Source organism: Thermostichus sp. OS-CIW-31 (assembly GCF_054060305.1).
On the sequence record NZ_JBSSDA010000001.1, the window covers coordinates 226,103 to 283,773 of the forward strand.

A 57,671-nucleotide genomic window follows, 5' to 3' on the forward strand; every position below is an offset into this window, starting at 1 on the left:
TATCCCCCGCGACCGGCTGCGATTGTCCTGCTCGCGGCTGCTGGCCATCTGCAAGGCAATCAACGCTAGGACAATCAAGACAATCGACACCACCAGCAGAATGCCGAAGGAGATGCGCAGCCCATAGAGGAAGCCCCCCCACAGTTTGCGCCGCAGGGCTGCTAGCCGATCCTGCTGCTCCTTGCGCTTGAGAATGCTGCGAAAATCCGGCGGGAAAACATAGGTAATCTCCCCCTGCCGGGAAACCTGGAGATGCCCCTCCGCCTTTTGGGCCAAATTCAGCAGCTCTTGTTTGGCCTCGTGTAGAGCCAAGCCCGTGCCGGATGCAATATCTCCCAGCGTGACCCGCAGGCCCAACTGCTCCACTGCATCCATCACCAATGTTTGTGTAGCCACTTTAAACCTCCGCTTTCCGCCCCCATTGTCGAGGAGCCTTTGGGATCCCTGGACGCAGATCCGCTCCCCTGAGCTAGACCTATCGTTTCCTCTACTCCCAGTATCTCCCCACTAACCCAGCAGCGGCGAGGGTTATACCCCCCTCTAGGGCAGCCAAGCCATCACGGCCAGCAGGGTCGAGAGGATCCCGATCAACACCCAGATGAGGGGCTTAGTGTCCAACGGGGGATCCGCTGCCCGGCGGCTGAGGGGATCCCCAGATCTTGGGGAAGGGCCTTTGCGTTGGGAGCGCCCATAGGCCAAGCGGTACTCTGGGGGATCAGCTTCCTCCAGCCGGCTGAGATCGGGAATTTCGCTCAACCACTCCGCTGGACGCCGCAGACGAGGGGCTTGCCAGATACCCAAGACATAGCGAGCCTGCTGGGCGACTTCTGGATCTGGGTTGCGCAGCAAGGTTTGGGCCAACAGGATGGCCTCCTGCGTTTCGCCAAGGGCTTCTTGGGCCAGGGCCTGCCAGAGCCGTAGCTTACCCGACTGCGGATAGCGGCTTTGGGCCTGCTTAACCTCCTCTAGCGCCTGCCGGTATTGTCCTCGCTCGAACCTCAACTGGATCAGAGCCAAGTGCTGAGACAATCTCAAGTCTTCGGGAAGCGTCATGCTCAGGATCCGCAGGCTAGGTCAGCTTCTGTTCTACCCCAAACCCCACCAGCAACAGCTCCTGCAAAGGCTGACCCTGAGGGGGACGTTGGTAGGTAAGGATCTGCCGCAGGCGCAGGCGCGGATTCAGTAGAGTGATGGTATCTACAGCAACCACACGAGTGTAGGTGGTGGTCATCACCAGTTGCAGGGATCCGGGATCAAACCGGAAAGTCGCCACCATCGGGCGATCTTCCTCGTAGGCCCGATCCCGCAGGTAGTCTCCCTGCAGCCCCAGGGGGGTTTCCTGCCGAGGGACAAACAGCATGTTCAGCTCTTGCCCGGCCTCCTCCCCCGTTTCGGAAACGGTCTCAAAAGCCAAGTGAAAGCCCAAAAAACCATCCACGTTGTGGTTGGGGTAGTTGTTGTCGGCGAGCACCTTGTGCTTGAGCTCAGGGGTGAGAGTGCGAATGGTGAACTCGGTGCGGGAGCGCTCCACCTCGCCACGGTCTAGGTAATGGTAGGTGCGCTCTGTGCGCCAAGCCCCAATGCAGCAGTTGAAAAAGTGGTGAAATTGCTGGATGGCGTTCATGCGGGCGGGAGCGGACAGAGTCAGAGATCAGCGCTGGACGGGAAACCCTGCTTTCGATCCTAAAACGAATCGAAAACAACCAGGAATCCAAATCCTGAATGCCAACGATTGAGTTCTACCGTGGGATCCCCTTCCTCACGGGCTTTTGGCCACCGGGATCCCTTGGGTCTGCCCCAACAACTCCAAGGCTCGCTGGAGCTGGATGTCCTCCGGCCCGGCCAAGGTTTCCGCCGTCAGAGGAACGGATCCCTCCGCCACCACCACATCGGGCTGGATCCCCTGGCGATGAATGTCGTGGCCGCTGGGGGTGAGGTACTTGGCCGTGGTCACCGCCAGCCCCGATCCATCCGCCAGCTCCAGCAGGGATTGAATCAGACCCTTGCCAAAGGTGCGCGTTCCTACCAGTTGGGCTCGCCCACTATCCTGAAGTGCCCCGGCCAACACTTCACTGGCACTGGCGCTGCCCTGATTTACCAAGACCACCAGCGGCGCCTCTGTGAGCACCTCGCCGGTGGCGGGAATGCTGTCTTGAATGCCGTGGCGATCCGTCACCAGCACAATGTCACCCTTGGGGATCCAGAAGCGGGCGATCTCAATGGCCGCCTGCAAGAGTCCCCCCGGATTGTTGCGCAAATCGAGAATGTAGCCCCGCACCCCTTGAGCTTCTGCGGCCCGAATGGCTTGGCGGACTTGAGCGGCAGCATTGCCGTTGAACTGGCTGAGGCGAATGTAGGCCACCGATCCCTGAGGCAGCTCAAAAAAACGGGTGCGCACGGGGTTGATGGTGATCGATTGGCGTACCAGCTCCACCTCCCAAATGCGATCCTGCCGCCTCAGCTTCAAAGTAACCGGCGTGCCGCTGCGCCCCCGCATCCGCTCGGCCACTTCGTCCAGGCTCAGCCCCGCCACCGGCACCCGATCCACCGCCAAAATCTCATCCTGGGGTTGGATCCCGGCCTGCTCGGCAGGAGTGCCTTCCATGGGGGCAATCACCCGCACCGCCCCCTGCTCATCGATGGCAATCTGCAAGCCGACACCACTCAGCTCGCCGGCTGTAGAGGTCTGCAGGCTGAGGTAGTGCTCTCTGTCCAGAAAGCGGGTAAAGGGATCCCCCAGAGTGGCCAACATCTCCTCAATGGCCTGATAGGTCTGCTTGCGCTCCTTTAAGGGCCGGGAGAGAAACCGTTGCCGCACCTGCCACCAGTTTTGCCCGTTAAACCCCGGATCCACATAGGCCCGATCCACATAGGCCCAAGCCTGCGCCAGCAGTTGCTGCTCTTCTCCCCAGCGGCTGGCCTGCCCTGGACAGGCGCCAATGCCCAAACTCGCCCAGAGCAAACACCCAAGCAAGACAAGGCGGATCCCCCACCCTCTCCAGCGGATCCCTGTGTATCTCGGCTTCTGCACAACCATCGATCCCAAAAAACATTAAGAAACATGAACAAAACGCAATATCGAAAACTTGCCTGGCCTCCTGGGATCGAGATCTTCGTCCCCAAGCTGAGCCCGACGCCAGGATGGTGTTAAAAGATTGTGTTACATTGCTGAGTGGAGTGGGCTTGCCCCACCCTCGAGATCCAATTTCAAGAATTGCAGGCATTATGAGCAAAGTTTACGACTGGTTGGACGAGCGGCTGGAGATTACGCCTTTCGTCGACGACGCAACAGGGAAATTCATTCCGCCTCACGTTAACATCTTCTACTGCCTCGGCGGGGTGACGCTGGTGTGCTTCTTAATTCAGTTTGCCACCGGCTTCGCCATGACGTTTTACTATCGTCCGACGGTGGCCGAGGCTTTTGAGTCGGTGAACTACATCATGACCCAGGTGAACTTCGGCTGGCTGTTGCGCTCCATCCACCGTTGGAGCGCCTCCATGATGGTGCTGATGATGATCCTACACACCTTCCGGGTCTATCTGACAGGGGGATTCAAAAAGCCCCGTGAGCTGACCTGGGTAACCGGCGTGATCTTGGCGGTGCTGACCGTCTCCTTCGGCGTTACCGGCTACTCCCTGCCCTGGGATCAGGTGGGCTACTGGGCAGTCAAGATCGTCTCCGGTGTGCCCAGTGCCATTCCGGTGGTGGGCGACTTGTTGGTGCAACTGATCCGGGGTGGCGAAGCGGTTGGTCAAGCTACCCTGACTCGCTTCTACAGCTTGCACACTTTCGTGCTACCCTGGCTGACTGCGGTCTTTATGACCATGCACTTTTTGATGATCCGCCGCCAAGGCATTTCTGGGCCTTTGTGAGCAAGGTTTGACTCCCAGACGCCTTTGACTTTACCTGGTAACTGGGATCTTTACCTGCCACTTTTTCAGAACTTTTGTCCCTAGATAAGGAGAACTCCCATGGCCGTCTCAAAACAGGTGATAGCGACCGAGGCCATTACCCGCAAGGTTGATCTAGACAACCCCAAAGTTGTAGCCAAGCTGAAGAAAAACATGGGCCACATGACCTATGGTGAGCCCGCTTGGCCCAACGATTTGCTCTTTATGTTTCCGGTGGTGATCCTGGGCACTATTGGAGTGATCGTTGGCCTGTCAGTCATGGATCCGGCAGGTGTAGGGGAGCCGGCGGATCCCTTTGCTACGCCTCTGGAAATTCTGCCGGAATGGTATCTCTACCCCGCCTTCCACATCCTGCGGATTGCTCCCAACAAGCTGTTGGGAATTGCTCTGATGTCTGCCATTCCTGTGGGTCTCTTGTTTGTGCCCTTCATCGAAAACGTCAACAAGTTCCAAAACCCCTTGCGCCGTCCGGTGGCGACAACGGTGTTCCTGATCGGCACCTTGGTCACCCTCTACCTGGGCATAGGTGCCACCTTGCCCTTGGATAAGTGGGTCACCTTGGGCTTGTTCTAAAAGAACATCTGGGACTCCCGCTTGATGGGTTGATCGTCATCATCACCATCAGAATCACCATCAGAGTGCAGCAGGTTGGTGGCCAGGCTGCACTTTGTTATTTGGAGAGCTTTTTAGAGGAGTTGTCTGCAAACCTGTGTGCCAAGGGATGGGCAAGTCCGCCGAAATGGTAGTATCTCTACGCCCTCATCTTCAGCTTGACCGCTCATGAGCACTTCTTCTTCAACTGCTCGAACCTATCGGATCACAGCCCTTGCCGGAGATGGCATCGGCCCCGAAATCATGCGGGTGGGACGAGCCGTTTTGGATGCAGTTGCCCGGCAGATGGGATTTGCTCTCCAGTGGCAAGAGGGCCTAATCGGCGGGGCTGCCTACGACCAGACTGGGGATCCCTTGCCGGCAGAAACCCTGAAAATGGCTCAAGAGAGCGATGCCGTTTATCTGGCTGCTGTCGGCGACTTCAAGTATGACGCTCTGCCTCCTGAGAAACGCCCGGAGCAGGCCTTGTTGGGCTTGAGGGCGGGGCTGGGGCTGTTTGCCAACTTGCGCCCGGTGAAGGTCTTCCCTCAACTGGTGGGGGCCTCCTCCCTGAAGCCAGAGGTGATCTCGGGGATCGACCTGGTGGTAGTGCGGGAGCTGACGGGGGGCATTTACTTCGGCCAACCTAAGGGAATCTTCACGGATGCCCAAGGATCTCGGCGCGGCGTGAACACCATGGTCTATAGCGAAGCTGAGGTGGATCGGATTGCCCGAGTTGCCTTTGAGCTGGCCCGCAAACGCCGGCGCAAGCTCTGCTCGGTGGACAAAGCCAACGTTCTCGAGGTGTCGCAACTGTGGCGGGAGCGGGTCAATGTCATTGCGGCTGAGTACCCGGAGGTGGAACTTTCCCACCTGTACATCGACAATGCCGCCATGCAGTTGGTGCGCTGGCCCAAGCAGTTCGACGTCATCCTCACGAGCAATCTCTTCGGCGATATCCTCTCCGATGAAGCGGCCATGCTGACCGGCTCTATTGGTATGCTGCCCTCTGCCTCTCTGGGATCCTCTGGCCCCGGCCTATACGAGCCGGTACATGGGTCGGCTCCCGACATTGCCGGACAAGACAAAGCCAACCCCATTGCCCAGGTGCTCTCCGGCGCCCTGATGCTGCGTTACTCCTTGGATCAGCCACAAGCTGCCGACCGCATCGAACAGGCGGTAGAAGCCGTTTTGGCGCAAGGGTACCGCACCCCAGACCTCTACTCTGAGGGAATGACTTTAGTGGGTTGCCAGGAAATGGGAGAAAAGTTGGTGGCAGCCCTGTCCCAGCAGCAGGCGCAATAGCCTTTTTCGGGGCCACAGGCTACAGCCAAGGCAGACGTGCGGCGATTTCCAAGCAATTTCCAATTGTGGGGATCCTTGGAGCTACGCCCAACCGGCTTCAGGGAGAAGGTCGACCTCCTCGGTGGTTTTAATGGCCTCTTCGGGTCGAGGTGTGGCTTCTTGGCAGCGCTCCATGGCTTGAAGAAGCAGGGCTTCCCCTTCCTGCACCGTCTCAATGCGACAGAGGAGAGCACGGAATTGAGAGGCTCCGGCAAAGTCTTTGATGTACCAAGTCATGTGCTTGCGGGCCTGACGGATGCCACGTTCTCCCTTGTACTCCCAGAGACCGCGCAGATGCTCTAAGGCCATTTGAATCCGCTCCAGGGGAGTGGGGGCCGGTCTTTCTTGACCGGTTTTCAGGAAGTGATCGATCTCCCCTACCAGAAAGGGATAGCCCATGGTGCCGCGGGAGCACATCACCCCATCGGCTCCGGTTTCCTCCAGACACTTCACCGCTGCGGCTGTCGAGAAAATGTCCCCATTGGCGATGACAGGAATGCGCAGGTGCTGTTTGACGCGGCGGATCCAGTCCCAGCGGGCTTTGCCGTTGAAGCCTTGGGCGCGTGTCCGGGCATGCAAGGTGAGCAGTTGCGCCCCTGCCTCCTGCAGACGGTGGGCAAAATCCAAAATGTTGATCTCCTGATCTGACCAGCCCAGGCGCGTTTTCACGGTTACGGGCACCTCCACTGCGTTGGCCACCGCCTCCACAATTCGCGCTGCCGTGTCGGGATCGCGAAGCAGAGAAGAGCCGCCGCCGTTTTTGGTAATCTTGTTCACCGGGCAGCCCATGTTGATGTCCACCAAGGTCGCCCCTTCGTCCACAGCCATGCGGGCTGCTTCCGCCAGAAAGTCGGGCCGACAATCAAACAGTTGGATGCCGATGGGCTGCTCTCCCTCGCCGACCTCCATGATGCGGGGCAACTGGCGGGCATAGTGCAAGCCGGTCGCACTGACCATTTCCGTGTAGACCAAGCTGTGGGGGGCAAAACGGCGCACCAGCCCTCGAAAGACTTGGTCGGTTACCCCTGACAGCGGCGCCTGAAAAACGCGGCTCAAAACTTTTACCCCGCCGATATTGAGGGGCTGGGACAAGCGGGCTTGGAGTTCCGGCGAAAGCTGCAGGCCCATCGGGATCCGGAGAAAGCTATCCCTCTTTGTTGACAAAGTAAAGAAGACCCATGATGCGCGCTCGTTTGATCGCGGCAGTGAGCTCCCGCTGCTGTTTGGCGGTCAGGCCGGTGATGCGGCGGGGCAAGATCTTGCCACGCTCGGTAACAAATTTCTTGAGCAGCTCCACATCGGTGTACCTAATGGGTTCTCCCGGCTTGATGGGAGACAGGCGGCGGCGAGCGTAAACCATAGAGTAGGAGAACGGCGAAACGGCTTGAACTACTTAATCTCTTTGTGGATGGTGTGGCGGTTGCAGTGGGGGCAGAATTTCTTCAGCTCTAAGCGGGCTGTTGTGTTGCGGCGGTTTTTGGTGGTGGTGTAGCGGTTCACGCCTGGAGAGCGCTTGTTGACGTTGGTGCGGCACTCGGTGCACTCCAGAGTAATGATGATGCGGGCACCCTTTGCTTTGGCCATGACGGATCCCAAGACGAAGGTAAACGGCAATGAGGAAACTGCAATCCCAGATCCTGAGGCTGGAGATGGGGGTTTACCTCGATAAGCGCGATCACCAATTATCCAACTTTTCCTTGACGGAATCAACCCAAGTTTTCACTTGCTTGCCCGTTTGTTGCCGTAGGCTACGGGCGTTGCGATCCACATCTTTGCTCAGGCGCTGCAACTGCTTGGACAGATCCCGCACGGTGTCATTGCGCTGGGCTTGGCGCAGCAGGTCGCGAGCAGCCGATTTGACGTCGTCAGCAGCGTCCCCCTCTAGGATGTCCTGCAAAAACCGCAAGACTTTTTCATCCAGGTGGTAGCCCCGCTCCGCTTCCACCACTAGGGTACGTCCGGCGCGGTCGTGAATGGTTTGGCGTTTTTCCTTGTCGAAGACGGCAAACAGCCCATCCGCAGCCAGAGGCACCAGCAGGGCCTCTGTAAGCACAAAGAGGGAGAGCACTCCCTCTCGAGCCAGAGAGCGAACCAGGTGCGGCGAGGCTTCGGTTTCGGGATCCAGGGTTTTGATGTTCAGCAGCCATTTGCCGAGGCTTTGGCCCTCAGGACGGGATTGGAAATAGCCGCGGTTCACCAGCCAGGTGGCGAAGAAGGCGAGATAGCCGGTCATGTCCACGGCGCCTGCATTGGCCCCTACCAGAGCAGCCAAGCCTTGGGCTAGGTAGGAGATCCCCAGCCCCAGCCCAAAGTCGAGGGCAAAAGCCCCAATTCGTTTGCTCCAGGGAGCCAATTTCGGCAGGGGTTCTCCCTCAGCAGCCGTTTGCGGGGCTGGCCGCTCGGCTTGAACCGGGGGCAGAGAAGTGGCAGGGGGCAAAGCGCTGAAGGTTCGCCACTCGCCAGCACTTTGATCCAGTTGTTCGGTTTTGGGCCGCTCTGGAAATTGGGGGCGTTCGGGGTAGGGTCTGGGATCCGTCATTGCCGGTTGAGACAGTCAGTTCTACCATTCTAGCGAGGCAAGCCCACACCCACCGGCAGAGGGGACGGGCTGCGACGGGGGATCTCGTAGGTCAGCCGATCGCGGGCCAGCAGGGTATTGGGAAAAATGGCTTGGGCTTCTGCCAGCAGGTCTTCCAAGGTAATGGGGGCCTCTGGGGTGTAGCGGGGGCTGAAGTGGGTGAGGATCAAAGCTTGGGCCTTGGCTTCGGCGGCCACTTGGGCGGCCATGGCGGCGGTGGAATGCTTAGAGCGGCGGGCCAGCTCCAAGTCAGCCTGAGCGTAGGTAGCCTCGTGGATGACCAGGTCCGCAGCCCGGGAGAGATCGACGGCATTGCGGCAGAAAATCGTGTCGGTGCAGTAGGAGAATTTGCGGCCCGGAATGGGATCCCCGACATAATCCCGTCCGTGAAAGCAGCGGCCCTGCCAGATGATGGATTGGCCGGCCTTGAGCTGCCCATACAGAGGGCCAAAGGGGATCCCATCGGCTTGGGCTTTGGCCACATTAAAGCTGCCTGGCCGATCCTGTTCCACCACGCGGTAGCCGAAGGCGGGCACCCGGTGATCCAAGGGCGCGCAGAAGACGGAGTATTCCGGCTCTTGCAGGATGAGACCGGTTTCGACGGTGTGAACGCGGAAGCCGTAGGGGATCCGGGTCTCGCTGTAGCGCAACACGGCCTTCAGGTACTCTTCCAGGCCCGGCGGGCCGTAGATATCGATGTGCTCAGGGGTGCTGCCCAAGCCACAGGAGGCCAACAGCCCCGGCAGGCCGTAGATGTGATCCCCGTGCATGTGGGTGATAAAAATGCGGCGCAACTGGCTGGGGCGCAGCTCATCTAGGCGCAGCAACTGGTGTTGGGTGCCCTCGCCGCAATCGAACAGCCACCATTCCGACCGCTGGGGAAACTGCACCGCCACCCCAGAGACATTGCGCTGGCGGGTGGGCATGCCGGAGCTGGTGCCCAAAAAGGTGATCCGAATGGCATTGGGATCTGTCACAGGGGCAAGACCTCAGGGATTGGGATCCCTAGCTTACCAATTGCTCTCGCTGGCCGAGAAAAAACCCTTGATAGGATGGGGAGTAGAACGTACCCTTGAGCCTTCTCGTCATGATCACCCTGACCGATAGCGCCATCCAAGAGTTGAAGCGCCTGCGCAGCAAGTACGAAAAAGAGGGATCCCAGCCCATCCTGCGTCTGGGGGTCAAGCCGAGCGGCTGCTCTGGCCTCTCTTATGTGATGAACTTCGAGTCTCAGGCCAACCCTGACGATCACACCTTCGACTTTGGGGATATCCAGGTGGCGGTGGATCCCTTGAGCATGACCTTGATCAGCGGCACCACCGTCGATTTTTCCGAGGATCTGCTGGGCGGTGGCTTCCGCTTCAAGAACCCCAACGCAGTCGCCAGTTGTGGGTGTGGCACCTCCTTTGCCACTGCTGAGACTGCTGCTGTCGTTGGTCACTAAAGTCTCAATCGCTGCCTCCCACCCGCCTTTGGGCGTCAACGGTTGGAGGGCTCTAGGCTGGGCAGCCAAAGGACAAACCAAGTCCATCCCTTCTGGCTGGTGACCCGGATTTGGCCCTGCAGATACTCCACCCAATGCTTCACCAAGGCCAGTCCAAGGCCGCTGCCCGGCTGCGCCCAGGGATCCTCAGAGGGCACCCGGTAAAAGCGCTCGAAAAGGTGGGGCAGGTGGTCAGGCTCGATTTGGGCGGTATTGCCGACTCTTAGCTCAACCCCACCGGGAAAGGCTTGCACCTCCAAGCGGAGGGTTCCGCCCGGCTGGGTAAACTTGCAGGCATTTTCCAGCAGTTCCTTCAGGATCAGGGTTAGCCGCTGCGGGTAGCTGTAGAGCACTGCCGGGAATGAGGTCAGCTCCGCCATCTCCAGCTTCAGTTGCCGGGCTTGAGCCCGTTCTCGCACCCCGTCGAGCAGGCTTGTGCAAAGGCTGTGGAGATCGATGGCGGCAGCCGCAGAGCTCAACTCTTTGGCTTCTAGGCTCTGCAGATCCAGCAACTTGTTGATCAGCTCAATTTCAGCCTGACACTCTTCCAAAGCGATGCGGTGGTATTGGCACTGCTTCTCGTTGAGAGGAGTGCGGCCCAACAGTTCCAGGGCCAACTTGATCTTGGTGAGGGGAGTGCGCAGCTCGTGGGAAACGCTGGCCAGAAAGCTATCCTTAAGGCGGCTGAGCTGCTGCAAGTCCTGTACCTGGCAGGCCAGCTGGGCGGTACGTTCCTGCACTTTGGCTTCTAGGGCTTGGTTAAGTTCCCGCAGGTGGCGTTGGGCTTGGCTGGCCTGGATCAGGTGACGGATACGCCGCTTCAAGACCGACCAGCGAATGGGTTTGGAAATGTAATCGCTGGCCCCGGCAGCAAAGGCTTCATCCACGCAGGACTCATCTTCCAGCGCCGTGACGATGAGGATGGGCAGATCCGAGTTTTGAGCATGGAGGCGGCGACAGCACTCAAACCCATCCACATCCGGCATGACCGCATCCAGCAAGACCATATCCACTGGGTGTTGAGCGGCTAGCTGCAAGCAAGCCTCGCCGCTGCTGGCTTCCAGGACTTGGTAGCCTTCTCGCTCAAGGGCGTAGCGAACCACGAGTCGCTGGCTGGGCTCATCGTCCGCGATCAACAACAACGGCTTCTTTTCAGGCGAGGGGGATCCCGGCTGTGCCCCGGGAAGAGGGCCTACCGGCGACGAGCCGGCTGGAGGATGGGGATTAGGCCTCAGCATAGGCATTGAGAGGAGAGGGAGAAAGGCTCTGCACTCAGGAGGAGAGACTGAGGGTAACTTGCCGATATGCCACCTCCAGCTTCTGCACGGCTTGCTCTATAGTATCCCATTTTACAGAACTGGCTGGCTCGGCATGAACCAGCTTTTCCAACTGCTGACACAGCTCAGCCAGACGTTTGGCGCCCAGGGTGCTGCTGCTGCCCTTGAGGCGGTGGGCCAACCGAGCAATGGCTTGGGGATCCCGCTGCTCCAGGGCCTGCCGCAGGGATCCCAGCAGAGCCTCGCTGTCTTGCCGGTAGATTTGGACCATCTCCTGCCAGGCTTGGGGGGAGCTGAGGACTGACTGCAGCTGAGCGAGGATAACGGGGTCGAGGGGCGGATCCTCTTCTTGGCTGGCCGGGATGGGAAGGGGAAGGGATCCCTGAAGAACCCGGACTAGGGCGGCTGGCTCCAAGGGTTTGGTGAGGTAGCCATCTACCCCAGCAGCTTGGGCAGCAGCACGGCCTTCCGAAAACACATTGGCCGTGAGGACGACAATGCGAGGCTGGCGCTCAGGGGGCAGTTCAGCGCGGATGCGACGGGTGGCCGCAAGACCATCCAGCTCCGGCATTTGCATATCCATCAACACCAGATCGTAGGGTCGCAGGCGCAGAGCTTGGACGGCTTCTAGGCCGTTGCCGACAATATCGGGCCGGTAGCCCAATCGCTCCAGCATGAGGCGAATCACCTTCTGGTTAACCGGGTTATCCTCTGCCACCAGGATCTGAAGCGGGTAGCGGCTGGCCAGGGTCGCGTCCCAAATGGAGGGAGGAGCGGCGGGAGAGGAAAATAAGGAAGAAGGAGCTTTTTCTCCCACCAGCTCCAGCAGCAGCTTCCGCAGTTGGGAGGCTTTGACCGGCTTGGCCAAAGTGGGGAGAGGGTCTGCTGTGGAGATGAAGTTGCGCCCCGTCAGCACTATGGGCAACAGGTGGGGTTGCGCTTTCCGCAGGTTAGCCGCCAAGGTTAGGCCATCCTGGCCTGGCAGAGTGGCATCCAGAAGGGCTAGGTCAAAAGAATGGGTTCTAGCTGCAGCCTGGGCTTCTGCCGCCAAGGCGCAACAGGTTACCTCCATGCCCCAAGCGCTCAGCAGTCGGGATAGCAACTGCCGTTGACTGGCGTTGTCTTCCACCAGCAAAACCTGCTTGCCGGCCAAGCACGGATCCGGTGCGGCGGTTGGCAACAGCTCCTGGTCTGGCCTCTTCAGGGGAATGCGAAAGCGAAAAGTGGATCCCTGGCCCGGCTGACTTTCCACCCCGATTGCTCCCCCCATGAGCTGGCAGAGACGCTGGCTGATGGCCAAGCCCAGGCCGGTGCCCCCAAACTGGCGGCTGATGGAGCTATCCACCTGGCTGAAGGGCTTAAAGAGGCGATCCAATTTTTCCGGGGGAATGCCAATGCCTGTATCCCGCACCTGAACGCTTACCCACTGCTTTTCGGGATCCCTCTCCCCGGCCTCGACGGTCACCACCACCTCTCCCTGGGGGGTGAACTTGATGGCGTTGCTGAGCAGATTGGCCAGGATTTGGCGCAGCCGGTTGGGATCCCCTATCAAGGTTGGCGGCAGGTTGGGATCCACCCAGGCCACCAGTTCCAGATCCTTGCTCTGGGCTTGGGCTGCCATCAGATCCAGCAGCTCCTCCACCAACTGCGGCAAGGAAAAAGGCATTTCCTCCAGTTCCAGTTTTTGGGACTCGATCTTGGAGAAATCGAGGATGTCGTTGATCAGGTTCAGCAGCACCTCGCCTCCATAGCGGATGGTCTGTACCCAATCCTGCTGCTGCGGATCCAAGGAGGTGTCCAGGAGTAGACTGGTCATCCCCAAAATGGCGTTGATGGGGGTGCGGATCTCGTGGCTGATGGTGGCCAGGAACTCGCTCTTGGCGCGGCTGGCGGCTTCGGCAGCTTCCTTGGCTGCTTTCATCTGCTCTTCTGCCAGCTTGGCTACGGTGATATCCCGTCCGGCGGCGTAGACCAGGGATCCGTCCAAAAAGGCTCGCCACTCGATGAAGCGATAGCTTCCGTCCTGAGTGCGGTAGCGGTTGACGAAGTGATCCAGCCGTTTCTCTTCGACAAGCTGCTGCATGGCGGCCTGTGTGGCGGGGACATCTTCCGGGTGAACCCACTCCAAAAAGGGTCGGCTCTGCAGCTCCTGCAGAGAATAGCCCAGCGTAGTCTCCCAGGCGCGGTTGAGACGGCGAAAGTACCCTTGGGCATCGGCAATGCAAAGCAAATCCAGAGCCACCGAGAAAAACTGCTCCAGCTCCGCTTCTGCCGACTTGCGGGCAGTGATGTCTACTGCGGTAAATACCCAACACGGGATCCCGCGCAGGACAAGGGGCTGCACAAACACGTCTTCCCAGACAACTCGGCCATCCTGCCGCTGCCAGCGCCACTCAAAGCGGGCGGATCCCTGCTGGCGGGCCTGCTCCAAGTAGGGCTGCAAAGCAAACTCCCTCCCCTGCAAAGCCCGGCGATAGGGAGACTGCTCCAAAGTGTCGAAGGCCCGCAGCTCCTCCAGGCTGGAAAACCCGTAGGCGGCAATGGCTTGGGAGTTGGCCTCCAGGATCTCGCCGGTCTCGGCATGGCGGATGAGGATGGCCACAGCGGCATTCTCAAACAGCGCCCGGAACTTCTGCTCGCTTTCCTGGACGGCCTGCTGGGATCGCACCCTGTCGGTTACATCGCGGACGATCACCACCACCTCTTGGGGGTTGAGGGGCACAATGCGCACCTCTTCGTGGCGGGTCTCTCCTTGAATCTCGATGCTTTGGTCGTAGCGCTGCCGCGTCTGGGTAGCTATAGCCTGCTGAACAAAGAAAAGCCGCCGCTCGGCCAACTCCGGTGGCAAAAGCTCCTGCAGGGATCGGCCCACGTAGGTGTCGGGTGAGCTATAGGGAACAACCTCGCCCCCCCAGACAAAGCTCAAGCAAATGCCCTGGCTATCCAGGCGAAAGATCAAGTCGGGAATGGCTTCTAGAATGGCTCGCTGCACCTGTTCAGCGGCTTTCAAGGCCAGCTCTGCCTGCTTGGCTTCTGTAATATCCCGCACGATCACCAGGACTTCCTGGCTGTTGAGAGGGACAATGCGGGCCTCTTCGTAGCGTACCTCCCCTTGAACTTCAATGCTGTACTCGTAGCGCTGTTGGGTTTGGGTGGCCAGGGCTTGCTGAACATAGAAAAGCCGCTGCTCTGCCAGCTCCAGCGGCAGAATCTCCTGGAGGGATCGACCTAAGTGGCGCTCTGCTGGGCAGTCAAGATGGACATCGCCGCCGGAAATAAAACTCAGGCAGATGCCCTGGCGATTCAGGCGAACAATAAGGTCGGGGATGGCTTGGAGAATGGCCCGCTGGGTGGCTTCCATTTCTCTAAGGGCCAACTCCGCCTGTTTCCGCTCGGTGATATCCCGCACCAGGATGTAAACTTTGTCTCTCCCGTGAGCGACAACGCAGGCTCTCCGATAGCAGCGGATCCCCGGCTCAATCTCAACTTCGTACTCTAGGTACTGCGGCGTCTGGCTGACCAAGGCCCCCTCCGCCAGAGATGGATACTGCTCTTTCAGCGAGCCAGTAAACACGTCTTGGGCGCGGCAACCCACGTAAAACTCAGGCAGATGTCGGGTGGGAACGTAAGGGGAAGGCTTGCAATGAAGAATGACTCCCTCGGCGCTGAGCTCAAAAATCAAGTCGGGAATGGCCTCGTAGAGGGCGCGGTAGCGAGACTCGCTTTCCTGTAGAGCCCGCTCCATCTTGACCCGCTCGCTGATGTCGCGGCTGGTGATGAGGACCCCATCGCCCACCGGCACCACTTGGTGATGGATCCAACTGGCCTTCAAGCCCGGCTGCCCCGAAATGGGGAACTCCTCTTCCAGAGGAATGCCGGTTTCCACCACTCGCTTGTATTTCTCAAAAAAGCCCCCCCAGCGGTTGATGGGCAGCAGCTCGCACAGCCGCTGGCCGATGATCTGCCGGCGCTGGAGGGAAATGAGCTCTTCCCCCTTGGCGTTGACATCCACAAAGACAAAGTCGCGGATCTCGCGGGTAACGGGATCCCGCACCGCCTCCAGCAGGTAAATAGCATCCAAGCTGGCTTCCAAGGCTGCCCGAAAACGAGCCTCTGGGCTGGGGGTGCCTCTAGGAGGTTGGAAGGGAAATCTTCGAGAAAGGGATCCCAGGATCCCTCTGAAGACAGAAAGCGGCTGACTTTCCCCCAGGCTGACGCCAAGCAGCAGGAGAGCCAAGAAGAGGGATCCCAGCAGCCAAAAGGCAAGGCCAGAGGGATCCACCAGGCCCACCGTTTTCCCTACCGCCCATAGCTCTCTGTGCATAGAACCCAGAGATTCCTGCCCCCTTTCCACAGTATCCCAGCAAGTCTTTCCAGCTTATCTTGGAGGTCAAAAGGGGAAGCTCAGCTAACTTGCGGAAATGGCCTCTATGCAATGGGCAGGATTCCTCAAGAGTGGCTTTTTGGGGAAATGAGTCTTGGCTCAAAGCTTTGTTTCTGGGTGCAGTAGGGAGAGAGACTCTTTATTGTGAAGATGCTTTATTGTGAAAAATAATTGTGAAGATTCAGCGGGATCCCTTGCGCCAGCGGCAGTAGAGTTTTTCCAACTCCACCCAGACCATAACCACGGTGCTAAAGCCCAAGCAGATCAAAAGTTCAGTGCGGGTTAGCTCCTCTGTGCCAAAGAAGCTGCGCAAGAAAGGCACATAGAGCAGAGCCAATTGCAAGAGCAGAGTGGTCAGGACCGCGCCCAGCAGGTAGGGGTTGGAAAAAGGGTTGGTCTCGATGGTGAGCTTCTCGTTGGAGCGCACGGCCAGCGCATGGCCCATCTGGGCGATACACAGGGTGGTGAAGACCATTGTGCGCCAGTGGGGGATGTAGGCTTCCACAATGGCCATCATGAGGATTGTGGAGATGGCAAAAACCACGCCGATGCGCACCATGTAGGCTCCCAGCCCCTGGGCGAAGATGCTCTCTTTGGGGTTGAAGGGGGGGCGCTGCATCACCCCTGGCTCCGCCGGTTCCAAAGCCAAGGCCAGAGCGGGCAGGCCATCGGTCACCAAGTTCATCCACAAGATCTGTAGGGGTGTCAGCGGCACATCCCCCAAGCCCAGGATGGGGGCAGCAGCCACTGTCAGCACCTCACCGATGTTGCTGCCCAAAATGTACTTCACAAAGCGGCGGATGTTGCTGTAGACCACTCGCCCTTCTTCAATGGCTGCCACGATGGTGGCGAAGTTGTCGTCCAGCAGCACCATATCGCTGGCCTCTTTGCTCACATCGGTGCCCGTGATGCCCATGGCGATGCCAATATCCGCTTGGCGCAGGGCAGGGGCGTCGTTGACCCCATCCCCGGTCATGGCCACGAACTCGTTTTGCTTTTGCAAGGCCTGGACAATGCGCAGCTTGTGTTCGGGTGCCACGCGGGCATAGACCCTGACGGTTTGTACCGTTTGCAGCAGCTCCTCGAAACTCAAGCGGGAGAGGGTACGCCCGTCAATCGCCTGATCCTCCGACTCGAGAATGCCCAACTCCCGGGCAATGGCCACAGCCGTGAGCTGATGATCGCCGGTAATCATCAGGGTGCGGATCCCGGCTTCTCGGCAGCGGGCCACGGCCTCTCGTGCCTCTGGTCGCGGAGCATCGTGCATCCCCATCAGGCCCAGCCAAACCAGGTTGTGCTCCACCTCTTCCCCGTTGTCCGGGATCCGCTCTAGCCTCTGGGTGGCTACCCCCAGAACCCGGATACCTTGGGCGGCCAGGCGGTTGTTGGTGCCGAGGATGGCTTGGCGATCGGTTTCCGACAGCTCCTGCCAAGTTCCCCCTTTCTGGATGCGATCACACCGCTCCAGCACCAGCTCTGGGGATCCCTTGGTGTAGACGCAGTAGCCGCCGTTTTCTTGGATCACCACGCTCATGCGTTTTCGTTCCGAGCTGAAGGGGAGCTCCTGCACCCGTGGGTAGCGCTCCTGTAAAGAGCCTTTGTGGAGGTTGGCCTTGGCGGCTGCCACCAGCAGGGCGGCCTCGGTGGGATCCCCCAGGATGGACCAGGTGGGCGTTGAAGGGGGGGAAGAAACTGCAGACCGTGGGTTGCGACCGGCAACGGGTTGGAGGCTGGCCTGCAACAGGGCATCGTTGCAGAACACCACGGCCCGCAAGATGGCCTGCAGATCCGGGGCGCTCCCGGGATCTATGGGCTGGCCGCCGCAGTAGAAGGATCCCTTGGGAATGTAACCGGTGCCGCTGACGTGGTAATGGCGGTCGGGGGTAATGATGTCGGTTACCACCATTTTGTTTTCCGTGAGGGTGCCGGTTTTGTCGGAGCAGATGGTGGTCACGGATCCCAGGGTTTCCACTGCTGGCAGGCGGCGGATCAGGGCATGGCGGCGCACCATGCGTTGGGTGCCAATGGCCAGGGTGACAGTGATCACCGCAGGCAGCCCCTCTGGTACCACGGCCACGGCCATGCTCAAGGAGGTTTCCAGAAGCGAGGTGAAAGGGGCCATACTCCCGGCTTGCAGCAACCCTATCCCCACCACCAAGGCCACCAAAGCCAGGGATCCCGACACCAGCACATTGCCCAGTTGGCTCATGCGCCGCTGCAGGGGAGTGGGCTCGTTTTCCACCGTTTGTAGCAGCTTCGCCACCTTGCCCAGCTCCGTGTTCATGCCGGTGGCAGTAACCAAGAGGATCCCTCGCCCCTGAATCACTTCGGTGCCCATGAAGGCCATGTTGCGCCGTTCCCCCAGCTCGATGTCCGGCGGGAGTACGCAATCTGCCTGTTTGGTTACAGGGGTGGCTTCTCCGGTCAAAGCTGCTTCCCGCACCTGCAGGTTCACGGCCTCGGCCAAGCGCCCATCGGCTGGGATCTGTACCCCGGCTTCCAGCAGCACGCGATCCCCCGGCACCAGTTGGCTGGCTGGAACTTCTTGCCACAGGCCATCCCGCTCCACCCGCACGGTAGGGGAGGCCAGTTTTTTCAGGGCCGCCAGCGCTTTTTCCGCCCGACTTTCTTGCAAATAGCCCAGGCCACCGTTAAGGCCAACGATCAACAAAATGGCCAGGGCATCTTTGGGAAACTCGCCTTCTTGCAAGTCCAAAGTGGCTGAGATCGCCGCTACGGCGATCAGCATCAGCAGCATGATGTTGCGGAATTGATCCAGCAGGACTTGCCAGGAGCTACGGCCAGAAGTGGTGATCAGCTCATTGGGGCCATATTGCCGCTGCCTCTGGATCACCTGCTGAGTGGTGAGGCCGCGATCGGGATCGGTCTGCAACTTCTGGATGGCAGCGGCGAGGGTGAGGCTATGCCAGGCAGGAACAGAAGCAAGGGGGGATCCATCCGGTGGGATCATCGCGACCACTCGAGGGTTCTTGCCGCATTTTGACATACTCCCCGCCCTCGAGGGGGAGGATTCTTGTCATCTCCCCAGTTGTTCGAGCCATAGCTCTTCTGGCGCCAGCGGCTGGGATCATCTTCAGAGCGCCAAGCCCACGACGAGGATCGAACTCGTGACCTCCCCCTTACCAAGGGGGTGCTCTACCACTGAGCCACGTGGGCAAAGCCGATGGTGGGCCGAGTTGGATTCGAACCAACGTAGGCGTAAGCCAGCGGATTTACAGTCCGCCCCCTTTAACCCCTCGGGCATCGACCCGTTGACACCGGTCTTTCATCATAGCAGAAGGTGTTGCGTAAGTCAGACACACTCCCACTGTGCCAATTGTCAGCCATCTCAAAACCGAGGAGTCAGAGTCGAAGCGGAACGAGGCAGCCCCAGAGCTGGGTATAAAGGGATCGGGTTAGGGCTGGGCACTTTTCAAGACAAACTGAATAAGGAACTTGATATCGTTTAAGACAGTTTTCTGACTCCTGACCATGATTTCGACCCTCGGCACTCCCACCCATCCAGAGCAGACCCTTTCCCCCAACCAGTCTTTGCGCCCCTTGACCAGCCGTATCAACAGCCGGGGGCACTTGGAAATTGGGGGGTGCGACGTGGTGGAGCTGGTGCGCCAGTTTGGATCCCCTCTCTACATCCTGGACGAATGGACGCTGCGCCGCGCCTGCCAGCTTTACCGTGACACCTGGGCCCGCTGCTACGCCGGGGGATCCCGGGTTTTGTACGCCACGAAAGCCTGGAACTGCCTGGCCATTTGTGCTCTGGCGCTGCAAGAAGGGCTGGGGTTGGATGTGGCTTCCGGCGGGGAGCTGTACACGGCCCTGCAGGCGGGGGCCAAAGGTGAAGATCTCTATCTGCACGGCAACGCCAAGTCTCTCGACGAGCTGAACTTGGCCCTGGAGACGGGCTGTACTTTGGTGGTCGATAGCCTGTACGAACTGCAGCAGGTGTCGGCCCTGACCACGCCCGCACGGCCAGCGCGGCTGCTCCTGCGGGTTAACCCCGGTATCGACGTCCACACCCACGAGTACATTCGTACCGGGCAAACCGACAGCAAATTCGGCATCGGGCGATGGCAATTGCCGGAAGTGCTGGATTTTTTGGCCGCCCATCCTCAGTTGCAGTGCGTCGGGCTCCATGCCCACATTGGGTCACAGATTTTTGATCTACAGGGCCACCGCGACCTGGCGGGGGTGCTGGCCCAGATCTGGCGGCAAGGGCTGGGCAGAGGGTTGCCCCTACAAGAGCTGAATGTGGGTGGGGGCCTGGGGATCCGCTATATCGAATCCGATGATCCCCCCTCCATCCCGGAGTGGGTGGAAACTGTGGCAACGGCGGTGCAACAAGCCTTTGCCCAGTCCGGGATCCCTTTGCCCAAGGTGCTCTGCGAGCCTGGACGATCTGTGATTGGGCCGGCTGCCGTGACCGCCTACACCCTGGGGGGGCAAAAGCGGATCCCTCCCAGCGATGACCTGCCCCAGGGACGCACCTACATCACCATCGACGGTGGTATGTCCGACAACCCCCGCCCGATCACCTATCAAGCCCGCTATACCGCCCTTCTGGCCAACCGACCAGAGGCAGAGGCCACGCAGCGGGTAACGGTGGCCGGCAAGCACTGCGAGTCGGGGGATGTGCTGTTGAAGGATGTGCTTCTGCCCGCCCCAATGGCAGGAGAAGTGTTGGTGGTTTTGGCGACGGGGGCCTACAACTACAGCATGGCTTCCAATTACAATCGCTTCCCTCGGCCAGCCGCGGTGCTGGTCAACGAGGGAGAGGCCCAGTTGATTGTGCGGCGAGAAACTTATGCCGACTTAATCCGTCAGGATGTTCTGCCGGAGCGGTTGCTGCGTTGAAGGGGAAGTTTGCCCATACCCATCTGGTCAGTAGAGGCACAGCCTTTCCTGGCAGCGCCGACCGCAGCCAACGCACCTCATGCGAGAAAGACTGGAAGACAGCCAGGAGGTGAGTGGTAGGCTGGTCTGGGGGCCGCAGTCCAACAGGGGTTCTGAGGTGCAGAACGGCACCAGGCAGAAGGTCCGCAATGAGGGGAGCGTGAACGGGGTTTTTCGCCATGCTGGCGGCCTTATGGGCTTGGCTACAGCAGTTTAACTTTCTCAGCCTCTTGGACTGGGCTCTGGCTGTCTTTCTGTTGGCTTTGGCTCTCTACTACACCCGCGAAAGTCGTGCTGGGGTGCTGGTGAGGGGATTTATAGTGCTGCTGGTGCTGTACCTGGCCACAGCCTCTCTCCCCTTGGTTCACCTGATCTTGGATCGCCTGCTCCTGGGCGCAGCTGTAGCCATGGGCGTGCTCTTTCAACCGGAGTTTCGCCGGCTGCTGGAGCAATTGGCAAGAGCCATCCGCATGGAGTGGCCGAGCAACGCAGGCGATGACGAGGAGGATCCTGAGGAAGATTTGGTGGAAGAACTGGTGCAAGCAGTGCGAGAACTTTCCCAAAACCGCACAGGAGCGCTGATTGTCATCGAGCCAGAGCAGCCAATTGACTCGCGGGTATTTACCGACAAAGGAGTACCTCTCCAGGCGCGGGTGTCGCGGGAGATCTTGCAGACCATTTTCCAGACTTCAACTTTGTTGCATGATGGGGCTGTGGTCATCCATCGGAATCGCATTCGCGCAGCGGGGGTCATCCTGCCGGTTTCGGAGCGGGCCGCCTCTCGACAGCTGGGCACACGGCACCGCGCTGCGATGGGGATCACAGAGCAGACCAATTGCTTGTGTATTGTGGTCTCAGAAGAAACGGGATCCATTTCCCTGGCGGAGGGTGGGCGCATCGAGCGGCCTCTGACCAGTGCCAAGTTACACGAACTGCTGGTACAGCGGTTGCGCAATCCCCGCGATGCCAAAAAACGAGATGCTCCGCTAAAGGGATTGTGGGCCCACCCCTGGTTTCGCAATGGGCCGCTGCGCTGGTGGGGATCCCTCTCCGATCTAACTAAACTCTTTCGCAAACCTGAGAAAACCCTCCCGAAAGACTGAATCTCCATGACCCTTTCTCCTGCCCATCTTCTGCAGTTGCCTGCCGACCTAGATCCGCAGTTGTTGCCCCGCCATGTGGCGGTGGTGATGGATGGCAACGGGCGTTGGGCGCAAAAACGGGGCTTACCCCGCAGTGTTGGGCATCAGCGAGGGGTAGCGGCCCTGAAGGAGCTGCTGCGCTGTTGTGATGACTGGGGGATCCCAGCCCTTACCGCCTATGCCTTCTCCACCGAGAACTGGGGCCGGGCCCGCGAGGAGGTGGATTTTCTCATGACTTTGTTCGAGCAGGTGCTGTGGCAGGAATTGGGGGAAATGGTGCAGCAGGGGGTGCGCATCCAGTTTGCCGGCCAGTTGTCGGCTCTGCCCCACTCTCTGCAGGAAACCATCGTGCATGCGGTGGCCTGCACCCAGCACAACAAGGGCATTTGCCTGACGGTGGCCCTCAACTACGGGGGACGACAGGAGATCCTACAAGCCTGCCGCTCCATTGCCACCTTGGTGCAGCAGGGGCTGCTGCAGCCGGATCAGATTGACGAGGCCCTCTTTTCCCAATTTCTCTACACCACCGGCTTATCGGATCCTGATCTGCTGATCCGTACCAGCGGCGAGATGCGCATCAGCAACTTCCTGCTCTGGCAGATGGCCTACACCGAGCAGTATTTCACCCCCATCCTCTGGCCGGATTTCGACCGAGCCGCTTTTCACCAAGCCTTGCTTAGCTATCAGTCGCGGCAGCGGCGGTTTGGCAGGTGAGGATGATCCCTGGTTGGATATCCGTTGCCAACCGGCAGCTAGCGCAGAAAGCTGGTCACCAACCACATCACCGTAAACGTGATCCCCACCAACAGCGCACCAGGAGCATCGCCACCGGTGAGAGGAAGGGCAATGCCGTAGGCCAACATCAGCCCCAGGCTCAGGCCCGCCAGGGCCAAGAGAAAAGCGCGAATGAAGCGGCGCTCTTTGCGGTACAGGAAATAGATACAAGCCATCAGCCCCAAGGCCAGTTGCAGCGAGGGGTACTCATCGGGAGCCAGGATAACCCAACCCCCCAGCCCACCCAGCAGCGCCGCAGGCCAGAGGGCATCGGCGGTAGAGGGGGTATCCAACCAGCGGCTGACCCAGGGGGGATTTTGGGCAGCAGGGCGAGGCAAACTCAGCTCCGGCTCAGGATGGGCAGCCCGTTGTTCGGCGTAGCGAATGCGATCGGGAACGGCGATTTTGCCCTCTTTGCGCAGGCGCAGGCGCTGCATCAGGATGGCATCGTAGGCTTGCTCCACCCGCTCTTGCTGCTGTTCATCGGCGCCCAAGCTGGCCAGGAGCCGAGCCCGCGCCGATTGAATCTCTTCAAAAGAGGCTTCTTCGCTAATTCCCAACACCTGATACGGACTCATCTCAGCCATAGCGACCAGCCCTGTAACTCTTTATCACCTTAACCCAGCCTGCCCGACCTTCGATCCGGCTACGTGACGGGGATCGACAACGGGGATTGAGTTGCCGCATTCCCCAAGGCTACGGATTTGGAGATGGAGGCAAGCTCCGTTTGTAGACATCGGGCCACATACTCAACCGCAGCGTAGGTGGTGGCTTTGCCAAGGCTAAGGCGAATGGATCCCAGCGCCTCGGCTTCTGAGTGGCCCATGGCCAAGAGGATGCGGCTGGGGATCAGTTGGCCGCTGCTACAGGCGGAGCCGGCGCTAATGGCGATCCCCTGGCGGCTTAGGGCCCTGACCAGCACATTCCCCGGGATCCCTGCGGTGCAGTAGCTGAGGTGGTGGGGCAGACGCTGCTCCAAATCCACAGGGCCGGTCAGCCGCAAACCGGGCACCTCCGCCAGCAACTGGGCCAAATGCCGTTGCAATTGCCGTAGGCGGGCCGTTTCTTGAGATAGCTCTTGGGCCGCCAAAGCTGCCGCCACTCCCAAGCCGACAATGCCCGGGATCCCTTGGGTGCCAGCCCGCAGCCGCCGTTCTTGCCCACCCCCCCGCAGCAGCGGTCGCAGCTCCACCCCTGGGCGCACGTACAGCGCCCCCACCCCCTGCGGCCCGTAGAGCTTGTGCCCGGAAAGGGAGAGCAGATCCACCGGCAGTTGTGTCAGATCCAACGGGATCCGCCCCACCGTCTGCACAGCGTCGGTGTGGAAGAGCACCCCCGCCTGGCGACAGATCTGACCCAGCTCTGCAATGGGCTGCAGGGATCCCACCTCATTTTGGCCGTGGACGATGGAGACCAAAACGGTATTGGGTTGCAGCGCCTGGATCAAAGTCTGGGGATCCACCTGGCCGGCGGCGTTCACCAGCAGACGGGTGACCTGCCAGCCTTGGGACTGCAACTGGCGGGCAGCATTCTCCACCGAGGCGTGCTCGACGCTGGAGATGATGAGATGTTGGGGAGTAGAGTAGCGCTGGGCCACCCCAAACAGGGCCAGGTTGTTGGACTCCGTCCCGCCTGAGGTAAACAGCAGCGCCTCCGGCTCACAGTTAAGCAGCTCGGCCACCTGCTGCCGCGCCCGCTCCATGGCCATGGCGGCCCGTTCTCCCCACCCGTGCAAGCTGGAGGGGTTGCCCCAGCTTTCCTGCATCGCCATCTGCATGGCCTCGATCACCTCAGGCCGAGGCGGAGTGGTGGCGCTGTGGTCAAAGTAGAGGGCAGGATCCAAACGCAACATGCCAGCTCGACCAGCCGGGGCTCCGTGTTCCTATCTTAAGATCCTTGGCCAGTGTTGCCCAACGCTGGCAGCAGCTTCCCCTTGTTGAGGCCAAACCCGCTGGAGGCAAATTGAGCCTGCCTACTTGAAAAGACTAGTACGCTGGCGGTGCATCACCACCGATTCCACCAAGCCAATGGCCAGAAAATTGGTCAGTAGAGCCGAGCGGCCATAACTTAGAAAAGGCAAAGGCAAGCCGGTAATCGGGGCCAGGCCGATGGTCATGCTGATGTTCACCACCGCCTGAAAGAGGATCATCGCCAGCACCCCAATGGCAATCAGGGATCCAAAATTGTCCTTGGCCCCTTGGGCAATCCAGATCAGCCGCGCACACAGGATCCAAAACAGGATCAGCACCGTCAGGGCGCCGATAAAACCCATCTCTTCCCCAATGGCCGAGAAAATAAAATCCGTGTGCTGTTCGGGGATGAAGTCCAGCTGGGTTTGGGTGCCCTGCTGGATACCGCGGCCCCAGAGGCCGCCGGCTCCGATGGCAATGCGGGATTGAATGAGGTGATAGCCGGCTCCCCAGGGCTCTTGCATGGGATCGATAAAAATCTCCAGCCGCCGCCGCTGATAGGGCTTGAGAAGGTGCCAAGCTAGCTGACCCAACTGCCCCGAGAGCAGGTTGATTACCCCAAAAGTTACGGCCCCCGTCCACTGCCAGGGGAGACGCCAAGCAGCCAACCCCGCCATTCCCAGACACCAGAGCAGCCAAACCCAAAGCATCCAGCTCTGCTCTGGGCGAGTGTGTAAGCCATAGAGAATGGCTCCCACCCCCGGCGACAGGAGCAAGAGGATCCAACTGCCCTTGGCTCCGGCCCAGTAGAGCATGACCAGGACAATCACCACAAACACCAGGGCAGTGCCCAGGTTGGGCTGCAGGAAAATCAAGATCCAGGGAGGAGCAATGACGGCAACGGCCACCCAAATCTGGCTGAAGTACTTGATCGGCCAGTGGTGCAGGAGAGCAGCCAGGGTAACAATTACCCCCAGCTTGGCAAACTCAGAAGGCTGCACCTGAAAGCCAGCGATGGAGAGCCAGCGCTCCGCCCCTCCCCCCGCCGTGCCGAAAAAGAGCACTGCAATTAAACCTGCCAAGGTCAGGAAGTAGGTGAACCAGTGCCAGCGCAAAAGCCGCTCATACGGGATCCGGGCTACCATTCCCAAAAACACCAGGCTGATCCCGGCCATGATCAACTGCTGCAGCCAATAGTGGCTGATGGGACGCTCCCAGACTGCGCTGCGGATGGCAAGAATGCCGATGCCTGTCAAGGCCAGCACCGTGGCCAGCAACATGCCATCGAACTCGCGCCAAGGAGCCAAGATCTGCCGCAGAAGCTTTTTCCACCTAGGCTGAGAAGACACCTTTGGGTCAACGTTGCCCAGCAATAGACCCCATCCTCCAAAGCAAGGCCAGCACCAGTTTGACATGCCCCTTGCCCCACTGGCTCACTCTCGACCCCTCTCCCACGGGGGGAGCTATTCCCAGCTCTGCAGTTGCCCTAGCCAAGCGGAGAGGCGGGATCCCACCTCTTCTCGACGCCCTTCAAGATTGGCTGCCGTCCAAATCAGAAGCAGGCCCAGCAGGATCCCAGTGGCCCAGAGCAGCAGCGCATCAGTTGTTACCAACAGCCATCCCTGCCGCAGGATCCCCAGCCCAAAGGCCAGCGTGCCCACGAAGAGATAGGCTCTTACCCGCAAGGCCAAGCCCAGCAGACCCAAGGCCAAACCCAACCCTACCGGCCAAAAGCCCGTCCACCGTTGCCCGTGAGTTTCCACCAGCACCACCAGCAGCCATGTGCCCAAGGAAACCAGCCGCAGCCAATGCCGCCCCCGCCGTCCGTTGGTTTCCTGTAATCCCGGATCCACCTGGGCCACATAGAGCAGGGATCCCACCAGGGGCAGGGCATAGAACGTCAGGGAAGCCCAATCCTGATGCCAGCCGTAACTCCACAGGATCCAGTTGCTCAAGAACAGGCTGACATAGCCCAGGCGCACTTGGGATCTCCAGATAGCCAGCAGGGCATAGTAGGTTGCCCCCAGCAGCAGATTAAGGGTGTTATTTCCTCCCGCGGTTACCAGAAAAGCGGCCAGGGGCAGCACCAGGGCTGTATTCTGCCAAGGAGCCGCCGGCCAGCCCCACCCTCGCCAGGGCAAGCCATGGTAAACCAGCCCCAGCCCACAGAGCAGGGATCCGGCCCATCGCGCTATGGATAGCTGCGGCAGCCCCAGGAACACACCGCCCAGCAGAACCCCAGCTCCTTGCCATGCACTGAGGTAACCCCAGACCGTTGGCACCCAATTTTGCTCTGTTGGAGATTCTAGAGTTGAGGTTCTCGCCTGTCCGGCGGCATAGGCCACCAGGCCGGATCCCGTCAGCACCCAGAGGAGCTGTCCCCAACGGCTGAGGCGAGGATCGAAAAGGGCAGACCAGAGGACAAGGCTGGCCAGAGCCCAGTTGGCCAAGGCCATCCAGCGCAACCCAGCTCTTTTAAGCTGCAGGGTCGCCGCCAGCCAAGGGGGACAAAAGCCGTAGCCCCAGGCCAAGCTCAGCCCTAACAGAGCGATCAACACCAACCCATTTGCCAGGGATCCCCCAGTTCGCTGGCTGAGGAAGTAAACCCAGCTCTCGTAGGCGGCCACAGACACGCCCCAAGCGCCCAGGAGCCCTTTCCAGTTGGCAGGACGGAGGTCTTCCCGGCCTTGCTCTTGCGCCCGTTGGACCGCCTGTCGACGCCCCAGGCCCAGCAACACGATGGAGAGACCTAAGCTGCCCAAGCCCGTTACCTCACTCCACTGGGCATGGGATCCCAGCCAGCCCAACCCTGCATAGATCAAAGGCCCCGTCCGCCAGAAGCTCAGGGCCCTGACCTGTTGCAGGAGCTGCCCCCCCAAAGACTTTGTCCCGCCAGCGCGAGCGGCCCCCTCAAGCAAGAGTTTTTCCGGCCCAATCCAAAAGAGGATCCCCAGGCTTAGATTGATGACGGCAAGCAGAGGGGCAACAGGACGGGATCCCTGCACAGCCCACAACACGCCGCTTGCCGCCAGTAGCTCCAAAGCCCAGCCCAGCCCGTACAACAACCCATCCATCTGACCCTTGATCTGGCCAGATGAAAGGGCTTGGGCAATTTCAGGGGCATCCCCTGTCGGAGAGGACTCCGTCCCGCTAGCGCTAGGGGGGAGGGTCGGAGAGGATCCCGTCTCGGCAATGGGAGCAGAGAAGACCGGAGCAACCTCTACCCAAAGTCGGAGACCAATGGCCAGCCAGGTAACCCCAGAGGCCAGCGGTATGGCTGCCGAGAAAGCAGGGGGCGAGGAAGGGGTGAAGAGGGCCGCCGCGGTGGGCAACGTTAGGGAGAGCAAGAGCACCAACCCCAAGGGTATACCCCAGCCATCCAGGGCTGGCCGGTAAGCGGCTTGCAGGCGAGAAGAGAGGTGCCGGATGCCGTAGCGACAGCCGCTCAAGAGCAACAGCAGCGCTGCCAAGACCAGCAGCCATTCCGCTTCCGTAAGTGTCGGCAAGAGCCGGCTGATCCCCACCAGGCCGAACCCTGAGCCGAAGGCCACCGCCAGCAGGGCTTCCCCCTCTGCTCCAGGAGTAGGGGAACTTGGCAAGGGACAAGCCCATAGCCACACCTGGGTAGCTAGCAGCAGCAACCCCAGCCCTAGCCCGAGCAGATCCGGGCCCGGCCTGCCCAAGGTGAGCAACTGCGCCATCACCAGCGAGAGCACGGCCCAAAGACGCAGGGATCCCCGCACTGGGATCCCCTGCTGCCAGGAAAGGGATCCCAATCCCCCTTGCTCTGGGCTCTGCAGCCAGCGGGGCATGAACTCCAGGGGGGGCAGGGCCAATACCTGAGCTGCCGTTAAAGCAAGAGGCACCAGCAGCCACAGCCAGCCAAAGGATTGTTCACCCGTCGCAGACAACTCGGGGAGCCGTTGCAGCAAAAACGCCAAGTAGCTGGATCCCACCAGCACCAGCCCTATGCCATCTGCACTTCGCTGCCACAGCTCCGCAGGCACTCCCCAAAAAAAGCGCTCTGACCCACCCAGAGCCACCCGCCCTGCCCATTGCAATAGGCCCACCAGCAGCAGAACCACTCCCCAACTGGACAGGCTAGTGCTCCGCACCGCTGGCGCGAACAAGTCGGGCAAAAGCCAGCGGATCCCGGCTAGCAGTGCCCCCACTCCGTAGGCGTGGGTCAGGAGTACCCAAAGAAAGTTGGGAGTTTCTCCTGATCTGGACTTTTGTTGTAGCCACCAGGCCAGGATCCCGGCGCTCAAAAGCAAGTGCCAAAAGCGAATGGCCGGATAGGGAAGGCTCAAGAGCAGCAGGGATCCCCCTAGCCCCAAAACCAAGCGCTCTGTTGGTTCCACCAGCCCAGAAAAGTCTGTCTCGCCGGCTTCTGGAGTGCTCCTCTGCCAGCGGGCCGCCAACCCCAGCCACAGCACCTCGTAGGGCAGCAGCGCCAACCCCAGCAAGCCCCAAGGGGAATCAAGGGGCTGAAACCAGTTGGTTACTGTAGCTACAACCTCTTGCCGCCAGCTTGCTGGCCACACCTGCCAAAAAGCCCAGCAAGTTTCCAGGCCCAGCAAGAACAGCAACGTCAAATGCACCCTAAGGACTTCGTCCCGCTGGGGCGACTGGGTGTGTCGGCGCAAGCGCCCGATTAAGACATGGATCCCCAGCAGGCTAATCCCCAGCAACTGCCAGCCGCTGAAAGGGCTCTCCGCCAAGCCAATGGCAGCCAGCAGCCAGCCCACCACCAACAGCACCCAGCTCCCCTCCCACCAGCGGGAGAGCGTCCCCTCCTGAGCGCCTTCTGCTACGACGTCCGGGGATCCCTGGGGCCATTCCGCTGCCAGCCAACCCAACAGGGCCACCGCCAACCCCAACTGCGGCACTTGGACATGCCCAGACAGCAGCCCCCGTAGGATTAACAGGGATCCGGCAGCCCCGATTAGCCAGATCTTGGAGCCCCGTAATTCCCGAGACCGGCGGCTCCAGGTGTAAATCACGGTGCTGAGGATCCCCAGATACAGGATCCCCAGGACAAAAGCAGGGCGAAGCTCCTGCGGCCCCAAGCTCCAGAAAGCGTGCAAGCCAGAGAGGGCCAAAAAGTTCACCAAGGTTCCGTAAAAGGCATTGGGCTCCACACCGCTGTCGCGAAAGCCGGCACCTGAACCCAGCGAGCGCACCCGACCCTCAGCCGTCAACGGGATCCCCAGCAGCAAGCCCAGCGCCAGGATGCGGATCCCCCAAAGGATCCCCAGCCCATCCAGGGCCCACACGTTCACCGGCACCAGCAGCAGGGCAATAGCCTCCAAGGTTTGACCGGTTAGACGCAGCCCTTCCTGCCGTTGGATCCATCCAGCACCTACCCCAAAAGCCGCCGTATAGGCCAAGAGCACCCCATACTGAGCAGTTGGAGAAAATTGCTCCCAGTGGCTGGCCGCCAGCACCCCCGAGGACACCACCACCAAAAACAGGCCCAGCAGCAACAGCCAAGCCACGCTCAGCTCGGACAGCAAGTTCCGCAGCAAAACAGCCAGCGCCGGGGTAGGGGGGGGCAAGGACTCCGTCCGAGTAGCGCGAGTGGATTGAGGGGCAGCTTGGGGCTCTTCTCCCCCCTCGACCGCAGGTTCCTCAACCCCAGATCCGGCCAGGCGAGCATTTCTTTCTCGCACCATCCCCGGGATCCAAATCAAATCCAGGAGCTGACCGATCCCCAGCAGCCCAAAGGTCAACAGCCAGAGCAAACCCGTCCGCCAGCGGCCCAGATAAAAACGGTGCAGGCCACAGATGCCAAACAAACCCAAAATCCAGAGCACGTAGGCCGAGCCAAGACGAGCCGGGATCTCGTCGCTGGGGGAAACTGCCGCTGACCTTGGTTCCTCCCCCTCTAGCCGATACTGCTCCACCAGCAAGCGAAAGTGCTCTGGAGTCAGCAAGCTCAGCTCCAGCCAGGCCCGCAAACCCTGCAAGACTTGCTGCCGGGATCCCCGAACGGTGAGCTCCAAAAGGACTTGCTCCGAGGAGGGCGAGCGGTCAGATTGCGGCTCCTCTGCTCCTGGAGGCAAGAGGCGATCCTGGGATCCCATGGCCAGATTCCTTGAGCAAAAGGCTTGGGGCTACTGCTACTCTAAGCCTTGCTCTAGCCGGTTGCCATGCCGTTCTCAAATCCTTCTCCTGCTGCGGCAAAGCGAAAGAGCTACGCACCGCTGACGCGACCGCTAGAGGGCTTCGATTAGCCCTCTAAACCTCAGTCGGGATCCCTGGAATCTCGCTGCTGTTGGTGACGGGGAGTGTCATCATCTGCCCCAGCCGCGAAACGGTGAGCTCCGCCGCCGGAATGGGCTCCGAGACCTGTCCGCCGCTGAACACCATCACCCGGTCGCTGTACTGCAGGATCTCGTCCAAATCCGCCGAGGCAAAAAGAATAGCCGTACCCGCTTGGGTGCGTTCCAGCAATTGCCCCCAGACCCACAGCGCCGACTCAATGTCCAACCCTCGCGTTGGGTGCTCCATCAGCAAAAGACTCAGGGGTGTGGGCAAGAGAGCCAACTGGCTGCGCTGCTGGTTGCCCCCCGAGAGTTGCTCCACCCGGCTGTAGGGGTGACCGCGAATGCTGAAGTGTTCAATGGCCGCTTGGGCCTGTTGACGGGCCAGAGCCCAGTTGATCCAGGGATCCTGCTGCTGGAGGGCAAAATGCTCCTGCAACGTTAGGCCGGGGATCAGCCCTTCCCGCAGCCGATCCGCCGGAGAAAACCCCACCCCACAGCGCAGATAGTCGCCGTAAGGACGGCCTGTCATCTCCTGCCCCCCCAACAGAATCCGGCCACGCCTGGGCGGCAACAACCCTGCACAGGTGAGCAGGAAAGAGCGTTGCCCACTGCCTTCCAAACCGGCCAACCCAATCACTTCCCCCGGCTGCACCGCCAGATCTGGCAAAGCCAAGGCAAACGGCTCATGCCGCACCACCAGGGAGCGCAACTCCAACAGGGGATCCGCTCTCCTTTGCGGAGAATGGGGCCGAGCTGGGGGTGTCAACTCCCGCCCGAACATCCAATCGATCAACTGCTGTTCCAACAGGGCAATGTCTTCACCCCTAACAGGCAGCTCCCCCACCACCTCCCCCTGCCGCATCACCGTCACCCGATCGCAAAGGCACTCCACATCGGCCAGCTTGTGGGAGACGAAGATCACCGATTTGCCCTGCTCCGCCAGCCTTCTCAGAGCTGCGAACAGAAGATCTTTTTGCGCTGCAGAAATGCCCGTCGTCGGCTCATCCAAAATCAAGGTGTTGATCCCCAGGGAAAGCAACCGCAGCATTTCCAGTTGTTGCCGTTCCCCCACCGTCAAACTGCCGATGGCTCCATCGGGGTTGAGATTGAAACCAAACTCTTCACAGGCTTTCTCGAGACGTCTTCGGCTTTCCCGCAGCCCCAAGCCCAAGCGCCCCCGCTGCCCGGCAATAAAGTTTTCCAGCACCGTCAGAGAAGGAAAATCCAAGGGATCCTGGTGCAACATGCCAATGCCCAGGCGAATGGCTGCTGCAGGGCTGTCGATGCGAACCGGTTGCCCATCGATCCAAATCTCCCCCTGATCGCAGCGCAGAAAGCCGCTCAGGATCTTAACTAAGGTACTTTTGCCGGCCCCATTCTCCCCAAGCAGGCCGTGGATCGTGCCCGCCTCCACCCGTAAGGACACATCGCGGTTCGCCTGTACCGCCCCAAAACGCTTGTGGATGTGCAGCAGCTCGACCTTCATTCTGCTCATAGTAACCTGCCTCCCCAGAAAATCCCCAAGAATACAGTTGCTGAGGTTGCAAGTGCTGGTGCTACGATAGCGACAGCTCGCCGTTAGGCGTTGGCTGCGGACGAGTTCAGCATCGATCTGTGGTTCGCCCTGCCCCTCTTCTCCGCCCTTCCCCCCTGCCACCCATCTCGGATAGCAACCGCCTCAAAATCTTCTCAGGCAGCGCTAACCCGGCTCTGGCTCAAGAGGTGGCGCGTTACCTGGGCATGGATCTGGGCCCGATGTTGCGCAAGCGCTTTGCCGATGGCGAGCTGTACATCCAAATCCAAGAGTCGATCCGGGGTGCTGATGTCTACTTGGTGCAGCCCACTTGCCGCCCCGTCAACGACCACCTGATGGAACTGCTGGTGATCATCGATGCCTGTCGCCGCGCCTCTGCCCGGCAGATCACCGCTGTCTTGCCTTACTACGGCTACGCTCGTGCCGACCGCAAAACGGCAGGACGAGAAGCGATCACCGCCAAGCTGGTGGCCAACATGATCACCCAGGCAGGGGCCCATCGCGTGCTGGCTATGGATCTGCACTCGGCTCAGATTCAAGGCTACTTCGACATTCCCCTCGACCATGTCTACGCCCAGCCGGTATTACAGGCTTACCTCAAGGAAAAGGGCTTGCTCGACGAAGACATTGTGGTCGTCTCTCCCGATGTGGGGGGTGTGGCTCGTGCCCGTGCCTTTGCCAAAAAACTCAAGGAAGCCCCTCTGGCAATCATTGACAAGCGCCGCCAAGCCCACAACGATGTGGAAGTCATGAATCTCATTGGGGATGTGCGGGGGAAAACTGCCATCCTTGTGGATGACATGATCGATACCGCAGGCACCATCTCGGAAGGGGCAAAATTGCTGCGCAAGCTGGGAGCCAAAGCGGTTTATGCCTGCGCCATTCATCCTGTTTTTTCTGAGCCGGCCATTCAACGCCTGCGGGGTGGCCTGTTTGAAGAGGTGATCGTCACCAACACCATCCCCATCCCTCCAGAGCAGCACTTTCCCGAATTAACCGTTCTCTCGGTAGCCAATGTGCTGGGGGAAGCGATCTGGCGCATCCATGAAGATAGCTCCGTCAGCAGCATGTTTCACTAAAGTTTCTCCAGAGTATCGCTAAAGTATAGTGGGTGCAGGGTGGGCGCGCCTGCTGGGGATCCCTTGCTCTTTTTCCCTGTACAGACCAACCCAACAGGTGCTCCTGATCCACCGTGATGGACTGGGTTGAGCCAGCTCCTTGGCCAGGTTTTCCCATGTCACCTCCCATCTCTCGCTCGCCAAGATCCGTTGTGACCGGTTTTGCTCCCCCGCAGGCTGCTCCCAGGGAAGGGCAGTCCCTTCAAACCGAACTGGGTACAGCGCTGTACCCGCTGTTGCAATTACTGGGTCAACTGTTGAAAGTACCTTTGGTCTATCTAGAACTGGCCCAGCCGGGATCCGATCCCCACTCGTCTTCAAAAGGGATCCTCTACCGGGATCCGCAAGGGATCCCAGCCGGAGAACCTTTCAACCCCGATGTCGGCTCTGAGCAATGGCCTTTTCATGAGTCCTTTCTCTTGCAAACTGAGCAGGGGATCCGGTTGGCCGATCTGCACCTGCTCGACTGCCATCCTCGCCAACTGAGTTCCTTTGAACGGGAACAGATTGACCTCGTTGCCCTCAGCCTGAAGCACATTCTTCTCCAAGCCCAGGAGCATCGGCAAACCCTCGAGCAGCTCCAATCCCAACTGCAGGACAGCCGCAGCACTGCTGCCCGCTACCAGCAGATCTTCGAGAACGCCGTCGAAGGCATTTTTCAAACCACCCTAGAGGGCAAATATCTGGTTGCCAACCCGGCCTTGGCCCATATTTTCGGCTACGAATCCCCTGAGGATTTGATGCACAACGTCTCCGATATTGGCACCCAAATCTATAGCGATCCGGAGCAACGAGCCGAATTCATCCAGCGCATGCTGAGAGAAGGTCAAGTTGTGAATTTTGAACACCAAGTTTGCTGCAAAGATGGCAGGCTAATTTGGATTTCTTTAAATGCCCGTACCATCTACAACGACCAAGGGGATCCCCTCTATTTTGAAGGATTTGTTACCGACATCACAGCATCCCGTCAACTGAAAGAACGACAACAACAATTGGAAGAGGCCCGCCGAGAGAGCGAGCATCGTTTTCTGCAACTGGCAGAGAATACGCAGCAACTGTTTTGGATTACAACGGTCTACAGCAAAGAGCTGATCTACGTCAGCCCAGCCTGTGAAGCCATTTGGGGCCGCTCCGCCGAAGAGGCCTACGCCAACCCCCAAGCCTGGATCCGCCAGATCCACCCCGACGACCGCTGGTTGTTCCCCACCATCCTCAAAGCCCAATCGGAGGGCAAATCCACCGATGTTGTCTTCCGCATTTATCACACTGATGGCCGCCTGATTTGGCTGCGAGAACGCACCTTTCCCATCGCCGACAAAGAGGGCAAAATCTATCGGGTGGCAGGGATCGTCGAAGACATCACTGAGTCCAAGCAACTGGAAGCCGAACGGCGTCGTGTAGAGCAAGCCTGGCAACAAAGCGCCAACCATTTTCGGCAGATTTTTGAGCTGGCCCCCAATGGAATTGCCCTTGTGGACTTGCAGGGGCGATTTATCCAGGTCAACGATGCCTTTGCCCAGATTGTCGGCTACACCCCCGAAGAATTGAAACATCGGCAACAACTGGACATTCTCCACCCCGAAGATGTCAACCCACTGCTGGGGGCCAATGAGGCTTTGCTGGCAGGGAAGGTCTCTGTCAGCCAGCGCCAGATTCGCTACACCCACCGTTCCGGCCAGGTTGTTCATGTGCTGTTTCAGGCCACCCTGCTCACCGACGAGGAAGGACAGCCCACCCAGTTTCTCAACCAGGTGATCGACATCAGCGCCCGCGTGGAGGCAGAAATTGCCCTCAAAGAAAGTGAAGAACGCTTCCGCCAATCCTTTGAATGGGCCCCCATTGCCAAGGCCATGACCCACGTGGATGGCACCTATTTGCAAATCAACGCCGCTTTTACCGAAACCCTGGGCTACACCCTGGAGGATCTCAAAGGGAAAACCGTCCTCGACATCACCCATCCCGACGACATCGCCACCACTCTGGAAAACAGCAACCGCCTGCTGGCCGGCCAGGTGCATCAGTGCGAACAGGAACAACGCTACATCCACAAGAACGGCCAAATAGTCTATGCCATTCTTCGCATCACCCTGGTGCGCACGGCCCAAGGGGATCCCAGCTACTTTCTAAGCCAGATTTTGGACATTACCGAGCGCAAGCAAGCCGAGGCAGCCCTTCGCCAAAGTGAGCTGAGTTTACGGGGCATCTTCCAGCAGTCAGCCCTGGGCATTTCCATCGTCGATCATCGGGGCCATTACCTAAAAGTGAACCCCGCTCTGGAAGAGATCTTGGGCTATAGCGCTGCCGAACTGACCCACATGAGCTTCTGCGACCTCACCCATCCCGAGGACATTCAGGAAGATTGGCAACTCTTCCAGGAGGTTTTGAACGGCCAACGGGATCGCTACCACCTGGAAAAACGCTACATCCACCGCAGCGGAAAGGTGGTTTGGTGCCGCCTGGCAGTCTCTGCAGTCCGGGATCCCGAGGGCAAAAACCTCTTCATCATCGGCATTTGCGAAGACATTACCGAAGAAAAACGGGCAAAGCTGCAGATCCAAGCTGCCCTTCAGGAAAAAGAAGTCCTGCTGCGGGAGATTCACCACCGCGTCAAAAACAACCTGCAAATCATCTCCAGCCTGCTGCGGCTCCAAGCTGACCAAATCAAAAGCCGCAAGTACGCCCGCGTTTTTAAGGATGCCGGCAGCCGTATTCAAGCCATGTCTTTGATCCACGAAGGTTTGTACCAATCCAACAATCTGGCCGCTGTGGATCTCAAGCAGTACCTACACAATTTGATCTCCAACCTCTTTCACTCTTACGGGGTAAACCCCGAGAGCATTCGCGCCAACATCCGCGCCGAAGGGATCCGCCTCAACCTGGACGATGCGGTCTTGTGTGGCCTGATCATCAACGAGTTGGTGACCAACAGCCTCAAGTATGCCTTCCCGAAGGGCCGCAGCGGGGAGATAGAGATTCATTTCAGCCAAACCCGCAAATATACTCAGTTGCGAGTCTCCGACAATGGCGTTGGCTTGCCCCCGAACTTTGACTTCAAGGAAACTCAATCTCTGGGTTTACAACTGGTTGCAACCCTCACCGATCAGCTACAGGGCAAGATACAATTGAGGAGCAAACCGGGTACCACCTTCATCATTACCTTTCCGAGGAGCGAGCCTTGAAGAGAGTTCCACCCCTTGTCAAAGGCAGTATCCTGGTCGTCGAAGACGAGAAGATCATCGCCAAGGACATTGCCAACGTTCTGAAAAAATTTGGCTACGCTGTGCCCGCCATTGCTTCTTCCGGGGAAGAAGCGATCCGAAGGCTGGAAGAGATGCCGGTGGACTTGGTCTTGATGGATATCGTCCTAAAAGGCGATATCGATGGCATAGAAGCCGCCAAGCGGATCACCGAGCGCTTCAACATTCCGGTGGTGCATCTGACGGCCTACGCCGACGAAGACACCCTCTCCCGCGTCAAGGAGACCCGGCCCTTCGGCTACATCATCAAGCCTTTCAAAGAGCGGGAACTCTACACCACCATTGAAATTGCCCTGCACAACCACCGCCAGAGCCTTGAGAACCGCAAGCTGGAAGAGAAAAGAATCGAGGAGCTGCGGCAAAAACTGCAGCAGTTGCAGCAGTTCACGGACGTGAAGGGCACTCTGTTCAAGAAATTCTTGCAGGATCTGAGCGAGCCCCTCTCGAACCTCAGCTTTGCCTTGGGGCTGCTCAAAGATGCCGAGTCGGAGCAGAAGCGGGAGCACTATCTGCAGGTGCTGGAGGATGAGTTTCGCCGTGAGCTGGAGCTGATCCACCAAACCTCTAACCTGGAAAATCTTTTAAACCTGGAAAATGTTGGCCTGTTGAGCCAGTTCAGCCTGCTGCGTCCCCAGGAGCCCAGCCCTGGTCACCGGTTGGAGGAGGAAGCGCCCACCCCTGCAGCCACGGCCCCCCAAGAGTCGGCAGGCTCTGCCCCCACACCCAGCCCCACCGCCGTTACGGCGCCACGGGCACCGCTGCGCCCCCTCAACCAGACTCAGTTGGCGGAACGTTTGGGGGTGGTGGTTTCCGCCATTACCTATTGGAAATTCAAAACCGGGTTTCCGGAGTGGAGCCGCAGCCGGGATCCCGAGGGCATTTCTTGGCGCTATTCCCCCGATTCCAAGCGCTTTTCACCCGTGCCCTAGCTAGCGTTGCACCACTTCCACCCGCACAGGCGCCAGCCCCGAGCGCACCATCCCCAACACCTCTGCCGCCCGCAGGGAAAGGTCGATGATCCGACCGGGGATAAAAGGGCCGCGATCGTTGATGCGCACCACGGCCTGGCGGCCATTTTTCAGGTTGGTCACCCGTACCTCGGTGCCAAAGGGCAGGGTGGGGTGGGCAGCCGTCATCTCATGGCGGGTTGGGTGCAGGTCATACCAAGAAGCAATGCCCTCTTGCACAGGCCCAACCACGCGGACAGGGGCGGGTTCCTGTTGAGGGGCTGTTTTCGGCTTGGGGCCTGCCATGGTGGCTTTGGCGGTCAGAGCAGCCGGCTGGGGCAGGGCCGGAGCTGCAATGGGCGGGGCATCGAGCAGCAGACGGCGGAGACGGTTGGCGGCCAAAACAGCCACATCCACCGGGCGCTGGTTGTCGATCAACAGCACTCCATCGTCGATGCGCAGCAATTCCTTGTTGTTGACCTGAATGGTGTAGAGAGGAACACCCAAGCCTTGTTCGGCCAATTCCAAACCTGCCCAACCTAAGGTGATGGTGGTGTCTTTCAGGGATCCCTGGGCCATTTGGTTGAGCTGGGCCACAAGGGTGCTGGCCCGCATCAGCGGTGGTTCTAGCCCAGGGTGCTCGACAAAACTGACAATGGGCAGATCCCGCACATAGACAGTAACCACCTGTTGCCCGTCCATCTGATAGTCGTAGAGGGTGGAGATGGGCTGGCTGGTGTGCTGCTGTTGTTCGCCGATCTTGAGAATGGGTTCTTCTGCTCGACGGGGCAGGATCGCCTGGCGAGTTCGGTTCAAAGAAGGATCCAAGTTCAGGGTACCCAGTTTGGCAGGGGCAAGACCTTTGTGGTCGGAGATAGAGGTTTGGGGAATTCTCGGCAGCGTTCTGACTGGGGCTGCGGCAGCAGGGAGGGGTTGGGAAGGGGTGGCCGGGGAGGGCAATTTGGATGCAGGTGACAGCTCCGCTGCTCGGGTGCTCAGGGATCCGGTTCGCGTTGAGGCTTGTGCTCGCGAAGTCAAGCTGCCCAACATGCCTGCCGGCAAGCCCAAAGCCGTGACACAGAGACAACTGACCAAGCCCATTTTGCGGGCGGGATCCAGTCCCTGTCCAAGCTGTTTCCAATTTCGCATGAGGCCGCGCTCCTCTCCAATCTCGTACAACTTCCAGTGCGACGGTTAAAACAGAAGTTAATGTACCATAGGTTTCTGAGTTGACCCGTTTGTACGGTCGGACACAGGAGCTCAAGTCTTGATAGCGTAAGGGGTTTTGGCATTTTGGACTACCGCTCAGCAGGGGTTGACATCGATCTGGGCCACGCCTTTGTCAGGGGGATCCGCGAGCGCGTTGAACGGATTCAAATTCCGTCCTCAGGTTCTTCAGGAACCTTGGGCGGCATCGGCGGCTTTGCCGGTCTGTTTGAGCTGCCGACGGGGTATCAAGCGCCGGTGTTGGTGGCGGGCACCGATGGGGTGGGGACAAAGCTGGACATTGCCCAGCAGTGGGGTCAGCACCGGGGGGTGGGCGTCGATCTGGTGGCGATGTGCGTCAACGACGTGCTGACGGTGGGGGCCCGGCCGCTGTTTTTCTTGGACTATGTGGCCACTGGCAAGCTGGAGCCAGAAGCCCTGTGGCAGGTGATCGATGGCATCTTGGCGGGCTGCCAGGAAGCGGGCTGCCAACTGCTGGGGGGGGAAACGGCGGAGATGCCGGGGTTTTATCCCCCTGGGAAGTACGACCTGGCCGGGTTTTGTGTGGGAATTGTGGAGAAGGCGGCCATTCTGGATGGGTCGCGGGTACAGCTTGGGGATCGGTTGTTGGCTTTGCCCAGCAGCGGCCTGCACAGCAACGGCTACAGCTTGGTGCGGCGGATTGTGGCCGACCGGGGCTGGCGCTGGGATCACCGGCCACCCGGCTGGGATCGGCCTTTGGCGGAAGTATTCCTCACCCCCACCCGCATCTATGTCCAGGCGGTGCAGCGGCTGCAGGCAGCAGGGATCGCCATCCACGGCATGGCCCACATCACCGGCGGCGGGATCCCGGAAAATTTGCCCCGCTGTTTGGCCCCGAACCAAGCGGCACGGCTGCAGCCCCATAGCTGGCCCATCCCACAGGAGTTTCTCTGGCTCCAAGAACAGGGCCAGGTGGAGACCTTGGAGATGTTCCGCACCTTCAACCTGGGGGTGGGCTATGTGCTGGTGATCCCCCCTGAGGCGGAAAATCAGGTGAGATCCCTGCTCCCCGAAGCCTTCCCCATTGGGGAGGTGGTGGCGGCCTGTCCAGGGGAGAGCCGGGTTCTGGGACTGGAACAGTGGGGATCCCTCACAAGCCCTGCCGACTAGCCAACCGATGGATCCCCACCAAAAGGGGGAAAGGGATCCCAGTTCCCTCGACTCATCCTCGCCGTCGCTATGCTAAGTTGGCATGTGGCCTCAGCGCTGTTGCCCGCCTTCTTGCCCGAGCCTGCTTCCCGACATTTGTCCTCTTTGGGAATAGGGGTAACTCGGCCTTGGACCGTTTGCTAATCGCTGCTGACCCTCTAGGTTAGGAGTTGCTGATGACAGGTTTACCCACTGCTCGTGCAACCGCGGGTGCCATCGAAGTTGAGCATCTGAGCAAAACCTACGGCAGCTTCACTGCCATCCGCGATGTTTCCTTCCAGGTGAACGCCGGCGAGATCATGGGTTTTTTGGGGCCGAATGGGGCTGGCAAGACCACTTCCATGCGCATTTTGGCGGGGTATCTGCCTGCCAGCGAGGGGACGGCGCGGGTGGCCGGGTTTGATGTTCACGAAAACTCGATGGCGGTGCGGCAGCGCATTGGCTATCTGCCGGAAAACCCACCCCTCTACCCCGACATGACGGTGGAGGCGTACCTGCACTTTGTGGCCCAGATCAAGCGGGTCAGCGCTGGCGATCGGCCCAGGCGGGTGGACGAGGCGATCCGGCGGTGCAGCCTGGAAGAAAAGCGCCACACCCTCATCCGCAAGCTCTCCAAGGGGTTTAAGCAGCGGGTGGGCATCGCCCAAGCTCTGGTTCACGACCCGCCGGTGATCATCCTGGATGAGCCCACCATTGGGCTGGATCCCAAGCAGATTATCGAGGTGCGCAAGCTCATCAAGAGCCTGGCGGGGGAGCACACCATCATCCTCTCCACCCACATCCTGCCCGAGGTGAGCATGACCTGCGACCGAGTGGTGATCATCAACCGCGGCCAGGTGGCGGCCATTGGCACGCCTGCCGAGCTGACAGCCCAGCTCCAGGATCGGCAGCAGGCAAAGCTGGTGGTGGGGGCAACCGAGGCAATGGCCATCCGGACGGCCCTGCAGCCTTTGCCCCAAGTGGAGGTGGTGAGCCTACAGCCCTTGGCGGCGGATCCCTCCCGCTGGCAGGTGCAGCTCAAGAGCAACGCTGCCGCGGACGGCTGGATCCCGGAGGCAGCCAAAGCGCTGGTGCAGGCGGGGATCGACCTCTACGAGATAGGCCGTCCTCAAGCTTCTTTGGAAGAGATTTTCCTGCAGCTCACTACGCAAGAGGGATCTGAGGGCGCATTGGAGGAAGCGGCATGAACGGAGTGGTTGCCATTTTTCGCAAAGAGCTGCGCGGCTACTTCACCTCCCCCATCGCCTATGTGGTGGCCGCGGTGTTTTGGGGACTGGCGGGGTTTTTCTTCTTTAATATTCTGGTGCGGGTGATCAGCTTTTCTCAGCAGGTGGATCTTTTCGCCCAGTTCGGCCAGGAGAACCCTTTTGACGCCGCCACCATCCTGTCACAGCAGTTTCTCAACCTCTTGGGCACCCTCTCCTTATTTCTATTGCCCATCTTCACCATGAGCTCCTATGCCGAGGAGCGGCGGCGAGGCACGATGGAGCTGCTGGCTACTTCTCCCATCACCAACTTGGAGGTGGCCCTGGGCAAATGGTTGGCGGTCTGGGTGTTTTTCATCACGCTGCTGCTGCCGCCGCTGGTCTACCATGTGCTGGTGCTGAGCAGCGCCAACCCGGCAGTGGACTACCGCCTGACCCTGATGGGTTATGTGGGCCTAACCCTGCTGGCGGGTAGCGTTATGGCCTTGGGGTTGTTTATCTCTTCTCTGACAGACAGCACCCTCATCGCAGCAGTGGCCACCTTTGGCTTGATTTTGTTGCTCTGGGTGATCGACGCGGCAGCCGGCCAGGAGGAGAACTGGATTGCCGCGACGCTGCGGCATGTGTCTTTGCTGCAGCAATACAGCAACTGGGTGCAAGGGATCCTCAGCAGCAGCAGCCTCATTCTTTTCTTGAGCATCATCGTCCTGGGGCTGTTTGCCACGGTGCAATCGGTGGAAAGCCTGCGCTGGCAACAGAGCTGAGGTCAGATGGGAGGAGTGTGGTGTTTGCGGCAGCGGTGCGGAGCATTATGAAGGACTGGCGCGCGTTAAAGGACTGGACAGGGATCCTGGGCATTGGCGTCATCGCCATTGGCCTGGTGGTGGGATCCGCCTTCACCGGTTGGACGGCTGTGCCCCTGAGCATGCTGGCAACAGGTTTGGCCCTGCTGGTGGCTTGGGGCATCACCCACCGGCAGGAGGTGGGGGTCTTCCTCGGTTTGCGTTCCACCCAGACCAACGCCAACATCCTGGTGGCGGTGGCGGCGATGGCCGTCATTCTAGTGCTGGTGAATGTGGTGGCGGTGCGCTACGACCTGCGGCTGGATCTCACCGAGGAGGGCCTGTTTACCCTGTCGCCCCAAACCCGGCAATTGGTGCAGGGATTGGTGCAACCGGTCAAAGTTTGGGTGGTCACCACTGCGCCGGATCCCAATCTGCGGGAACAACTGGAGCGCTATCGCCGCCTCAACCCCAACCGCTTCCAGTTTGAGTTTGTGGATCCCAACCGGGATCCCCTGACCATTCAGCGGCTGCAGGTGACCCAGAACAACACCCTGGTGGTGGAGGCCGGAGAAAGCCGGCAACAACTGCCTCAGCCCCCTGCCCCTGATCTGGAGAGCAAACTGACCCCCGTCCTGTCCAAAGTGGTCAACCGAGGGGAGTTGCTGGCCTATTTCGTGCAAGGGCACGGGGAAGTGGGGCTGCAAGCGAGGGAAGGTACTCCAACTCTGGCCCAGGCGGCGGCAGCCCTGGGTCAGGAAGGCTATCGGGTAGAGCCCCTCAACTTGGTGCAATCGGGGATCCCAGAGGATGCGAATGTCCTGGTGCTGGCGGGGCCACAGCGGGCTTTGTTCCCCGGCGAGGTGGAGAAACTGCAGGATTATCTGGCGAAAGGCGGACGGCTGCTGTTGCTGATCGGGCCGCGGGTGGATGCCGGCCTGGATCCCTTGCTGGAAGAGTGGGGCGTGGTCTTGGGGGATGACATCCTCATTGAGGTGAGCAGCGTCAGCCAACTGTTGGGGACAGGGCCGGCGGTTGCCCTGGTTACTACCTACGGGGATCACCCCATCACCGCCCCCTTGGCGGCCCAGCGGCTAATGACCCTGTTCCCCCTGGCCCGCTCTGTGGAAACCGAAGCCCGCGAAGGGATCCAAGCCACGCCCTTGCTGCGCACCGGCCCGCAAAGTTGGGGGGAGACCAGTCCTGACCTGGAAAGTGGCCCCTTGCAATTCGATCCGGATCAGGACAAGCCCGGCCCCCTCACCTTGGGTGTTGCTTTAACCCGCCGTTTGGACGCCGACCAGGCCGACACAGGATCCCCGCAGGAGGCCCGCCTGGTGGTGATCGGCAATGTCAACTTCGCCCTCAACGGCAACTTGCGGCAGCAGGGCAACCGGGATCTCTTCTTGAACACCCTCAACTGGCTGACTGAGCAAACGGAGCAGATCTCCATCCGCCCCAAATCCATCACGGATCGCCGTCTCACCCTGACCGGTCAAAACTTCCGCTGGCTGGTGCTGGGATCGACGGTGCTTTTGCCCTTGGCGGCCCTGGGATCCGGAGCTGCCCTGTGGTGGCAAAGACGGTAGGAGGAGAGTCCAGTATGTTCAAGCGAACCACCTGGGTTCTTTTGGGTTTGGCGGTGGCCTGTCTGCTGGGCTACTTCCTCTTGGACAACATCCAGCAACTGCGCCAGGAGCAACAGGCGGAGCGAGCGCGGCTGTTCCATTTTGCCACCGATACCATTGCCCGCATTGAAATCCGCCAACAGAAAGAGGGGGAACCCGTTCGCGGCAGCGGTGCGGAGCACTTGGAAATCCTTTTGGAGCGCACTCCGGAAGAAGAGGGATCCCGCTGGCGGATTGTCAGTCCCATTCAGTCAGCGGCGCTGGACTTCCCCATTGAGCAGTTGCTCAACACCTTCTCCCGCCTCACCCCCCAAATCACTCTGGAGGGGGTCACTGACCTGGCCGCTTTTGGCCTGGATCAGCCGCGACACCAAATCGCCCTTTTCCCCAAAGAAGGGGATCCCTACCGCCTAGCCATCGGCAACGACAACTTCGATGGCTCCGGCTTCTACGCCCAGCCCGAAGGGGGACAGGTGGTGCTTCTAAGCAGTGCCCAGAAGGGATCCCTGTTGCCCTCTCTCTTGGCTTTGCGGGACAAGACTTTGCTTCAGTTTGATACAGCCGAGGTGAAGGCCCTGCAAGTGCAGTTGGCAGAGGCGGAGCCGGAAGTTGTTCGCCTGCAGCGGCAAGACGTTCGCGCCAGCGGTGCGGAGCACTTTACTTGGCAGATTGTCCAGCCCCGCGAGCTGCCTGCCGATGACCTCAACGTCGATCGTCTGCTCAATACTTTGTCTCGCCTGCAAGCCGTGGAGTTCCCCGCCGAGACCAAAGACGAGCTCGCCCCCTATGGCCTGGAGCAGCCTTCCGCCCGCCTGACGGTGGAGCTGGAGGGCGGCAAAACCCTGAACGTCGCTTTGGGATCGGAGAAAGATGGCCAGGTGTACGTCATCACCTCTGAGCACCCGGCAGTAGCCACCTTGCTCACCTCCACCGCCGATATTCTCCGCTCTGACTTGGAAGAGCTGCGGGATCACCGCATTGCCCGCCTCAACGCCAACCAAGTGGGCCAAGTCACCTTAGAATCCCAAGGGGAAAAGGTCACCCTCACCCCTCGGCCTTCAGAGAAGGGATCCTTGGAGCTGCGCTGGGAAAACCCGGAGCGACCGGGCCAGCCTGTGGATCTCAGCTCTCTGTTCTCCAGCCTAAATGCTGCCCGCGCCAAGGAGTTTGTGGAACAGGCCGACGCGGAAGCCCAAAGGGTGTTGTCTGAGCCCGACCTACGGCTGACCTTTGAGCCCAAGCCTGACGCCGAGCAGGATCCCTTGGCCCTGAGCTTGGCCGCCTCTGGCTTGCGGGCCTATGTGCAAAGCAGCCGCCAGCCGGACATTGCCGTGATCGAGCTGAGCACCTTCAACAGCCTGGAAACCGAAGTGAATCGCCTCTTGGAAGGCCAGCCGGAGAGCAAGGACTCTGCCCCACTCACGCGACCAGATCCCACTCCCTCGCCCTAGAGTCCCTAGAGCCTTAGCCAGCAGAGGTAGCTGTCTTCTCCTCCGCGGTTTGGGTTGCTTTTTTCAGGGCTTCCCCTTGTATCGTCAACACCGAGCAGGGGGCGCGGTGGAGCACGTAGTTGCTGACGCTGCCCAGAAACAGCTCGCTCAGGCCGGAGTGGCCGCGGCGGCCCACCACCACCAAGTCCGCATCCCAAGAGCGGGCCAGATCGCAGATGACCCGACCGGGGTTGCCGTAGTTGAGGGTGTACTCAGCGCGGATCCCGTGCTCAGCCGCTTTCTCCACCAGCGAGCGCAGGTAGTCCATCTGGTTTTGCTCGAAGATGGCACATTGCTCCCGGTAGGACTGCCACAGCTCGGCGCTGATGGTGGAGCTGTAATCTACCCCCAGGATCATCGGCGGCTCTGGGGCGCCCGGCTCTTCCTGAGACAGAACATGGAGAATCATCATCTGGGCCTGCATGGCCTTGGCCACTTGGACGGCCTTTTGAAATACTCCCTGGCTCAGCTCCGACCGATCCACTGCCACCAAAATCCTGCTGAACATATTGGCTTCCTCCAGATGGCTAACAGAGGGACACAAGACAGAAGCAGCTTAACTTTGACTCATTCGACCCATCTTCCTTCGACTCAAAGTTCCTTTCTTCTTTGCCCTCATTCGTACCTATCTGTGTTGTAGAAGATTTGGGCGAGAAAACCCCCGAACATCTTGAATGAACCACCAGATTGGCAACGAAAGTTCAGAGATCTTGACACCGGTCAGAAGGCATCGCCCTGGGCCGCCCACTCCAACACCGCCTGCAGCGCCTCGGCCTGCTCTTGCCAGACTTGATCGAGGGGAGTGCCCCGCAGGATTTCCAGCGTTAGGGTTGGGATGTGCCGTTCCTGCCCCGCCCAAGTGCCCAGAGAACCGGGGGTGGGATAGCCAATGTCGGCGGCGACGGGCAAGCCGTTGCGAGCAGCCATCACCTGGGCCAGCTCAAGGGCAGGGCCGTTGTAGTTCACGCAGGGGTGCGCCTGGCAGGAGTGGGCAGAAAGGATAAACTGGGGCTGAATCCGGGCCAAACTCGTCAACAACACTTGCGTTTCGGGCTCGGAGCCTGGGGCCGATCCGGGCGGATAACGAGCTTCCAGAGAGGCCGGGATCCAATCTTGGGTGGGCAGATTGCGGTTGAGATCGACGCCGTTGGCATTGAGCCGTTGCCCCAAGGCACAGCCATCCGGGTTCAGGCGTGGGATCGCCCACAAGGTCGCCTTCCCGGCCAAGGATCCCCATTTCCCAGAAGCCACATAGCGCTCGATCAGGGCATAGCCCTCCACCTCATCCCCGTGTACCCCGCCGAGCAGCAGCAAGGAGCGGATCCCTTGGGTGAGCTGCCAAAGGTGAATGGGACGCCCCTGCACCGAGTAGCCGATGACCCGCAGGGATCCCAAAGGTTCACCCGCAGCAAGTTCCTGAGACATGGGGGATCCCGGCAAGTCTCGCAACCGTTAGAACGGGAGATCGTCCGGCTCCGGTGGGGAAACCACATCCCCCTCAGAGGATTCCACAATCGCCGGTTCGCCCATCCCCGTCAGGGAGAGAACGCGAGCGGATCCCAGCTGATGGACACGGCGCGCGGTGATCTCGGCCAGCTTTTCCTTGCGCCCATCTCGCTCCACCACATTCATGTGCAGTTGGCCTTCCACTGTGATTTGGTCGCCCACATGGCAGGTGTCCACCACCCTTTTGGCCAGTTCTCCAAAAGAGGAAACGCGCACCCGGTAGGGCGGCTCATCCGGGCGCAAGCTGGGAAAGCCAATCACCAAGGACGCAACAGCTAAGTTATCAGGGGTGTAGCGCAGCTCCGGCTCAGACAGAACCTCGCCCATCAACACAATCGAGTTCATAACGGAGCCATCCAGGGATAAGGGGCAGCTCAGGGCACTTCCATCATGCCCGCAGGCCAGGATGCCGTCAAACCTAGCCGACGCGGAGAGTCATGTGGCGCAGCACACTCTCGTTGATGCGCAGGTTTTTCTCCCAGGCAGCCACCGCATTGGGTTCGGCTTCGTAGTTGAACTGGATGTACAGACCCTCCTTGAACTTTTTCATCTCAAACCCGGCAAAGCGGCGCTTGCCCCTATTGGTAATCTCCACGTGGGTTACTCCGTTCTCTCGCAGGATTGCCTCCTGACTGCTGAGCAGTTGTTCGAGGGGTTCATCTGACAGATCAGGACGCACAATCAGCATCGTTTCGTAAGCGCGGGGCATGGAAGCAAGTTCTCCTTAGAATCCAGTGGTAGAGACGCAGTGGACTATACTAGCTTTTCTTTCCCACAACCGAAAAGGCTGCCGCCCAATTCCCATACCCTGGCCGCAGCAGCCAATGCAGGTGAGGCTGCTCACAAGAGGGGATCCATTGTCCGATACAATAGGGATTGCTTCATTGGCCGCTGGTTGGCCCGGCCAAGACACGCTGAATCGAGAGTTGGGATTCCAAGCATGAGCGCAGACGAAGTTTATAGCCGTGTTCGCAAGATCGTGTCCGATCAACTGGGCGTGGAAGATGACAAAGTGACCCCAGAAGCCAATTTCCAGAACGACCTGGGGGCCGACAGCCTTGATACGGTGGAGCTGGTCATGGCTTTTGAAGAGGAATTCGACCTGGAGATCCCCGATGAAGATGCAGAAAGGATCGCCACCGTGCAAGACGCTGTCAACTACATCCTCTCGAAGAAAGCTGCCTAATCTGCCTCCATACCCCTGGGCTAACACCGGACGATGGCTACTCTGGATCCCGCCACTGCTCTCAGGCCAACCCGCCGCGTTGTGATTACGGGGCTGGGCGCGGTCACCCCCATCGGCAACTCTCCTGCCGAGTTTTGGCAGAGCCTGCTGGCAGGGCGCTGCGGCATTGGGCCGATTACCCATTTTGATGCCTCCCGCCACGATTGCCGTATTGCCGGAGAGGTGAAGGGATTTGATCCCCTCGACTACTTGGATCGCAAGGATGTCAAGCGCACCGACCGCTTTGTGCACCTGGCGATGGCGGCCACCCGGCAAGCCTTGGAGGACGCCGACTTTCGCATCACCGCTCTCAACGCTGAGCAAGTGGGGGTGATCTTGGGCACCGGCATCGGCGGCATCCGCGTCTTGGAAGAGCAGCAGACCATCTATCTGCAGAAAGGGCCGGATCGCTGTAGCCCCTTCATGGTGCCCATGATGATCGCCAATATGGCTGCGGGTCACCTGGCCATTCATTTTGGCGCCAAAGGCCCCAATTCCTGCACAGTTACGGCCTGTGCCTCTGGCTCCAACGCCATTGGCGATGCCTTTCGGCTCATCCAGAGGGGAGAGGTGCAAGCGGCGATTACAGGTGGCACGGAAGCGGCGGTCACCCCTTTGTCCATGGCGGGGTTCAGTGCCATGAAGGCCCTTTCCACCCGCAACGACACCCCGGAGCAAGCCTGTAGGCCCTTCGATCGGGATCGGGACGGCTTTGTCATGGGGGAAGGAGCAGGGATCCTGGTGCTGGAGGAGTTGGAGCACGCCCGCGCCCGCGGGGCCAAGATCTATGCGGAGATAGTCGGCTATGGCCTCACCTGCGATGCCCACCACATGACCAACCCTGCCCCCGGCGGCGAGGGAGCGGCCCGGGCGATGCGGCTGGCCCTCAAGGATGCCGGGCTTCAGCCTGGGGATGTGCAACACATCAATGCCCATGCCACCAGCACCCCTGTAGGGGATATCGCCGAGGTCCAGGCCATCAAGTCGGTCTTTGGCGAGCATGCCCCCCGTTTAGCCATCAGCGCCACCAAGTCCATGACCGGCCACCTGTTGGGGGGAGCGGGCGGCATTGCCACGGTGGCCACAGCTTTGGCCATCCACCACGGCTGGGTTCCTCCCACCCTCAACTTGGACAACCCCGATCCCGAGTGCGAAGGGCTGGATTTTGTCCCCCACAAGGGGCGGCAGATGGCTGTTGAGGCCGCTTTGGTGAATGCCTTTGGGTTTGGTGGGCACAACGTCACGCTGGCCTTGCGCCGCTACTCTCCCGCTTGAAGGGCTTGGCCTATGTCTTCTCCCGAAAGTTCACTGCCCTCAGTTCGCCAACAGGCCTTGGCCGCTTTGACGGCGGAGCTGGCGCAGCAAGGCCACCCGCCCGAATATGCCCAGCACATGGCAGCGGCGGTTATTTTTCAAGCGGATTTGGATCTGTGTGCAGCTCAATTGGCGCGGGTGCTCAGTTGGCTGAAGCAAAACCATCCTCAGCTCTATCCAGAGGCGGTGCAATTGGTGGACGCCACCCGCGAAGAGTTCGAGCGTCGCGTTCAAAATGGATAGACAAGCCATCTGCTGTGATCTGAAGCAGGGATCCGGCAGTTGGGTTGCGGTCGTTAGCAGAGGGTGATGTCGCCCATATGGGGCTGCAAGGGGTGATCTTGAGCTGGAGTGGGGTGGTGGCCGATGACGAGAGCCTGCACCTACAGGCCATCAACCAACTGCTGGTGGAAGAGAACCTGCGCCCCTGGAACCTGTGCTGGCCGAAGTCGGGATCCCCTGGGCAGCGGGAGCTTTACCGGCTGCAATACCTGGGCCGACCGGATCGAGAGCGCCTGCCGGCTCTGTGGGGGGAGCAGGGGCGGGTGCTCAACCCCAAGCAGCTGGAAGAGCTGCTGAAACGCAAGGCCCTATACTACCAGCAAGCTTTGCAGGGGCAGAGGGAATTGCCTCTCATTCCCGGTTTGGCGGAAACTTTGGAGACGCTGGAGCGGCTGCAACTGAAGGTCGGCCTGCTGTGCGGCCAATCGGCAGCCGAGGTGGCCGCTTTTCTAGAGCGCTTCCAGCCATGCTGCCCGGCCCTGATGCGGTTGACCGATGGGGGATCCTACCGAGTGACGGGGGATGATGCAGGCCCAATGCTTTCCCCAGGACACTTGCACCGCCTGCTTTTGCAGCGGATGGAATTGCCTGCCCAGGAGTGCTTGAGCATTGAGGCCACCTACCCCGGCATTCAGGCAGCCCGTTCGGCAGGGATCCCAGTCCTGGCGCTGGCTACCTTCTTTCCTCTGCACATGCTGCAGCGGCGGGCCAATTGGGCGGTGGACGGCTACCACCAGGTGGAATGGGATCGCATCCGGAACTGGTTTGCCGGCGGGCAAGACCGTCCTTCGACCCCAGTTGAAGGAGAGGCGGAGGCCGGTTCCTTCAAGGGATCCCAGGGAGGTCAGCCCCAGCCCTAGGGCAGGATCAGCATGCCATCCCCAAAGGAATAGAAGCGATACCCCTGGTCGACGGCCTCTCGGTAGAGATCCAGCAGCCTTTGCCGCCCGATCAGCGCAGCCACCAGCATCATCAGGCTGGAGCGGGGCAGATGAAAATTGGTGACCAGTCCTTGAATCACCCGCCAGGAGTAGCCGGGGTAGATGAATAGATCGCTTTTCCCCTGCCAAGGCTGCAAGGTGCCAGAGGCTGCCGCGGTTTCCAAAGAGCGCACCACAGTCGTTCCCACCGCGATCACCCGCCCCCCTCGGGCTTGGGCTTTTTGGATGGCTGCCACCGTTTCTGCCGGCACCTTGAGCCACTCGCTGTGGAGACGATGCTCGGTTACCCGCTCCGCTTCCACCGGTCGGAAGGTACCCAGGCCGATGTTCAGGGTGATGTAGGCCGTTTGGATCCCTTTTTGGGCCAGCCGCTCCAGCAGCTCCTGGGTAAAGTGCAGCCCTGCCGTGGGAGCAGCCACCGAGCCGGGGTGTTTGGCCCAGAGGGTTTGGTAGTCTTCAGGGCGAACTTGTCCTGAGCCCGGGGATCCGGAAGCCTTGATGTAGGGAGGCAGCGGGATCCGGCCCACCTGCTCTAGGATTTCCTCAAAAGGCTGTGCCCCCTCCCACTCAAACTGCACCACTCGCCCGCCGGTTTCCAGATCCAAAGCCAGAATGGTGGCCCTCAGCCCAGAGGGGGATCCCTGCTTGCTCCAAAAACCAATCCGATCCCCCACCTTCACCCGTTTGCCCGGCCTGACCAAAACCCGCCAGTTCCACGCCTGATCCGGCAGAGGTTGGGCGGCGGCAGGGATCCCTTCCAGGCAAGGCTCCAGCAGCAACACTTCGACCCGCGCCCCAGAGGGTTCCTTAGCCCCGAACAGGCGGGCCGGGATCACCTTGGTATCGTTGAGAACCAGCAGATCCCCTTCCTGCAGGTAGTCAGGCAGATGGCAGAAGCGGCGATGCTCGTGCCTATCCGGGTACACCACCAGCATCCGCGCCTGATCCCTGGGCTCCACCGGCGTTTGCGCAATCCGATCTGGAGGGAGGGTGTAGTCGTAGGAAGCTGTGAGCAGATCGGGATTGGACTCCCTATCGCCCAAAGACTCAGCCTCACCGGGGGGAGCGGCAGCAGGCGAAAAAGAGTCAGGCATGGAGATGAATCAAGATGGGGTTCTACGTGGATCCAGCATAGCCAACCGGATCCCGCCAACCCTCTCCCTTTTGAGGGAAGCAGCTAAACCTTGGCCACCACCACCTGCTGCGGCTGATCCTGATACTTGCCGGCGCGGTCGGCGTAGGTCACTTGGCAGGGATCCCCTTCCAGAAACAGAAGCTGGACCACCCCTTCGTTGGCGTACACACGGCAGTCGGCGCTAGAGGCGTTGGAAAACTCCAGGGTGAGATAACCCCGCCATCCCGCCTCAGCGGGCGTCAGGTTGGCAATCAGGCCCACCCTGGCATAGGAAGATTTGCCAATGCAGATCACGGTAATGTTATCCGGAACTTGCAGCCGCTCCAAAGACACCCCCAACCCATAGGAGTGGGCCGGGATGATAAAGTAATCCCCCATCTCGTCGTGGTGCAGCTCCACCGCTTCCAGATTCTTGGGGTTAAACCGCTTGGGATCCACCACTGTGCCGGGCACATGGCGGAAGATCTTGAACTCCACCGGCGACAAGCGGATGTCGTAGCCGTAGGAAGACAGCCCGTAACTCAAAACGGGCCGAGATTCAACAGCGCGCACCAGCTCAGGACAGAAGGGCTCGATCATCCCTCGCCGCGCTTGCTCACAGATCCAGCGGTCGTTTTTCAACATGGCTACAGCCGGCTTCCTGGAGAGTGAGGGCACATCTGGTGGACAAGCTCCAGTCTTATTGGGACTCCGCCCCCCTGATGCGACCCGTGTTGCCTAGGTCTTTCGGAGCGGAAACTGTTTGCGCTAGCGGTGCGGAGCAACATGGGCTGCTGTAGGCATAGCACCTGTGCCGCTGACTTGAGGGGGATCCAGAGAACAGGCAACATTCCCATCGGCAGTGCGCAGCCCTGGGCCTGGGATGCCACGTAGGCGCAGCTGCGTGATCAAGTCGGCCCGCTCCAGAAACGAATCTGGCATCTCCGGCCCGGTGATCACCATGTCCATGGAGATGGGGCGTTGGTCGATTAAGCTCAGCACTTCCGCTTCTGGGATCAGGCCCAACTTCACAGCCAAGCTCAGCTCATCCAACACCACCAAGTCATAGCGGCCACTCCTGACAGCCTCCTGGGTAAATTGCCACAGCTCATCCAATGCCACCCGCTCCTCAGGCTCTAGGTGAGGTGTATCGATGCACCGGTGCAGGCGACAACGAACCCACTCCAAGGATCTGCCCAGGGAGAGACGATTTGCGGGCCCCTGATTGATCCCACCCTTGAGAAATTGCACGATCAGCACCCGCGTTCCCTGGCCTGCCAAGCGCATCGCCTGAGCCATGACGGGCGTAAACATGCCCCGGCTGGGGTGGGTGTAAAGCTGCAGGGATCCCTGGGGAACCAACTGGGCGGAGAGGGATCCATTCTGCTGAAGGAAAAGCTCGCCGGCAGCAGGGCTGGCTTGAGCCGCAGGCTGTTTGGCGCGGGCTACAGGAGCGGCATCCTTGGAGGAAGGCATAGGATTTGGAGAAGCAGTGCAAACCACGTTCTATCTCGCGAGCAGGCTAGAGAACACGGCCCTAGGTTATAGGGCCTACAAGTGGTGGAGAGCGTCGGCTATGGATTCCATGAAACACCACCTGTGCGTATCCGTCAATGAGTCGGTTCTGCTTCCGGCCAGCATACAAATCATCCCCAATAGAGTAATAGAAAGTACAATTCTTGCCCATCCTAGCCTTTTGGTACAAGAGGCAATACCTGAAAAGCTTTGACAGGGGATCTCAATAAAATTTCAGGCCTAGCCCAGAAGCTTGTGTGTGGGGCTATCTCACTTGAGTATAGAGGTGCTCTATAAAAATTTGAGAAAAAGATCAATTTCTTCCAAATAAGATTAACTCTCACAAACAGGAATGCCAGTACCAGCAGCCCACCCACGAGAGAGGAGCAAGGGTCAACCTACCCCAAAAGCCTTGTCCACCAGGAGAGATAGTCATTTTTAAAATAAATATACATTTGGTCGGGAGCCGGGTAGGCCTACACATTAGCGAACATTCGTAGTAGAGAGAATTGTAACCAAAAGTCCAAGGAGTTAATTTCTAACCTCGAGAGTGAAGAAATATAAATTCGTCAATCATCTTCGTCAAAAAATGGATTATTGACAATACTTTTTTGAAAACCAGCATCTGATTTAGCAGAAGCGTAAAGAATTGCGTGCCTTTTATACTCTGAGGTCGTCTTCTTCAAGAGATCGCCTCTTTGATCATTCTTCTTACCGGTCTCAAGGCCAATGTTTTCTACTTAATTTAATCTCTATTTCTGTTATGAGAATGAGCATTGGGCGTTCAGTTTGGATCCCACTTAAGATTGACCTGCACAAGCTCCGGAGCTTTGGGTGCTGAGATTGCCGGGATCCCATTGCGCAATCAAAGCCGAGTCCTTCCTCTGGCGAGGAGAGATTTTTGTTGAGAAGGTAGATCCAATCCTGGAGAATACTTGACCCCTCATCCAATCAGCCAGAAAGTCCGGGGATCCCACCCTCGATCCCTGGATCAAAGGGAAAAGACTCCATCCCGCCGGCACAAAAGTTTTCTGTCACCGACTTGGGCTTGGGAAAAACCCTAGGCCATTGTGAACTCGGGGTGTGCGCCGCCGGGAGGGACTGGGATCCGTCTCGCTGTTGAGTGGGCTGGCTTCTGGGTGTCGGTGTTCCAAATTGACGGCTTCTCCCCCCAGCACCAAGGTGGAAGCATTGCCCCCATCCAAGTTCAGGGCATGGCGACAGCCCAATTGCTGCATCAACTGTGCCATCTCCAGCAGGGTGAGCCCTTGATTTTCCTGGGCATTGCCGGCGGTAACCAGCAGCAAATGTCCGCTGTCCAGTTGGCCGATGGCACTGCGGGCGGCTCGCTGCCGGCGAAAGAGAGGCTGAAATCCCTCCAATCGGGCATCCAAAACCACCTGTCCATCCAAGAGCAAGAGCGGCCCTGCGCCCAAGAGGTGAGGATAGGCTTCCAGCTCAGGCGGATCCAAGCGCAGATAAAAGCTGAGGCGATCCCCAGGAACCAGCTTGCGGGCTTCTAGGGCACCTTCTAGCCCCCGCCCTGCCAATACATACCCCTCACTGGGAATCTGTACCGTTAAACTGCCGGCCAGGCCAGCCATCAGAATCTCTTGCACCCGATCCTCCCGCACCATCACGAGCATTTCGTCGTCCGTTTGGGTGGTGTAGGTGGATCCCCAGTCGGGGGTGAACTGGGAGATGCCAGGCAGGATATAGCCTGTATTGATGCCCACCACCGGGATCCGGTCCCCAATGTCATTGCGCAGCTCTGCTTGCATCTGCAGACGGGCAAAGCGCACGGATCCCCCTTCTTGCCCTGCCGTCCCATCCGACCAGGCGATGACCCCACGACCCAAAATGGGGCTGGAGATCCAACGGCCATCCCGACGAATTGCCCCCAGCGGCTGACGGGTGTTGCGGTTGAAAAACCCACCGTTAATGGCGGCTACTGCTCCCTGTTCGGGGCCAAAGGAAGACAGCTCCCCCAGACCCACCAGCCCCGCAGGTGCAGCCCAGATAGGCCGCAGTTGGCCCGCTGCGAGAGAAATGACCACGATGGAAACGGGGATCCGATTGTCTCCAACCCAAACCTCCTTCTGGTACAAAGGGATCCCTTGCACCACCCGCACCGGCTGCACACCGAGGGTCACCTGAGCTTGAGCAGCCACGCTGGGCAAAAAGAGAGCAGCAGTGCAGGCTAACCCCCAGCCCATGACCCAGGCGCTCAGCTTGGTTTTGGACATGTCTTCACGTCTTTAGGGCTTCACCATTGTCATTGGGAGATGATTATCCCCCTGCGGCAAAGGTTCCCATCACAATGAGCGACAACAGGATCCCGGGAAAGAGCAGCGTCACCAAGATCAGCAGTTCGGATAGGGTCATTGGGGAATGCTACCTACTTAAGGATTGAGCCAACACAGCAGCCCTAATTTTCACCCTAGCGATCCTATGGAAGTGGCCCAGGATCCCTTTGGGATCCCTTAACACTCGATCACCGGTTTTTGCGGCTGCCCGTGCATGCCATCTCTCGCTCTGCCGACAGTATCCTGGCAAGGGGAAAGCCTTATCCAACGGTTCCTATGGGCATCCAAGGCAAACGCATTGCCGTCGAACCCGGCCATCTTCGCCCCTGGCTCAAAGAGGCTGTTTTGGCAGGGGGTGGCGAAATTGTGCCCCTGGCAGAAGCAGAAGCCTTGGTCTGGGCCGATGCCTTTGATGTGCCCGGCCTGAAGTGCTGTCTGGCGGAAGGGAAAGGGATCCGCTGGGTGCAGTTGCCCTGGGCGGGGGTAGAGCCTTTTGTCCGGGCAGGGGTTTTGCATCCTGCCTATGTGTGGACTTGTGGCAAGGGAGTCTATGCTCAACCGGTGGCAGAACATGCCTTGGCCTTGACCTTGGCCGGCTTGCGCGACTTGAAGATCCGCGCCTTGGCCCAAACTTGGCAGGAGGGCTCCGGTACCAGCCTCTGGGGTAGCCGTGTGGTCATTTTTGGGGCCGGGGGCATCGCCCAAGAGTTGATCAAGCTGTTGCAGCCTTTTCAGTGCTCCATCGACGTGGTGCGTCGCAAGGCGGATCCCTTGCCGGGGGCCACGCGGGTGGTGACACTCGCGGAACGGCAAACGGTGTTGGCAGGGGCAGATGTGGTGATCCTGGCTTTGGCCCTCACGCCGGAAACCGAGGGGATCATCGCCCAAGCTGAGTTGGAGCAGATGGGATCCCAGTGCTGGCTGGTGAATGTGGCGCGAGGCAAGCACATCGTGACCCCCGACTTGGTGGCCGCCCTGCAGCAGAGGGTCATTCGCGGGGCCGCCTTGGATGTCACGGATCCCGAGCCCCTACCGGATGGGCATCCCCTCTGGAGCTTGCCCAACTGCCTGATTACCCCCCACACTGCTCTTACCGATGCCATGATTGTCCCAGCCCTCTCTAAGCGGGTGCGAGAAAATGTGCGGCGCTTCCGGGCCGGGGATCCCTTGCTAGGGGTGGTGGATCCGGTTTTGGGGTATTGAGTCCTCTAGCCCCCCTCCCTTGGGGAGCCTGGGATCAGAACATTTGGCGCCAAACCCTACTGCGAAGCCATCTCCCGCACGCGGGCAGCAATGGCCTTGGCCATTTCCTGAGTGCCGACGGGATCCCCTGTGGCCAGGTCATAGGTGACCTGCTTGCCCTCGGCGATCACCGCCTGCACCGCCGCCTCCACCCTTGCGGCAGCCTCTCGCTCTCCTAGGTAGCGCAGCATCATCGCCCCGGAGAGGATCAGAGCGCAGGGGTTGACTTTGTTTTGGCCAGCGTACTTGGGAGCAGAGCCGTGAATGGCCTCAAAAACCGCAATGCCGTCGCCGATGTTGGCCCCCGGCGCCACCCCCAGCCCGCCGATCATCCCCGCGCACAAGTCGGAAATGATGTCCCCATAGAGGTTGGTGAGCACCAGCACATCGTAGAGCTGCGGCTTTTGCATCAGTTGCATGCACATGTTGTCCACGATGCGATCTTCAAACTCGATGTCGGGATACTCCTGGGCCACCTCCCGCGCCACCTGCAGAAACAAGCCATCGGTGAATTTCATGATGTTGGCTTTGTGCACTGCCGTCACCTTCTTGCGGCCATTCTGGCGGGCGTACTCAAAGGCAAATTTGACAATGCGGCGGCTGCCGAAGTCCGAAATGGGCTTGATGCCGATGGCGGATCCCTCGCGGATGGGTTTGCCGGAAAGGCGCATCATTTCCTCCCGCGCCTGGATGGCTTCCGGCGTGCCCCGTTCAAACTCGATCCCGGCATAGAGATCTTCGGTATTTTCCCGCACCACCACTAGGTCGATGTCTTGAAAAGGGCTTTTGACACCGAGCATGGATTTGGCCGGGCGCAGATTGGCGTAGAGATCCAGCTCCTTGCGAATGGCTACGTTGACCGAACGAAAGCCAGTACCTACGGGAGTGCCAATCGGCCCTTTGATCGCCACTTTGGTTTCCCGAATGGACTCCAACACCTGGGGCGGCAAGGGGGTGCCGTATTTTTCAATCACCTCCACCCCTGCCTCTACCGGGATCCATTCCAACCCAACCCCGGTAGCCTCCAAGACCGTGGTCATCGCCTTGGCCACTTCCGGGCCGATGCCATCCCCAGGGATCAAAGTCACACGATAGGCCACAGATGCTTCTCCTCGCAGTGTTAACGACAGCGCAAAAACTCCGTCCTGCCGGCGTGAGAGGATCCCTCCACCAGACAGGTTAGAGAACCGGGAACCCTTGAGCTTAAATGACTATAGAACAGGTTGAGACTGAAAATGCTGCGTCTGCTACCTCAGAAAAGGGGGGGCTAGCCGCAAGATCGGGGACTCGGCG

At 59.7% G+C, this 57,671-nt stretch carries 48 protein-coding genes and 2 tRNA genes (2 of these 50 running past the window's edge); 20 read left to right on the forward strand and 30 right to left on the reverse strand.

The window, feature by feature from the left end; all coding sequences use genetic code 11:
• The 4 genes from ACVWY9_RS01085 to ACVWY9_RS01100 all read right to left on the reverse strand — a co-directional run.
• Positions 1-396 carry the 5' portion of a hypothetical protein gene (locus tag ACVWY9_RS01085; RefSeq protein ID WP_457387251.1) on the reverse strand. 945 nt of this gene lie to the left of the window's left edge, so 396 of the gene's 1,341 nt are visible here — the first part of the coding sequence; its start codon is at positions 394-396; the stop codon falls past the left edge of the window.
• Positions 397-540: 144 nt separating this feature from the next.
• The gene (locus ACVWY9_RS01090; RefSeq protein ID WP_457385195.1) at positions 541-1,053 is read right to left on the reverse strand and encodes a hypothetical protein; all 513 of its coding nucleotides are present in this window, start codon (positions 1,051-1,053) and stop codon (positions 541-543) included.
• Positions 1,054-1,069: 16 nt separating this feature from the next.
• Positions 1,070-1,624, reverse strand: coding sequence for a phycobiliprotein lyase (locus ACVWY9_RS01095; RefSeq protein WP_457387252.1), 555 nt, complete (start codon positions 1,622-1,624; stop codon positions 1,070-1,072).
• A gap of 135 nt (positions 1,625-1,759) precedes the next feature.
• A complete protein-coding gene (locus ACVWY9_RS01100) occupies positions 1,760-3,037 on the reverse strand; it encodes a S41 family peptidase (RefSeq protein WP_457387253.1) in 1,278 nt (425 codons plus the stop codon).
• 188 nt (positions 3,038-3,225) lie between these two features.
• On the opposite strand from ACVWY9_RS01100, the gene petB reads away from it, so the two are divergent.
• The 3 genes from petB (at position 3,226) to leuB (ending at position 5,808) form a co-directional block, all read left to right on the forward strand.
• Complete coding sequence (petB, locus tag ACVWY9_RS01105) at positions 3,226-3,873, forward strand: cytochrome b6 (RefSeq protein WP_041436518.1); 648 nt, start codon at positions 3,226-3,228, stop codon at positions 3,871-3,873.
• Between the two features lie 99 nt (positions 3,874-3,972).
• Positions 3,973-4,485, forward strand: a complete 513-nt coding sequence (petD, locus tag ACVWY9_RS01110; protein WP_011433236.1) for a cytochrome b6-f complex subunit IV — start codon at positions 3,973-3,975, stop codon at positions 4,483-4,485.
• Positions 4,486-4,692: 207 nt separating this feature from the next.
• Positions 4,693-5,808 carry a 3-isopropylmalate dehydrogenase gene (gene leuB / locus ACVWY9_RS01115; protein ID WP_457387254.1) on the forward strand — a complete coding sequence of 372 codons (1,116 nt, stop codon included), beginning with the start codon at positions 4,693-4,695 and terminating at the stop codon, positions 5,806-5,808.
• A gap of 81 nt (positions 5,809-5,889) precedes the next feature.
• Here leuB and dusB read toward each other — a convergent pair whose 3' ends face one another.
• The 5 genes from dusB to ACVWY9_RS01140 form a co-directional block, all read right to left on the reverse strand.
• Entirely contained in the window at positions 5,890-6,975 is a 1,086-nt protein-coding gene (gene dusB / locus ACVWY9_RS01120; RefSeq protein WP_414375158.1) for a tRNA dihydrouridine synthase DusB, read from the reverse strand.
• Positions 6,976-6,991: 16 nt separating this feature from the next.
• On the reverse strand, positions 6,992-7,207 hold the full coding sequence (gene rpsR / locus ACVWY9_RS01125) for a 30S ribosomal protein S18 (protein WP_011433239.1): 216 nt from the start codon (positions 7,205-7,207) through the stop codon (positions 6,992-6,994).
• A 29-nt stretch (positions 7,208-7,236) separates the two neighbouring features.
• Positions 7,237-7,431, reverse strand: coding sequence for a 50S ribosomal protein L33 (gene rpmG / locus ACVWY9_RS01130; RefSeq protein WP_457387255.1), 195 nt, complete (start codon positions 7,429-7,431; stop codon positions 7,237-7,239).
• A 91-nt stretch (positions 7,432-7,522) separates the two neighbouring features.
• Complete coding sequence (locus tag ACVWY9_RS01135) at positions 7,523-8,386, reverse strand: RDD family protein (RefSeq protein WP_457387256.1); 864 nt, start codon at positions 8,384-8,386, stop codon at positions 7,523-7,525.
• Between the two features lie 29 nt (positions 8,387-8,415).
• A complete protein-coding gene (locus ACVWY9_RS01140; RefSeq protein WP_011433242.1) occupies positions 8,416-9,402 on the reverse strand; it encodes a ribonuclease Z in 987 nt (328 codons plus the stop codon).
• A gap of 110 nt (positions 9,403-9,512) precedes the next feature.
• Here ACVWY9_RS01140 and ACVWY9_RS01145 point away from each other — a divergent pair, with 110 nt between their 5' ends.
• Complete coding sequence (locus tag ACVWY9_RS01145; protein ID WP_457385211.1) at positions 9,513-9,869, forward strand: HesB/IscA family protein; 357 nt, start codon at positions 9,513-9,515, stop codon at positions 9,867-9,869.
• A 35-nt stretch (positions 9,870-9,904) separates the two neighbouring features.
• On the opposite strand, the gene ACVWY9_RS01150 is transcribed toward ACVWY9_RS01145, so the two are convergent.
• The 5 genes from ACVWY9_RS01150 to ACVWY9_RS01170 form a co-directional block, all read right to left on the reverse strand.
• Positions 9,905-11,146, reverse strand: a complete 1,242-nt coding sequence (locus ACVWY9_RS01150; protein ID WP_457387257.1) for a hybrid sensor histidine kinase/response regulator — start codon at positions 11,144-11,146, stop codon at positions 9,905-9,907.
• A gap of 34 nt (positions 11,147-11,180) precedes the next feature.
• Positions 11,181-15,509 carry a PAS domain S-box protein gene (locus ACVWY9_RS01155; RefSeq protein WP_457387258.1) on the reverse strand — a complete coding sequence of 1,443 codons (4,329 nt, stop codon included), beginning with the start codon at positions 15,507-15,509 and terminating at the stop codon, positions 11,181-11,183.
• Positions 15,510-15,750: 241 nt separating this feature from the next.
• On the reverse strand, positions 15,751-18,540 hold the full coding sequence (locus ACVWY9_RS01160; protein WP_457387259.1) for a cation-translocating P-type ATPase: 2,790 nt from the start codon (positions 18,538-18,540) through the stop codon (positions 15,751-15,753).
• A 134-nt stretch (positions 18,541-18,674) separates the two neighbouring features.
• Positions 18,675-18,746: transfer RNA gene (locus ACVWY9_RS01165), tRNA-Thr, on the reverse strand.
• 8 nt (positions 18,747-18,754) lie between these two features.
• Positions 18,755-18,840 (reverse strand) — tRNA-Tyr (locus tag ACVWY9_RS01170).
• A gap of 221 nt (positions 18,841-19,061) precedes the next feature.
• Here ACVWY9_RS01170 and lysA point away from each other — a divergent pair.
• The 3 genes from lysA (at position 19,062) to ACVWY9_RS01185 (ending at position 22,336) form a co-directional block, all read left to right on the forward strand.
• A complete protein-coding gene (gene lysA, locus ACVWY9_RS01175) occupies positions 19,062-20,441 on the forward strand; it encodes a diaminopimelate decarboxylase (protein WP_457387260.1) in 1,380 nt (459 codons plus the stop codon).
• Between the two features lie 218 nt (positions 20,442-20,659).
• The gene (gene cdaA, locus ACVWY9_RS01180; RefSeq protein ID WP_457387261.1) at positions 20,660-21,583 is read left to right on the forward strand and encodes a diadenylate cyclase CdaA; all 924 of its coding nucleotides are present in this window, start codon (positions 20,660-20,662) and stop codon (positions 21,581-21,583) included.
• Positions 21,584-21,589: 6 nt separating this feature from the next.
• Positions 21,590-22,336, forward strand: a complete 747-nt coding sequence (locus tag ACVWY9_RS01185; RefSeq protein ID WP_011433250.1) for an isoprenyl transferase — start codon at positions 21,590-21,592, stop codon at positions 22,334-22,336.
• Positions 22,337-22,374: 38 nt separating this feature from the next.
• Here ACVWY9_RS01185 and ACVWY9_RS01190 read toward each other — a convergent pair whose 3' ends face one another.
• From ACVWY9_RS01190 to ACVWY9_RS01210, 5 genes are all read right to left on the reverse strand, one after another.
• Entirely contained in the window at positions 22,375-22,974 is a 600-nt protein-coding gene (locus tag ACVWY9_RS01190; protein ID WP_011433251.1) for a CPP1-like family protein, read from the reverse strand.
• A gap of 68 nt (positions 22,975-23,042) precedes the next feature.
• A complete protein-coding gene (locus ACVWY9_RS01195; RefSeq protein ID WP_457387262.1) occupies positions 23,043-24,248 on the reverse strand; it encodes a cysteine desulfurase family protein in 1,206 nt (401 codons plus the stop codon).
• Between the two features lie 120 nt (positions 24,249-24,368).
• Entirely contained in the window at positions 24,369-25,679 is a 1,311-nt protein-coding gene (gene rodA / locus ACVWY9_RS01200; RefSeq protein WP_457387263.1) for a rod shape-determining protein RodA, read from the reverse strand.
• Between the two features lie 90 nt (positions 25,680-25,769).
• On the reverse strand, positions 25,770-30,392 hold the full coding sequence (locus ACVWY9_RS01205; protein ID WP_457387264.1) for an NINE protein: 4,623 nt from the start codon (positions 30,390-30,392) through the stop codon (positions 25,770-25,772).
• Positions 30,393-30,546: 154 nt separating this feature from the next.
• Positions 30,547-32,070 carry an ABC transporter ATP-binding protein gene (locus tag ACVWY9_RS01210; RefSeq protein WP_457387265.1) on the reverse strand — a complete coding sequence of 508 codons (1,524 nt, stop codon included), beginning with the start codon at positions 32,068-32,070 and terminating at the stop codon, positions 30,547-30,549.
• A gap of 119 nt (positions 32,071-32,189) precedes the next feature.
• Here ACVWY9_RS01210 and ACVWY9_RS01215 point away from each other — a divergent pair, with 119 nt between their 5' ends.
• The 3 genes from ACVWY9_RS01215 to ACVWY9_RS01225 all read left to right on the forward strand — a co-directional run bounded on the left by ACVWY9_RS01215 (position 32,190) and on the right by ACVWY9_RS01225 (position 37,413).
• Positions 32,190-33,188: a ribose-phosphate pyrophosphokinase gene (locus ACVWY9_RS01215; protein WP_011433256.1), complete on the forward strand. Its 999-nt coding sequence runs from the start codon at positions 32,190-32,192 to the stop codon at positions 33,186-33,188.
• 155 nt (positions 33,189-33,343) lie between these two features.
• Positions 33,344-36,406 (forward strand): PAS domain S-box protein, encoded by a 3,063-nt coding sequence (locus tag ACVWY9_RS01220; RefSeq protein ID WP_457387266.1) that lies wholly within the window; start codon positions 33,344-33,346, stop codon positions 36,404-36,406.
• On the forward strand, positions 36,403-37,413 hold the full coding sequence (locus ACVWY9_RS01225) for a response regulator (protein WP_414398931.1): 1,011 nt from the start codon (positions 36,403-36,405) through the stop codon (positions 37,411-37,413). Before ACVWY9_RS01220 ends, ACVWY9_RS01225 begins: the two co-directional genes overlap by 4 nt.
• Here the strand turns inward: ACVWY9_RS01225 and ACVWY9_RS01230 are convergent, their stop codons facing one another.
• Positions 37,414-38,580, reverse strand: coding sequence for a septal ring lytic transglycosylase RlpA family protein (locus tag ACVWY9_RS01230; protein WP_457387267.1), 1,167 nt, complete (start codon positions 38,578-38,580; stop codon positions 37,414-37,416).
• Positions 38,581-38,724: 144 nt separating this feature from the next.
• On the opposite strand from ACVWY9_RS01230, the gene purM reads away from it, so the two are divergent.
• The 5 genes from purM (at position 38,725) to ACVWY9_RS01255 (ending at position 44,894) form a co-directional block, all read left to right on the forward strand.
• On the forward strand, positions 38,725-39,789 hold the full coding sequence (gene purM / locus ACVWY9_RS01235) for a phosphoribosylformylglycinamidine cyclo-ligase (RefSeq protein WP_457387268.1): 1,065 nt from the start codon (positions 38,725-38,727) through the stop codon (positions 39,787-39,789).
• 215 nt (positions 39,790-40,004) lie between these two features.
• Complete coding sequence (locus ACVWY9_RS01240; RefSeq protein WP_457387269.1) at positions 40,005-41,015, forward strand: ABC transporter ATP-binding protein; 1,011 nt, start codon at positions 40,005-40,007, stop codon at positions 41,013-41,015.
• Positions 41,012-41,797 (forward strand): ABC transporter permease, encoded by a 786-nt coding sequence (locus tag ACVWY9_RS01245; protein ID WP_414343288.1) that lies wholly within the window; start codon positions 41,012-41,014, stop codon positions 41,795-41,797. Before ACVWY9_RS01240 ends, ACVWY9_RS01245 begins: the two co-directional genes overlap by 4 nt.
• Before the next feature lie 47 nt (positions 41,798-41,844).
• On the forward strand, positions 41,845-43,404 hold the full coding sequence (locus ACVWY9_RS01250; protein WP_457387270.1) for a GldG family protein: 1,560 nt from the start codon (positions 41,845-41,847) through the stop codon (positions 43,402-43,404).
• A 14-nt stretch (positions 43,405-43,418) separates the two neighbouring features.
• Positions 43,419-44,894, forward strand: a complete 1,476-nt coding sequence (locus ACVWY9_RS01255; RefSeq protein WP_457387271.1) for a DUF4340 domain-containing protein — start codon at positions 43,419-43,421, stop codon at positions 44,892-44,894.
• Between the two features lie 13 nt (positions 44,895-44,907).
• On the opposite strand, the gene ACVWY9_RS01260 is transcribed toward ACVWY9_RS01255, so the two are convergent.
• The 4 genes from ACVWY9_RS01260 to rpsF form a co-directional block, all read right to left on the reverse strand.
• Positions 44,908-45,441: a universal stress protein gene (locus ACVWY9_RS01260; RefSeq protein WP_414343284.1), complete on the reverse strand. Its 534-nt coding sequence runs from the start codon at positions 45,439-45,441 to the stop codon at positions 44,908-44,910.
• 212 nt (positions 45,442-45,653) lie between these two features.
• Positions 45,654-46,358, reverse strand: a complete 705-nt coding sequence (locus ACVWY9_RS01265; RefSeq protein ID WP_414373697.1) for a M14 family zinc carboxypeptidase — start codon at positions 46,356-46,358, stop codon at positions 45,654-45,656.
• Positions 46,359-46,385: 27 nt separating this feature from the next.
• Complete coding sequence (locus ACVWY9_RS01270) at positions 46,386-46,784, reverse strand: single-stranded DNA-binding protein (RefSeq protein WP_414332102.1); 399 nt, start codon at positions 46,782-46,784, stop codon at positions 46,386-46,388.
• A 73-nt stretch (positions 46,785-46,857) separates the two neighbouring features.
• Positions 46,858-47,148, reverse strand: coding sequence for a 30S ribosomal protein S6 (gene rpsF / locus ACVWY9_RS01275; protein WP_011433268.1), 291 nt, complete (start codon positions 47,146-47,148; stop codon positions 46,858-46,860).
• Positions 47,149-47,379: 231 nt separating this feature from the next.
• On the opposite strand from rpsF, the gene ACVWY9_RS01280 reads away from it, so the two are divergent.
• The 4 genes from ACVWY9_RS01280 (at position 47,380) to ACVWY9_RS01295 (ending at position 50,120) form a co-directional block, all read left to right on the forward strand.
• Positions 47,380-47,625 carry an acyl carrier protein gene (locus ACVWY9_RS01280; protein ID WP_414343279.1) on the forward strand — a complete coding sequence of 82 codons (246 nt, stop codon included), beginning with the start codon at positions 47,380-47,382 and terminating at the stop codon, positions 47,623-47,625.
• A gap of 33 nt (positions 47,626-47,658) precedes the next feature.
• Positions 47,659-48,939, forward strand: coding sequence for a beta-ketoacyl-ACP synthase II (fabF, locus tag ACVWY9_RS01285; protein WP_457387272.1), 1,281 nt, complete (start codon positions 47,659-47,661; stop codon positions 48,937-48,939).
• A 12-nt stretch (positions 48,940-48,951) separates the two neighbouring features.
• The gene (locus ACVWY9_RS01290; protein WP_414343277.1) at positions 48,952-49,221 is read left to right on the forward strand and encodes a hypothetical protein; all 270 of its coding nucleotides are present in this window, start codon (positions 48,952-48,954) and stop codon (positions 49,219-49,221) included.
• 77 nt (positions 49,222-49,298) lie between these two features.
• Entirely contained in the window at positions 49,299-50,120 is an 822-nt protein-coding gene (locus ACVWY9_RS01295; protein WP_457387273.1) for an HAD family hydrolase, read from the forward strand.
• Here ACVWY9_RS01295 and queA read toward each other — a convergent pair.
• From queA to ACVWY9_RS01315, 4 genes are all read right to left on the reverse strand, one after another.
• Positions 50,117-51,295 carry a tRNA preQ1(34) S-adenosylmethionine ribosyltransferase-isomerase QueA gene (gene queA / locus ACVWY9_RS01300; RefSeq protein ID WP_457387274.1) on the reverse strand — a complete coding sequence of 393 codons (1,179 nt, stop codon included), beginning with the start codon at positions 51,293-51,295 and terminating at the stop codon, positions 50,117-50,119. The two genes, ACVWY9_RS01295 and queA, sit on opposite strands and share 4 nt — an antisense overlap.
• 83 nt (positions 51,296-51,378) lie before the next feature.
• The gene (gene dcd / locus ACVWY9_RS01305; RefSeq protein ID WP_011433274.1) at positions 51,379-51,960 is read right to left on the reverse strand and encodes a dCTP deaminase; all 582 of its coding nucleotides are present in this window, start codon (positions 51,958-51,960) and stop codon (positions 51,379-51,381) included.
• 123 nt (positions 51,961-52,083) lie between these two features.
• Positions 52,084-52,791, reverse strand: a complete 708-nt coding sequence (locus ACVWY9_RS01310) for a cob(I)yrinic acid a,c-diamide adenosyltransferase (protein ID WP_414521783.1) — start codon at positions 52,789-52,791, stop codon at positions 52,084-52,086.
• A gap of 1,073 nt (positions 52,792-53,864) precedes the next feature.
• Entirely contained in the window at positions 53,865-55,076 is a 1,212-nt protein-coding gene (locus tag ACVWY9_RS01315) for a phosphodiester glycosidase family protein (protein WP_457387275.1), read from the reverse strand.
• 336 nt (positions 55,077-55,412) lie between these two features.
• Between ACVWY9_RS01315 and ACVWY9_RS01320 the strand changes: the two genes are divergently transcribed.
• Positions 55,413-56,339 carry a D-isomer specific 2-hydroxyacid dehydrogenase family protein gene (locus ACVWY9_RS01320; protein WP_457387276.1) on the forward strand — a complete coding sequence of 309 codons (927 nt, stop codon included), beginning with the start codon at positions 55,413-55,415 and terminating at the stop codon, positions 56,337-56,339.
• 56 nt (positions 56,340-56,395) lie between these two features.
• On the opposite strand, the gene ACVWY9_RS01325 is transcribed toward ACVWY9_RS01320, so the two are convergent.
• Both ACVWY9_RS01325 and ACVWY9_RS01330 read right to left on the reverse strand, forming a co-directional pair.
• Positions 56,396-57,478, reverse strand: coding sequence for an isocitrate/isopropylmalate dehydrogenase family protein (locus tag ACVWY9_RS01325; protein ID WP_457387277.1), 1,083 nt, complete (start codon positions 57,476-57,478; stop codon positions 56,396-56,398).
• A 167-nt stretch (positions 57,479-57,645) separates the two neighbouring features.
• Positions 57,646-57,671, reverse strand: partial view of a GAF domain-containing sensor histidine kinase gene (locus ACVWY9_RS01330; RefSeq protein WP_457387278.1) — the end only. It continues 781 nt past the right edge of the window; 26 of the gene's 807 nt are visible here — the last part of the coding sequence; its start codon lies beyond the right edge, outside the window; its stop codon occupies positions 57,646-57,648.

Coding starts and splice junctions, on each gene's coding strand:
- queA (WP_457387274.1), bottom strand. CDS start 51,295: ATGCCTGACTCTTTTTCGCCTGCTGCCGCTCCCCCCGGTGAGGCTGAG.
- dusB (WP_414375158.1), bottom strand. CDS start 6,975: ATGGGCCTGCAGCTTTCGCCGGAACTCCAAGCCCGCTTGTCCCAGCCC.
- ACVWY9_RS01100 (WP_457387253.1), bottom strand. CDS start 3,037: ATGGTTGTGCAGAAGCCGAGATACACAGGGATCCGCTGGAGAGGGTGG.
- ACVWY9_RS01160 (WP_457387259.1), bottom strand. CDS start 18,540: ATGATCCCACCGGATGGATCCCCCCTTGCTTCTGTTCCTGCCTGGCAT.
- ACVWY9_RS01090 (WP_457385195.1), bottom strand. CDS start 1,053: ATGACGCTTCCCGAAGACTTGAGATTGTCTCAGCACTTGGCTCTGATC.
- ACVWY9_RS01230 (WP_457387267.1), bottom strand. CDS start 38,580: ATGCGAAATTGGAAACAGCTTGGACAGGGACTGGATCCCGCCCGCAAA.
- ACVWY9_RS01255 (WP_457387271.1), top strand. CDS start 43,419: ATGTTCAAGCGAACCACCTGGGTTCTTTTGGGTTTGGCGGTGGCCTGT.
- ACVWY9_RS01150 (WP_457387257.1), bottom strand. CDS start 11,146: ATGCTGAGGCCTAATCCCCATCCTCCAGCCGGCTCGTCGCCGGTAGGC.
- ACVWY9_RS01145 (WP_457385211.1), top strand. CDS start 9,513: ATGATCACCCTGACCGATAGCGCCATCCAAGAGTTGAAGCGCCTGCGC.
- petB (WP_041436518.1), top strand. CDS start 3,226: ATGAGCAAAGTTTACGACTGGTTGGACGAGCGGCTGGAGATTACGCCT.
- leuB (WP_457387254.1), top strand. CDS start 4,693: ATGAGCACTTCTTCTTCAACTGCTCGAACCTATCGGATCACAGCCCTT.
- ACVWY9_RS01315 (WP_457387275.1), bottom strand. CDS start 55,076: ATGTCCAAAACCAAGCTGAGCGCCTGGGTCATGGGCTGGGGGTTAGCC.
- ACVWY9_RS01295 (WP_457387273.1), top strand. CDS start 49,299: ATGGGGCTGCAAGGGGTGATCTTGAGCTGGAGTGGGGTGGTGGCCGAT.
- rpsF (WP_011433268.1), bottom strand. CDS start 47,148: ATGCCCCGCGCTTACGAAACGATGCTGATTGTGCGTCCTGATCTGTCA.
- dcd (WP_011433274.1), bottom strand. CDS start 51,960: ATGTTGAAAAACGACCGCTGGATCTGTGAGCAAGCGCGGCGAGGGATG.
- ACVWY9_RS01270 (WP_414332102.1), bottom strand. CDS start 46,784: ATGAACTCGATTGTGTTGATGGGCGAGGTTCTGTCTGAGCCGGAGCTG.
- ACVWY9_RS01250 (WP_457387270.1), top strand. CDS start 41,845: ATGAAGGACTGGCGCGCGTTAAAGGACTGGACAGGGATCCTGGGCATT.
- ACVWY9_RS01280 (WP_414343279.1), top strand. CDS start 47,380: ATGAGCGCAGACGAAGTTTATAGCCGTGTTCGCAAGATCGTGTCCGAT.
- ACVWY9_RS01240 (WP_457387269.1), top strand. CDS start 40,005: ATGACAGGTTTACCCACTGCTCGTGCAACCGCGGGTGCCATCGAAGTT.
- ACVWY9_RS01260 (WP_414343284.1), bottom strand. CDS start 45,441: ATGTTCAGCAGGATTTTGGTGGCAGTGGATCGGTCGGAGCTGAGCCAG.
- ACVWY9_RS01190 (WP_011433251.1), bottom strand. CDS start 22,974: ATGAGTCCGTATCAGGTGTTGGGAATTAGCGAAGAAGCCTCTTTTGAA.
- ACVWY9_RS01210 (WP_457387265.1), bottom strand. CDS start 32,070: ATGAGCAGAATGAAGGTCGAGCTGCTGCACATCCACAAGCGTTTTGGG.
- ACVWY9_RS01095 (WP_457387252.1), bottom strand. CDS start 1,624: ATGAACGCCATCCAGCAATTTCACCACTTTTTCAACTGCTGCATTGGG.
- ACVWY9_RS01155 (WP_457387258.1), bottom strand. CDS start 15,509: ATGCACAGAGAGCTATGGGCGGTAGGGAAAACGGTGGGCCTGGTGGAT.
- ACVWY9_RS01320 (WP_457387276.1), top strand. CDS start 55,413: ATGGGCATCCAAGGCAAACGCATTGCCGTCGAACCCGGCCATCTTCGC.
- ACVWY9_RS01245 (WP_414343288.1), top strand. CDS start 41,012: ATGAACGGAGTGGTTGCCATTTTTCGCAAAGAGCTGCGCGGCTACTTC.
- ACVWY9_RS01310 (WP_414521783.1), bottom strand. CDS start 52,791: ATGCCTTCCTCCAAGGATGCCGCTCCTGTAGCCCGCGCCAAACAGCCT.
- ACVWY9_RS01205 (WP_457387264.1), bottom strand. CDS start 30,392: ATGGGATCCCAGGATCGCCTCTTGCCTCCAGGAGCAGAGGAGCCGCAA.
- petD (WP_011433236.1), top strand. CDS start 3,973: ATGGCCGTCTCAAAACAGGTGATAGCGACCGAGGCCATTACCCGCAAG.
- lysA (WP_457387260.1), top strand. CDS start 19,062: ATGATTTCGACCCTCGGCACTCCCACCCATCCAGAGCAGACCCTTTCC.
- rpmG (WP_457387255.1), bottom strand. CDS start 7,431: ATGGCCAAAGCAAAGGGTGCCCGCATCATCATTACTCTGGAGTGCACC.
- rpsR (WP_011433239.1), bottom strand. CDS start 7,207: ATGGTTTACGCTCGCCGCCGCCTGTCTCCCATCAAGCCGGGAGAACCC.
- cdaA (WP_457387261.1), top strand. CDS start 20,660: ATGCTGGCGGCCTTATGGGCTTGGCTACAGCAGTTTAACTTTCTCAGC.
- fabF (WP_457387272.1), top strand. CDS start 47,659: ATGGCTACTCTGGATCCCGCCACTGCTCTCAGGCCAACCCGCCGCGTT.
- ACVWY9_RS01220 (WP_457387266.1), top strand. CDS start 33,344: ATGTCACCTCCCATCTCTCGCTCGCCAAGATCCGTTGTGACCGGTTTT.
- ACVWY9_RS01135 (WP_457387256.1), bottom strand. CDS start 8,386: ATGACGGATCCCAGACCCTACCCCGAACGCCCCCAATTTCCAGAGCGG.
- ACVWY9_RS01195 (WP_457387262.1), bottom strand. CDS start 24,248: ATGTTGCGTTTGGATCCTGCCCTCTACTTTGACCACAGCGCCACCACT.
- ACVWY9_RS01265 (WP_414373697.1), bottom strand. CDS start 46,358: ATGTCTCAGGAACTTGCTGCGGGTGAACCTTTGGGATCCCTGCGGGTC.
- ACVWY9_RS01290 (WP_414343277.1), top strand. CDS start 48,952: ATGTCTTCTCCCGAAAGTTCACTGCCCTCAGTTCGCCAACAGGCCTTG.
- ACVWY9_RS01185 (WP_011433250.1), top strand. CDS start 21,590: ATGACCCTTTCTCCTGCCCATCTTCTGCAGTTGCCTGCCGACCTAGAT.